Source organism: Haliea sp. E1-2-M8, assembly GCF_030649675.1.
Lineage (GTDB): Bacteria > Pseudomonadota > Gammaproteobacteria > Pseudomonadales > Halieaceae > Haliea.
Window position 1 is genome coordinate 1 of the sequence record NZ_JAUTDR010000030.1, and the last position, 53394, is coordinate 53394.

At 62.3% G+C, this 53394-nt stretch carries 44 protein-coding genes; 21 read left to right on the forward strand and 23 right to left on the reverse strand.

All coding sequences use genetic code 11. The features are described 5' to 3' along the window. Positions 1–326: 326 nt before the first annotated feature. Positions 327–1076: a triacylglycerol lipase gene (locus Q6D67_RS18705; RefSeq protein ID WP_304707192.1), complete on the reverse strand. Its 750-nt coding sequence runs from the start codon at positions 1074–1076 to the stop codon at positions 327–329. 189 nt (positions 1077–1265) lie between these two features. On the opposite strand from Q6D67_RS18705, the gene Q6D67_RS18710 reads away from it, so the two are divergent. Next, entirely contained in the window at positions 1266–1409 is a 144-nt protein-coding gene (locus tag Q6D67_RS18710; RefSeq protein ID WP_304707193.1) for a hypothetical protein, read from the forward strand. Positions 1410–1547: 138 nt separating this feature from the next. Here the strand turns inward: Q6D67_RS18710 and Q6D67_RS18715 are convergent, their stop codons facing one another. Next, complete coding sequence (locus tag Q6D67_RS18715; protein ID WP_304707194.1) at positions 1548–2633, reverse strand: diguanylate cyclase; 1086 nt, start codon at positions 2631–2633, stop codon at positions 1548–1550. Between the two features lie 79 nt (positions 2634–2712). Between Q6D67_RS18715 and Q6D67_RS18720 the strand changes: the two genes are divergently transcribed. Further along, complete coding sequence (locus Q6D67_RS18720) at positions 2713–5112, forward strand: patatin-like protein (protein ID WP_304707195.1); 2400 nt, start codon at positions 2713–2715, stop codon at positions 5110–5112. 3 nt (positions 5113–5115) lie between these two features. Here the strand turns inward: Q6D67_RS18720 and Q6D67_RS18725 are convergent, their stop codons facing one another. Further along, positions 5116–6957 carry a DUF3604 domain-containing protein gene (locus Q6D67_RS18725; RefSeq protein WP_304707196.1) on the reverse strand — a complete coding sequence of 614 codons (1842 nt, stop codon included), beginning with the start codon at positions 6955–6957 and terminating at the stop codon, positions 5116–5118. A 112-nt stretch (positions 6958–7069) separates the two neighbouring features. On the opposite strand from Q6D67_RS18725, the gene Q6D67_RS18730 reads away from it, so the two are divergent. Further along, entirely contained in the window at positions 7070–8527 is a 1458-nt protein-coding gene (locus Q6D67_RS18730; RefSeq protein WP_304707197.1) for an NAD(P)/FAD-dependent oxidoreductase, read from the forward strand. A gap of 63 nt (positions 8528–8590) precedes the next feature. Here Q6D67_RS18730 and Q6D67_RS18735 read toward each other — a convergent pair whose 3' ends face one another. Genes Q6D67_RS18735 through Q6D67_RS18745 form a run of 3 tightly spaced genes read right to left on the reverse strand, consistent with a single transcriptional unit; the run spans position 8591 to position 11354 of the window. Next, on the reverse strand, positions 8591–9784 hold the full coding sequence (locus tag Q6D67_RS18735; protein WP_304707235.1) for a cytochrome P450: 1194 nt from the start codon (positions 9782–9784) through the stop codon (positions 8591–8593). 2 nt (positions 9785–9786) lie between these two features. Continuing rightward, the gene (locus tag Q6D67_RS18740; RefSeq protein ID WP_304707198.1) at positions 9787–10239 is read right to left on the reverse strand and encodes a 2,4'-dihydroxyacetophenone dioxygenase family protein; all 453 of its coding nucleotides are present in this window, start codon (positions 10237–10239) and stop codon (positions 9787–9789) included. 20 nt (positions 10240–10259) lie between these two features. Continuing rightward, entirely contained in the window at positions 10260–11354 is a 1095-nt protein-coding gene (locus Q6D67_RS18745) for a hypothetical protein (protein ID WP_304707199.1), read from the reverse strand. A 223-nt stretch (positions 11355–11577) separates the two neighbouring features. Here Q6D67_RS18745 and Q6D67_RS18750 point away from each other — a divergent pair, with 223 nt between their 5' ends. The 5 genes from Q6D67_RS18750 to Q6D67_RS18770 all read left to right on the forward strand — a co-directional run bounded on the left by Q6D67_RS18750 (position 11578) and on the right by Q6D67_RS18770 (position 16132). Further along, positions 11578–12414, forward strand: coding sequence for an alpha/beta hydrolase (locus Q6D67_RS18750; RefSeq protein ID WP_304707200.1), 837 nt, complete (start codon positions 11578–11580; stop codon positions 12412–12414). A 77-nt stretch (positions 12415–12491) separates the two neighbouring features. Continuing rightward, entirely contained in the window at positions 12492–13355 is an 864-nt protein-coding gene (locus Q6D67_RS18755; protein ID WP_304707201.1) for a MipA/OmpV family protein, read from the forward strand. 7 nt (positions 13356–13362) lie between these two features. Then, on the forward strand, positions 13363–14148 hold the full coding sequence (locus tag Q6D67_RS18760) for a glycerophosphodiester phosphodiesterase (RefSeq protein ID WP_304707202.1): 786 nt from the start codon (positions 13363–13365) through the stop codon (positions 14146–14148). A 90-nt stretch (positions 14149–14238) separates the two neighbouring features. Continuing rightward, a complete protein-coding gene (locus Q6D67_RS18765) occupies positions 14239–14685 on the forward strand; it encodes a DUF2721 domain-containing protein (protein ID WP_304707203.1) in 447 nt (148 codons plus the stop codon). Between the two features lie 130 nt (positions 14686–14815). Further along, positions 14816–16132, forward strand: a complete 1317-nt coding sequence (locus tag Q6D67_RS18770; RefSeq protein WP_304707204.1) for a M20/M25/M40 family metallo-hydrolase — start codon at positions 14816–14818, stop codon at positions 16130–16132. Between the two features lie 94 nt (positions 16133–16226). Here Q6D67_RS18770 and Q6D67_RS18775 read toward each other — a convergent pair whose 3' ends face one another. From Q6D67_RS18775 to purT, 7 genes are all read right to left on the reverse strand, one after another. Beyond that, a complete protein-coding gene (locus Q6D67_RS18775) occupies positions 16227–17630 on the reverse strand; it encodes an aspartate kinase (RefSeq protein WP_304707205.1) in 1404 nt (467 codons plus the stop codon). Between the two features lie 111 nt (positions 17631–17741). After that, positions 17742–18428 (reverse strand): hypothetical protein, encoded by a 687-nt coding sequence (locus Q6D67_RS18780; protein ID WP_304707206.1) that lies wholly within the window; start codon positions 18426–18428, stop codon positions 17742–17744. A 249-nt stretch (positions 18429–18677) separates the two neighbouring features. Continuing rightward, positions 18678–20012, reverse strand: coding sequence for a sigma 54-interacting transcriptional regulator (locus Q6D67_RS18785; RefSeq protein WP_304707207.1), 1335 nt, complete (start codon positions 20010–20012; stop codon positions 18678–18680). A gap of 4 nt (positions 20013–20016) precedes the next feature. Further along, a complete protein-coding gene (locus Q6D67_RS18790) occupies positions 20017–20430 on the reverse strand; it encodes a hypothetical protein (protein WP_304707208.1) in 414 nt (137 codons plus the stop codon). A 98-nt stretch (positions 20431–20528) separates the two neighbouring features. Beyond that, the gene (locus Q6D67_RS18795) at positions 20529–21935 is read right to left on the reverse strand and encodes a sensor histidine kinase (RefSeq protein ID WP_304707209.1); all 1407 of its coding nucleotides are present in this window, start codon (positions 21933–21935) and stop codon (positions 20529–20531) included. Between the two features lie 140 nt (positions 21936–22075). Then, entirely contained in the window at positions 22076–23575 is a 1500-nt protein-coding gene (locus Q6D67_RS18800; protein ID WP_304707210.1) for a class I adenylate-forming enzyme family protein, read from the reverse strand. Next, entirely contained in the window at positions 23575–24756 is a 1182-nt protein-coding gene (gene purT / locus Q6D67_RS18805) for a formate-dependent phosphoribosylglycinamide formyltransferase (RefSeq protein WP_304707211.1), read from the reverse strand. Before purT ends, Q6D67_RS18800 begins: the two co-directional genes overlap by 1 nt. Positions 24757–24971: 215 nt before the next feature. Between purT and Q6D67_RS18810 the strand changes: the two genes are divergently transcribed. Beyond that, on the forward strand, positions 24972–25814 hold the full coding sequence (locus Q6D67_RS18810) for an outer membrane lipoprotein-sorting protein (RefSeq protein WP_304707212.1): 843 nt from the start codon (positions 24972–24974) through the stop codon (positions 25812–25814). A gap of 21 nt (positions 25815–25835) precedes the next feature. Beyond that, positions 25836–27227 carry a hypothetical protein gene (locus tag Q6D67_RS18815; RefSeq protein ID WP_304707213.1) on the forward strand — a complete coding sequence of 464 codons (1392 nt, stop codon included), beginning with the start codon at positions 25836–25838 and terminating at the stop codon, positions 27225–27227. A gap of 23 nt (positions 27228–27250) precedes the next feature. Here the strand turns inward: Q6D67_RS18815 and prsT are convergent, their stop codons facing one another. Continuing rightward, positions 27251–30028: an XrtA/PEP-CTERM system TPR-repeat protein PrsT gene (gene prsT / locus Q6D67_RS18820; protein WP_304707214.1), complete on the reverse strand. Its 2778-nt coding sequence runs from the start codon at positions 30026–30028 to the stop codon at positions 27251–27253. Between the two features lie 227 nt (positions 30029–30255). Between prsT and Q6D67_RS18825 the strand changes: the two genes are divergently transcribed. Further along, positions 30256–32487 (forward strand): RND family transporter, encoded by a 2232-nt coding sequence (locus tag Q6D67_RS18825; RefSeq protein ID WP_304707215.1) that lies wholly within the window; start codon positions 30256–30258, stop codon positions 32485–32487. Then, positions 32484–33359, forward strand: coding sequence for a ThiF family adenylyltransferase (locus Q6D67_RS18830; RefSeq protein WP_304707216.1), 876 nt, complete (start codon positions 32484–32486; stop codon positions 33357–33359). Before Q6D67_RS18825 ends, Q6D67_RS18830 begins: the two co-directional genes overlap by 4 nt. Here the strand turns inward: Q6D67_RS18830 and Q6D67_RS18835 are convergent. Beyond that, positions 33356–34048, reverse strand: coding sequence for a class I SAM-dependent methyltransferase (locus Q6D67_RS18835; protein ID WP_304707217.1), 693 nt, complete (start codon positions 34046–34048; stop codon positions 33356–33358). The genes Q6D67_RS18830 and Q6D67_RS18835 overlap by 4 nt on opposite strands. Positions 34049–34360: 312 nt before the next feature. Here Q6D67_RS18835 and pepA point away from each other — a divergent pair, with 312 nt between their 5' ends. Together pepA and Q6D67_RS18845 are read left to right on the forward strand one after the other, a co-directional pair. Beyond that, positions 34361–35164, forward strand: a complete 804-nt coding sequence (gene pepA, locus Q6D67_RS18840; RefSeq protein WP_304707218.1) for a flocculation-associated PEP-CTERM protein PepA — start codon at positions 34361–34363, stop codon at positions 35162–35164. A gap of 270 nt (positions 35165–35434) precedes the next feature. Next, the gene (locus tag Q6D67_RS18845; protein WP_304707219.1) at positions 35435–36619 is read left to right on the forward strand and encodes a hypothetical protein; all 1185 of its coding nucleotides are present in this window, start codon (positions 35435–35437) and stop codon (positions 36617–36619) included. 81 nt (positions 36620–36700) lie between these two features. On the opposite strand, the gene Q6D67_RS18850 is transcribed toward Q6D67_RS18845, so the two are convergent. Together Q6D67_RS18850 and Q6D67_RS18855 are read right to left on the reverse strand one after the other, a co-directional pair. Beyond that, positions 36701–37480 carry a PEP-CTERM/exosortase system-associated acyltransferase gene (locus Q6D67_RS18850; protein WP_304707220.1) on the reverse strand — a complete coding sequence of 260 codons (780 nt, stop codon included), beginning with the start codon at positions 37478–37480 and terminating at the stop codon, positions 36701–36703. A gap of 112 nt (positions 37481–37592) precedes the next feature. Continuing rightward, entirely contained in the window at positions 37593–38378 is a 786-nt protein-coding gene (locus Q6D67_RS18855; RefSeq protein WP_304707221.1) for a PEP-CTERM/exosortase system-associated acyltransferase, read from the reverse strand. Between the two features lie 65 nt (positions 38379–38443). Here Q6D67_RS18855 and Q6D67_RS18860 point away from each other — a divergent pair, with 65 nt between their 5' ends. Continuing rightward, positions 38444–40750, forward strand: a complete 2307-nt coding sequence (locus Q6D67_RS18860; RefSeq protein WP_304707222.1) for a heavy metal translocating P-type ATPase — start codon at positions 38444–38446, stop codon at positions 40748–40750. Here the strand turns inward: Q6D67_RS18860 and dinB are convergent. Continuing rightward, positions 40747–41847, reverse strand: coding sequence for a DNA polymerase IV (gene dinB / locus Q6D67_RS18865; RefSeq protein ID WP_304707223.1), 1101 nt, complete (start codon positions 41845–41847; stop codon positions 40747–40749). The genes Q6D67_RS18860 and dinB overlap by 4 nt on opposite strands. A 138-nt stretch (positions 41848–41985) precedes the next feature. Here dinB and Q6D67_RS18870 point away from each other — a divergent pair, with 138 nt between their 5' ends. From Q6D67_RS18870 to Q6D67_RS18890, 5 genes are all read left to right on the forward strand, one after another. Continuing rightward, entirely contained in the window at positions 41986–42807 is an 822-nt protein-coding gene (locus Q6D67_RS18870) for a hypothetical protein (protein WP_304707224.1), read from the forward strand. A gap of 109 nt (positions 42808–42916) precedes the next feature. Next, positions 42917–43198: a hypothetical protein gene (locus tag Q6D67_RS18875; protein ID WP_304707225.1), complete on the forward strand. Its 282-nt coding sequence runs from the start codon at positions 42917–42919 to the stop codon at positions 43196–43198. Positions 43199–43282: 84 nt separating this feature from the next. Then, the gene (locus Q6D67_RS18880; RefSeq protein WP_304707226.1) at positions 43283–44548 is read left to right on the forward strand and encodes a ferric reductase-like transmembrane domain-containing protein; all 1266 of its coding nucleotides are present in this window, start codon (positions 43283–43285) and stop codon (positions 44546–44548) included. Further along, entirely contained in the window at positions 44545–44940 is a 396-nt protein-coding gene (locus Q6D67_RS18885) for a cytochrome b5-like heme/steroid binding domain-containing protein (RefSeq protein WP_304707227.1), read from the forward strand. Before Q6D67_RS18880 ends, Q6D67_RS18885 begins: the two co-directional genes overlap by 4 nt. 138 nt (positions 44941–45078) lie before the next feature. Then, positions 45079–45828, forward strand: a complete 750-nt coding sequence (locus tag Q6D67_RS18890) for a hypothetical protein (RefSeq protein WP_304707228.1) — start codon at positions 45079–45081, stop codon at positions 45826–45828. Between the two features lie 57 nt (positions 45829–45885). Here Q6D67_RS18890 and Q6D67_RS18895 read toward each other — a convergent pair whose 3' ends face one another. The 4 genes from Q6D67_RS18895 to Q6D67_RS18910 all read right to left on the reverse strand — a co-directional run bounded on the left by Q6D67_RS18895 (position 45886) and on the right by Q6D67_RS18910 (position 51755). Further along, positions 45886–48105, reverse strand: a complete 2220-nt coding sequence (locus Q6D67_RS18895; RefSeq protein ID WP_304707229.1) for a tetratricopeptide repeat protein — start codon at positions 48103–48105, stop codon at positions 45886–45888. A 107-nt stretch (positions 48106–48212) separates the two neighbouring features. Further along, a complete protein-coding gene (gene xrt / locus Q6D67_RS18900; RefSeq protein ID WP_304707230.1) occupies positions 48213–49634 on the reverse strand; it encodes an exosortase in 1422 nt (473 codons plus the stop codon). A 98-nt stretch (positions 49635–49732) separates the two neighbouring features. Continuing rightward, positions 49733–50662, reverse strand: a complete 930-nt coding sequence (locus tag Q6D67_RS18905) for an endonuclease/exonuclease/phosphatase family protein (RefSeq protein ID WP_304707231.1) — start codon at positions 50660–50662, stop codon at positions 49733–49735. Positions 50663–50675: 13 nt separating this feature from the next. Next, positions 50676–51755, reverse strand: a complete 1080-nt coding sequence (locus tag Q6D67_RS18910) for a glycosyltransferase family 4 protein (RefSeq protein ID WP_304707232.1) — start codon at positions 51753–51755, stop codon at positions 50676–50678. Positions 51756–51852: 97 nt separating this feature from the next. Between Q6D67_RS18910 and Q6D67_RS18915 the strand changes: the two genes are divergently transcribed. Beyond that, on the forward strand, positions 51853–52914 hold the full coding sequence (locus tag Q6D67_RS18915; protein ID WP_304707233.1) for a glycosyltransferase family 2 protein: 1062 nt from the start codon (positions 51853–51855) through the stop codon (positions 52912–52914). A gap of 67 nt (positions 52915–52981) precedes the next feature. On the opposite strand, the gene Q6D67_RS18920 is transcribed toward Q6D67_RS18915, so the two are convergent. Beyond that, positions 52982–53394: hypothetical protein (locus Q6D67_RS18920; protein WP_304707234.1), on the reverse strand; the 413-nt coding region annotated here is incomplete at its 5' end.

Below are 53394 nucleotides of genomic sequence, written 5' to 3' on the forward strand. Positions count from 1 at the left end.
CTCTCGGCAAGATGCAGATCTCAAAATGTCTCGACATTATGTTTCGTAATTAATGGTTTATGATACTAGTGCCACTGACATCAATAGCAGTGCAACCTTCAGCCGCGTCGTCATGCGCTCCCCTCTTGCCTATTATTATTTGTGCTCAACTCTTCGGTGCAGGAAATGGCCCGAAAACTGCCCGGATCTGATCCAACATGCCGACACCGCGAATTCTGCCATCCTTGATCACGGTCGACAATGCTCTCGCCTGCAAGATGTCCTGCAAGGGATCCTCGTACACCCAGACAAGTTCAGCGACTGCAACGGTTGCTGCGGGCCGGGGATCATCGAGATGCTCGCACGTATCGACGCCATGGCCCGGGTTGCTGACCGAGTCGATCGGCAACCACCGCCAGCACATCCCGGTTCCAGTTCATGCCGAGATGGCTGCCGCTGACTTCGATATCATGCACGAGGCTGGACCGCTCAAGGTGGCAACAGGTCTCCCACGCAACCACACCATCCGAACGACTGTATATCGAGGTAGTACGAATCGGTGGCGGTGTGCGCAGCCGCAGACTCAGGGCCGGATCAATCGCCGTCGAACTTCCGCTCAGGTAACGGAAGAGCCAGCCCACGTTGGTGTGGTCGGCCTCTGCGTTGAAGGGTGTCCCCATGGTGATCACCTGCCGGATGCGCGGTGCCATCAGCTTACTCAGTTCCCGCGCGTAGAGCCCGCCCAGGCTCCAGCCAATAAGAGTGGCCGGCTGGGTATGACCAGACAGCAGATCGACGATCCGGGACTTCAGGGTGTGCAGCCAGGTGTCGAGATCGCCTTTTGGACCGTTATTGAACCCCTGACCCCAGTCGAACGCATCGTAACCCAGCGCCAGGCAGTAGGCGCGCAGGGTGGCGACAGATTCCCCGTCCGCGCCAAGTCCCGGGAAGATTACTACTGGGTGCCCGTCACCAGGCTCCGCGTCGTATACTTTCCCCAATCTGTGCCGGGCGAACTCTGTCGCGGCACGAAAGGGCTCGGACAGGAGCAGCGAGAGCGAGGGACGTTGAATCCCCAGTCCATTCGGATTGATCATGGTTTTTCCTGGGTATGGGCGTCGCCGTCGCTGGAGTGATTTGACGGCTTGCGCATTCAGCGAACGCTGATGCGGATGACTTGAATTGCCATATTAGAGCCGGAGCTCGACCGCGTCTGTTCGCTTGCCCACGTCTCCTGGCAGCCAGGCCGCCGCACCCATTAACCGCTGCCCTTCCCTGTTTAGCTCATGAGCCTGCATCTTTATGAAGACACCGCACTGCGGGGCCGGCTGGGCAAAAACGAGCGCGACATCGATTCTGCTTCAATGAAGCTCGACTGGGAGCGCGACTGGGCGACGTTAACCTCGATCACCGCCTGGACCGACCAGTGAGCGTTTTATGCCGCATCAGCCTATCCCTATAAAAGCCTCCCGGATTGCGTCTCGTCAATTGAGCACTCTCCCTTCAGTCAGGCATTTGCGATTAGGCCGCCGAAGCTGGCGGAGGCGAGGCCGTCCAGAACTGAACCCTCAGCAAACGACCAGATTCCGGCCGCCATCCTTGGCCCTGAAGAGCGCATCGTCGGCGCGCTTCAGCGTATCTTCTATACGCTCGCCGCTCCGATGAGCCGCGATACCCTGGGACACTGTCACCTGCGCTCCTGCGGGCAACTCCGGAAACTGCATGGCTGCAATGGTGTCACGTATGCGTGTTACCAGCGCGCGTGCGGCTTCCAGTGATGTCTCGGGCAGAATGATCACAAACTCTTCGCCACCGAACCGGCCCACAAAATCACCTTCGCGCATGATGTCCCGCATCGCGTCGCCAACCTGGCACAATATCCTGTCGCCCGCTTCGTGCCCCCAGGTATCATTGACCTGCTTGAAGTTGTCGACGTCCAGCATACTCACGCACAATGCGTCCTGCTCGGGAAAGCGCCGCTCGGAGCGCGCTGATTCCTTCACCAGTTGAGCCATCAAGGAGCGACGGTTGGGCAGGCGGGTCAGCGGATCCAGCGTGGCTAATTCGGCAAGCTCACGGTTCTGGATTTTCAGCTTGTGACGCATACTGGAAATGACACTGCCGAGGTAGGCATTTATCGCCAGTACGCAGGCATACGCAAACACGATAACAGCTTCTACGAGAAGGTTGATGCGCTCAGGCGCCCACAGGTACAGCGCCAGCAGCAATCCCAGATAGCCAGCCAGAATAACGCCGACCACCTGCAACATCCCGCGTCTACCCAGGCCAAACATGCCGAACAGCAGACTGCTGGTGCCCATCAGGAGAAGGGCCATACGGGCCTGCGGTTCCATGACAAAAAACATGATATAAATGACGGGGAACACGGACAGTGTGATCTGCAAGGCCGTCAAGCTGGGATCTTTGAAGCGGAGGTTGATGCCCGTTTTTATGGTTGTGATGAAGCCGACATCCAGGGCCACGATCATCCCCAGGTAAATCACCACCGGCAGGCCGGGTATCATGCCCATGCCGTACAATGCAACGACGATCAACATGGTGCAGGCTTGAACGCCAAAGCCCCAGGCCATGCGCTTCAGGCGCAGCGCCTGTGCCTGATCGATAGTGTATGTTGTATGGTCTGTAATCATCATTTTGATAATGGGCAGTAGAGGTACATTCTACAATACTGGACTTCTGATCGCTGCGCTATCGGCACAAGGAGAGGCTAAAATGTCTACCAAAGCAACACCCGGCGCCATTCCCGAACGGGAGCTGCGCCTAGCCCTGGTGTGCTATGGCGGCGTCTCCCTGGCAGTCTACATGCACGGCATTACCCGCGAGATCCTCAAGCTGGTGCGCGCCTCGCGCGCCTACCACGCGCTGGCCGAGGATGAGGCGGCCGGCGGGCGCTACGAGGACGAGACCAGACACCGCGGCGAGCTGGACACCGAAGCCGTGTACTTCAAACTGCTGCAGCAGATTGGCGGCACCGTGCGGCTGCGGGTGCTGGTGGATGTCATCGCCGGTGCTTCCGCAGGGGGCATCAACGGCATCATGCTGGCCCGGGCCCTGGCCTTCGACCTGTCCCTGGACGACCACCGCAAGCTGTGGCTGGAGCTGGCCGATGTCGATGAACTGCTGGACCCGGAGGCGCGTGCCAGCCGACTGTCGAAAGCTTATATGCGGCCGCTGTTCTGGCTCGCCGGCCTGCACCAGCGCCGGCGGCAACGCCGCCTCGGCACCTCCGGTGGAGACCCCGAGGTCCTGCACAACCTGTCGCTGTTCATGCGCTCGCGGTGGTTCGAACCACCCTTTTGCGGCCCGCGCATGAGCGCGATGATGCTCGATGCCCTGGAAGCCCTGGGCAAGGAAGCACCCGGCAGCCACGATTCCCTGCTGCCGCCGGGGCTGCCGCTGGAACTGTTTGTCACCACCACGGACTTCTGGGGCCAGCCGCAGACCATTCCGCTGCACGACCCACCGGAGATTCAGGAACGGGAACACCGGCATCTGTTCCAGTTCCATCACCATTTCACCCAGGACGGAAAAAGCGCCTCGACCCTGGGGCGGGATCAACTGCCGTCGCTGGCCTTCGCCGCCCGCGCCACCAGCAGCTTTCCCGGGGCCTTCCCGCCGGCGCGGTTACCGGAAATGGATGCCCTGGTGCAACAGCGCGGGCTGGACTGGGCGGGCCGGGACGCCTTCATCAGGGATCAGTTCAAGACCTCCCGCCGCGCCGGCGAGACCGCAGAGGACGCGGCATTCATCGATGGCAGCGTGTTGATGAACAAGCCGGTATCGGTGGCACTCGATGCGGTGCAGCGTCATCCCGCCCACCGCCAGACCGATCGCCGCCTGGTCTATCTGGAACCCAATCCCGAGGTTGAGCGGGAGGTTGACCACGAGATTCCCGGCTTTTTCAAGACCATCGCCGGCGCACTGTCGAATATCCCCCGGCATCAGCCCATTCGCGACGACCTGGAATGGATCGCCCACTTCAACGAGCAGGTGCACCTGCATCGCGAGGTGGCGGATGGGGTCCGCGCCCAGGTCCTCGCCAGCATGGGAGCAACCCTCGACGCCGAGCTCACCGCAGCGCCAGATGCGCGCACCATCGCCCGCTGGCGCAGCGACGCCAACTCCAACGCCGCGGTGGAAGCAGGCTACGCCTACGAGGGCTACACTCGGCTGAAGGTGCTGGGCCTGCTGGATGAGCTGGCGGTCCTGTTCCAGCACAGTACACGCGGCCTGACCCGGCCTGAAGCTGTGGCGCGTGTGCAAGCCTGGGCGCGGGAGAAACGAATCCGCCCCATGGGCGACACGGCGAGCAGCGCCGGTTACCGGGATGCTGCCCCCTGGGTGCGCTTCCTGCGCGCCTACGACATTCGCCATCGGCTGCGCCGGGTACTGCTGCTGATCCGACGCAGCAACGAGCTGTACACCGTCGAGAGTGTGGCCGGAGTAACCGGGCTGCAAGTCCAGCTGGACAGGCTCAAGCTGCGCCTGAACCGACGCACCGAGCAACTGCGCGAGCACCTGAACTGGCGCAGTCAGAAGCTGCAGCGTTCCGGCGCCACCCTCGAGGGAGACCATCTCAATGCCTTCCTGGTTCAGCTGCAGGAGAACCTGGATCTGGAAGAATTTGATACCGCGCTGGACGAGGAGTTGGCGGCCTGGTGCCGCGAAGTTGAAGACACGGTCCTGGTGCGGGAGATCCTGACCGCATATTTTGGCTTTGCCCAATACGATGTGCTGACCTTCCCCATGACCCAGAGCCACAACATGGATGCGCTCGAGGAAATCAAGGTTGATCGCATTGCCGTGGACGACGCCAATACCCTGCGCCAGGGCGGCGCGAGGGATGTGTTGAAGGGCGTACAGTTCGGTAATTTCGGCGCTTTCTTCTCCCGCCGTTCCCGCGAGAACGACTACCTCTGGGGCCGGCTCACCGCCGCCGAGCGACTGGTGGACATCGTCGGCAGCGCAGTGCCTGAGGCGGTCGCTGCGGGAGTGGACCTGGCGGCGATCAAGAAGGCGCTGTTCCTCGCCATCCTCGAGGCGGAGACACCCCATCTTGGCGAAGTCAGTGAGTTGATCGCCGCACTGGAAGCGGAAGCCAACGGTCTCTAGGGCTCAGGGCGAATACCACACCGGCGAGGTATAGGCCCGCTCCTGCAGGGTGTCGGGCTGGCCCGCAGCATCCTCCTGTGCCAGGGCAATCGCGTCCAGCAGTGAATGGCGCGGAGTCGGAATTTCCAGCACCCGCACGTAGTAGAACGCGGTCTGCGCCGGGTCGAAGTCCGGGTCCTGCCACAGCGCGGCCAGCCGGGCCTCGCCGATGCTGTTGTCCCAGTTGCCGCTGGCCACATCGACGGTGTTCCCCACCGCGGGCAGCTGGCCGCATTCGACACTGCGCCCGCCGGACCAGGCCACGTCGTAGATGCGCTCGTGGGTTGCCCCCGCAGCATCAATCCAGCCCTTGATTACCTGGATCCGGTCCAGGTTCGCGCCCCGCGGGTCGCGCGTGGCCTGCACCAGAATCTGCGGGGCGAGGCCCGGCTGCCCCGGTGCCTGCAGCACGCCACCCATCGGCACCCCGGCGGCCGCTGCGGCCCGCCAGTCGTCGGCGCCATCCACAGCTACCACTGGCAGGTTCCAGCCGGCGTAGAGCTGCACGCCAATGCGCGGGCCGGTAGTGGCATACACCTCCCGCCGTCGCAGCGCGGACAGAATATCCTCGCGAGTGTTGGATTCCGCCCACACCGCCGCCAGCCCGGACGCCGACATGGCCCAACCGGTCGGGCCCTCGCCTCCGTCCCAGCGGTTGTTCTTGTTTTCGGGAATGGAGTCGGTGGCGAGTTTGCCGTGGAAATTGCGTTCTTCCGCCGACGGTAGTGCGGTGTGAGAATCGGTGGAACCAATAAAGCCCAGGCGGAACGGATTGACCCCTGTCGCGGCTTCCAGGCCCAGGCCACGCAACAGCGCGGGGCGCAGATAGTCGCCCGGTTTGGGCAGGTACTCGCTGGTGCCCCGCTGGATGTAATAGGGGTAGGTCTCGAAATCGGCGAAGGGGTCGGCGGGAGACAGCGCCGGATGGGTCTCGGAATCGCCCTTGATCTGGGTGATCTCCGCCACCGGCTCCCAGTAGCTGCGTACCTCCGCCCATTCCGCGCCCACCGGCTCGCCGCGCAGGGTCTGGTCGTCGAACATGAAGCCCTTGGAGATATTGGAATTGTGCGGGATGGCGACAAAATCATCGCCGGTCGCGGTGGCCGTTTCTGACAGCCAGCGCCACAGATCTTCGGGATAGGGGCTGTCATCCAGTCCGTAAGGCTGGTACTGCTGTGCACTGCGGGCATCGCCGTCGGTCACCACCACCCGGTGCAGGTTGGCACCGCCGGGGATGGAACTCCACTCCCAGCCAATCATCGCGGTAAAGTTACCGGGATCGTTGTAGCGCTCAGCGGCGTCGGTAATCTGGCGCCAGGTGTCTGCCTCCACTGTGGGCAGGGGCGGAATCATACTGGAGCCCAGGGGCTCCGCGGCCGCCGCTCGCGGGTCCGCACCCGCCTCGGGTAGTACCGACACGAACAATTCGCTGCCGCGCCCTGCGTCCACCCGACGGCGCAGCAGCCAGCCGACAAAACCCGCTTTCAGCTTGTCCACCAGACCAGTCTCCACACCCTCCGCGCCTTTGAAATACAGGTGCCGGATGACGCCCAGGTATTCCGCGTGATCCGAGACCACGAGGAAATCCAGCGGCGTTTCTATCTGCACCCGGGCGCGGTGGTAGGGGTGGATGACCGGCAATCCCCGCGCATAGCGGTAGGCGGTATCGGGATCCGCGAGCAGGTTGTTGTTGGCGAAGGCATCAGAGGAAAACGTGGTGTGCAAATGCGTGTCGCCCCAGAGCAATTGCTTTTCCTCAGCGAATGCGGCGAGAGGCAGTAGCAACAACACAAACCAGAATTTCATTGAGTTCCCCAAATTTGTTATTCGATTGACGGGAGCCTACATATCCATCCCACTCAGTTTGCCCGACCCGGCGATAGATGCAAGACTCCGGCGACAACATAAGGACAAAGCCATGCCAGACCCTTCCACCCTGCGCGTCGCGGTTATCGGTGCCGGTCCAGCAGGCATCGCCAGCGGCCGTGAACTACTACGTCAGGGCTTTGACCGCATTACGATTTTTGACGCGCTCGACGCCCCCGGCGGCACCTGGCGCTTACACTCCTATCCCGGCCTGGCCTGCGATGTCTGGGCCCACTCCTACTCGTTCTCCTATGCCCCCAATCCGGACTGGAGCGCCAGCTTCGTCGACCAGCCCGAAATCCAGGCCTATCTGGCGCGTTGTGCGACAGAGTTCGGGCTGGATCCCTACCTGCGGTTGAACACCCGAATCACCAGCGCCAACTTCCAGTCAGATGGCTGCTGGCGCCTGGAAACCGCGAACGGCGAGACACTGGAGTACGACGTGGTGATCAACGCCATGGGCAACCAGCACACACCGCTGTTTCCCGAGGTGCCCGGCATGGACCTGTTCCAGGGCGACAGCTGGCACGCTACCCGCTGGAACCACGCGGTGGAACTGGCGGGCAAGCGTATCGCCATCGTTGGTTCGGCGGCGAGTGCGGTACAAATCGTGCCTGAAGTGGCCAGGCTGGCGGGGCAGCTGACCGTGTTGCAGCGCTCCGCCAACTGGATCATGCCCCGGGGCAAAAAGCCCTACCCGGCCTGGCAGCGGCGTCTTGCGCGGCGTGTTCCCGCCCTGATTACACTGCTGCGAACATGGCAAGGCGCGCTGATGGGCCAGGTCCAGTACGCGGTAACCCTGGGCCACAAGCGTATGGACCAGTTCGAGAACGTGGCGAAGAACTTCATTGCCCGCAGTATCAGCGACCCCGAGCTGCGCCGGAAGCTGACCCCCGACAGCCGCTACGGCTGCAAGCGGGGCCTGGTCTCCGACGACTTCTATCCGGCGCTGAACCGGGACAATGTGGAGCTGGTCGCCGCCGGCTTGCAGGCGGTCACCCCCACCGGGCTGGTTACCACAGACGGTCGCGAGATCGACGTCGACATTATCATTTACTGTACCGGCTACCGGATCCTGGATTTTGATCGGATTGCGGTTACCGGCAGTGAAGGCACCCGACTCGGCGATGTCATGGCCCACAACCCGCGGGCGCACAAGGGAATCTCGGTCCCGGGGTTCCCCAACTACTTCTTCGCCGTGGGACCCAACGGCCTGGTGCTGAACGTTTCCTACTTCAAAACCGCGGAAAAAAGCGTGGCCACGATCGTCAGGTTACTCAAAGATATGTGCGCTGCCGGCGCGGAGCACATGCAGCCGCGGGATGAGGCATTCGAGGTTTACAACGCCTGGATGGCACACCGGTTTGAGCGTTTTTCCTGGGGCGCCAGCGACTGCCACAGTTACTACCGCAATGCCGCCGGCCACGCGCCATTCCTGTTTCCGGGCAATTTCCGCGAGTACTGCAAACTACATGACGCCAGCGGGCTGCAGGAGTACAAGCTTGGCTGATTGGCAGGAAAGTAGGCGAAAGCGGGGACAGGTCTCGCAAAGACCTGTCCCCGTCCTACCGTCCTATCCCTGCAAGCGCACCGGCATCTGCTTGAAGCCGTGAATGCAGTTGGAGCGGATGTAAACCGGCTGCCCGGTGCGCTCAATGCCAGAGAAGGTGTCGAAGAACTCTTCGAAGAATATCCGCGCTTCCATCCGCGCCAGGTTGGCACCGAGACACAGGTGGATACCGTGGCCAAAAGCCAGGTGCGGGTTGGGAGCGCGGGTAATCTCGAAGCGCAGCGGGTCTGCAAAGACATCTTCGTCGAAGTTGCCTGAACTGTAGAGCATCACTACCCGCTCACCGGCACCGATTCGCTGCCCCCGGATTTCGGTGTCGCAGGTTGCCGTGCGGCGGAAGTAGTGTAGCGGGCAGGTCCAGCGCAACATCTCCTCCACCGCCAGGGGCAGCCCACTGCTGTCCGCGACCAGCGCCCGGTAGACGTCAGGCTGTTGCAGCAGCTGGTTCATGCCCGAGCTGATCAGGCCGCGAGTGGTTTCGTTGCCGGCCACTGCCAGTTGCACAAAAAGGGAGGCAAACTCCATTTCCGAGACCCGGTGACCGTCGATTTCCTGGTTGACCAGCAGGGACACCAGATCCTCGCCGTCACCATCGCGACGCTCGCTGGCGAGGCTGTAACCGTAGCTGCCCATCTCGATCGAGGCCTGGGTCACCGCTTCCGGGGTACCGCCGAGGTCCGGGTCGGTGCCGGAGGTCTGCAGGTCTGACCAGCGCCGGATCTGCGGCCACATCGATACCGGAATATCCAGCAACGAGCAGATAACCGCCGTCGGCAAATCGCCCGCCAGGTCGTCGACGAAGTTGATCTCCTCGCCCACCGGCACCCGGGCCATCGCCGCGCGGGCGATCTCCCGTACTTTCGGTTCCAATTCTGCCAGGCGCCTGGAGGTAAAGCGGGTGATCACCGCGCGGCGGATGGGACCGTGGTTGGGCGGGTCCATGCCCAGTAGCTGGTTCTGCGCCATTGCCAGAATATCCGGCGGCAGGTCATCTACCATGACAAAGCCCTGCTGGGCGGAGAAGGTCTTGAAATCCCGGGATACAGCGACAATGTCCGCGTGTCTGCTCAGGACCCAGTAGCCACCGCCATCGGGATGCTCATGCCAGTACACCGGTGCGTGCTCACGCAACCAGGCGAACTGCTCATGGGGAATACCACGGGTATAGCTGTCCGGGCTGTAGACATCGATCTCCATGCTCAACCCACCAGCACCTGCGGCCGCGGCAGGCCCTGCTGCTCACACATGGCCAGGTAGAACTGCAGGGTCAGGGCACCGTCAACCACGGAGGTGATGTTGCCCTGCGTATCGAGATTGATGTTGGAACCGGTCATGTGGAACCAGACCCGGGTGTTGTCCTCGATACATTGCAGCGTGTGCTCGGAGCCCGCGGGTTCGTACAGGAAGGAGCCGGCCCGGTTCACGTAGTCGTATTCCTTGTACTTCCAGGCACCGGAGGTGGTAAAGCCGTACACCGGCCCCGTGTGGCGGTGGGTTTCCACTTCATAGCCCGCCTGGAAAATGTTCTCGATGACCCAGATGCCCTCGTCGGGCTTCACCTGCAGCACCTTCAGCAGGCTGCCGTCGCCGATGTCCACGAAAGGCAGTTCCTCCTGCCCGATATGTATCGCCAATGCACTGTGCACGTTCACTTGCTCTCCTTGAGTCGACCTCAGGCCACGCCGTAACGGTCGAAGTTGCCAAAAAAACAGTACTCGAACAGGCCGTAACCCACTTCGCCGGAACTGAGTTCAAACCGGGCGGCGTTGTCCACCAGCCCGAACATGCGCTCCTTGTCCTGCTCCAGATCCAGGCTGAAGTGTTCCACCACTTCCTTGCCCTTGTACATGCCATGCTTCCAGTCCGGCTCGAGGCCGTAACCGGTGCCGACCATCACCCAGACATGGGTCAGGGGCGTCACCGCCACTTCCAGAGGGCCACCGGGTGCATCGGGGAAGCGTAGCACCGAGCGGTCAATAAAGGACTGGTAGGGTTTGGCCACCACCAGATGGTGATCGTGTTCCGGCCGCCCCAGCCATTCCGTCTCCCGGGACGGATCCTTCCACACCCGTACCGCGTCCTCCAGCACACGCTGGCCGTCGTTGTGCTCGTTGACGATATACAGAATGGAGAAATCGTCAAACTGCATCGGCGCATAGTTCCACATGCCCTCCATGATCGGGGTACCGGCATGAACCCCGGGCGGCTCGAACTCGCCCACGGGGCGGATGCCCCAGGAGCGGTCGCGGCTGCCCTTCCAGCGGTCCGGTGTCACCTCGAAGGTTTCCTCGCCGATGCGCAGACTGCCGCTCCAGCAGCCGGTCTGGGCGAAGCGCATGCTGTCGAACAGCACCCGGCCGTGCTTGCGGATATAATGCCGTGGCTCCTGGTAGGCAGGAATCGCGCCGTCCCAGGTAATGTCCATGGCCAGCGGCTGATCCGGGCGCTCTTCGACAATGAACCGCACCTTCTCCAGGCCCTTGATCACCTCGATACGGATGGGGCCGACAGACGTATCCATGCGGTCGTGGCCCAGCTCGCGGGAACCGCGCACCACGTGGTGTTTGTCGCCCCGGCGCACCACGACGAATGCGTCCTGCACGTCCAGGGTCGGGTACTGGCCCAGACCCATCACCATGAACAGATCGTCACTGGAGGCGTGCATATTGAAGTAGTAGCGGTCGTAGAAGTTGCGATCGGAGGTGCCGACAAAACGCATCAGGTCGGCGATCTGGTGTAGCGGGTAATCGTCCATTTGCGACAGCATGACGAGCTCCAGACTAATGACTGTTAGTCGAGGATACCGCACCTGACGCCAATGCGACACAATAGCTGACAAAAATGACGGTACGGACCGGTGCGGGGGCACCCCATGAGAGAAATCGAACTGATAGATGACGCCGGCACTCAGGCCTACGTGAAACTGTATGGCAGAGGCGCACAGTAATGTCCGCTGGATGGCCGCGCCGGCTGCCAACAGGCGCGCGGCCATGCGCTTGAGTAGCCTGGTCGGCACTGTAGTCCTCGGCTACATCGGGGTGACCCTGTTCTATGCTCTGCTGCAGCGTTCGTTCATTTATTACCCGCAGACACAGCGCATGGATAGCGCGTTGACCGATGTGGCCCGCCTCGGCGGCAGCGCCTGGCTGGACAAGGATGGCACCTGGTTGGGGTGGTACAAGAGTGAACCCGGCGCAACCCGGCGGGTGCTGGTCATGCACGGCAACGCTGGCCAGGCCTTGGACCGGCAGTATTGGATCAATCTGTTCTTCGGCCTGGACCAATCCGGCCCCTGGGAAGTTTACATTATGGAATACCCCGGCTACGGACCGCGGGCCGGACGCCCCACCGAACAGACCCTGCGCAACGCAGCCCTGCAGGCCATGGATCAGCTGCAGGCGCAGCGCGCCGGGGCGGTACTGCTGTTGGGAGAGTCGCTCGGCAGCGGCGTCGCCGCCCATGTGGTCGCAGCGCGGCCGGAAGCGGTCGCGGGTCTGATATTGGTAACACCGTTTTCGTCGCTGGGTGCGACAGCGCGCCATCACCTGCCTTTTTTGCCGGTATCGCTGCTGCTACGGGACCGATTCGACACCCTGGAACTGTTGACTGACTTCAAGGGCCCCATGGTCATGGTAACCGGTCGCGCGGACCGGACCGTGCCGGAACGCCTCGCCCTGCCGCTGAAGAGCGCACACCAGGGGCCCCTGCTGCACTGGAGCCAGCCGGGGGCGGAACACAACACGCTGGATCTCAACCCACGCTCCGCGGGCTGGCGGGAAATAGACGTATTCCTCGCCAGGTATCTGGAGCCAGGGCCTGCAGTGTAACAGTCGATCAATCGTTACAATGCAATCCTGCAGTCATGCCTATATCATTGGCCTTTCGCACCGACACGGGAAACCACATGCCGCTGCCCTTGCTCCTTCGACTGTTACCCGGGATCCTGCTCGCCACCAGTGTGCGGGCCGAGCCGCCCCTTGAGGAACTGCCGCTGTGGGAGCTGGGCTTCGGCGCCGGGGCCCTGCACACGCCGGACTACCCATCGTCCTCGGAGCGGCGCACCCGCGCCATCGCCCTGCCCTACGTGGTCTACCGCGGCGACGTTTTTCGTGTTGGTGACGGCCAGACGGCGCGGGCGGTAGCGGCGGAGAGCTCCCGCTTCGAACTGTCCATGTCCTTCGACGCCGCCTTTGACGCCCGCAGCGACCGCAACGAGCGCCGCGAGGGTATGCCGGACCTGGACTTTCTGTTCGAGCTGGGTCCGCAGCTGCGCCTGAAGCTCGGTCGCTACGAATTCACGGACAACGGCTATGGCGAGCTCGACCTGGCGCTGCAGGCCCGGGCTGCGTTTTCCACCGATTTCAAGGGCGTTGACCACCAGGGCTACGTCGCCGAACCTGTGCTGCGCTACCGCCACTGGGGCCTGCTCTGGCCGCAGCTGGAGACCAGCGTTTCCCTGCTCCCGATCTGGGCCGACCGCCAGCTGCATGACTTTTTCTATGGCGTGGCTCCCGAGTTCGTGACCGCCGAGCGGCCACAGTACAGAGCTGAAGAAGGATATTTCGGCACTCAGCTCAGCCTGTTCGCACGCTGGAATTTTACCGACCGCTTCCAGGTGTTCGGCGGCACCCAGATCATCAGCCACCAGGGGGCTGCCAACCGCGACAGCCCGCTGTTCGAGAGAGACTACACAGTGAACTTCGGTGGCGGCTTCATCTGGTCCGTATTCGACAGCAAGCGCACCGTGCTGCGTTCACGGGGCCATTAGGCGGGCAATGCCCAGTCTGTCGTCAGTTGCGAATCATCTTGCCAACGCAGCCTGGGCCCTGGCGCCGGGTTCCCGCAGCAGCCTGCGTGGGCGCGACGTTCGACTGGTCGCCCACCGCGGCGCCCACGGGCCCGGCGCCGCTACCGAGAACACCCTCGCCGCCTTCCAGCTCTGCGCGGATGCCGGCGCCTGGGCAGTGGAAACCGATATCCACCTGACCCGCGATGGCGAGCCGGTCATTCACCACGACCCCGGCTGTGGACGGCTGTTCAACCGTCCTGAGCTGATGATTGCCAGCACGGACTTCGCCACCCTGCGCGCCGCGATACCCGAGATCCTGCATTTGCAGGAAGTGGTCGAGCGCTTCGCCGGCAGCCTGCACCTGATGCTGGAAGTAAAGGAGTCCTGGCGCCAGCGCCCAGAATACCCGGCCCGCGTTGCTGCCGCACTCAAAGATCTTGAACCGGAGCGGGATTACCACCTGCTGTCGCTGGAACCCGACCACCTGGAAGGCTTCCGCAACATACCGAGATCGGCCTTCGTGGACGTCGCCTGGATGAATGCCGGCGCCATCATCCGCCAGAATCTGGCGCTGGGGCACGGCGGCGTCGCCGGCTCCTTCGCCCTGTTGGGTAGCCGCCGGCTGGCGCAGCTACGGGCGGCGGGCCGCAAGATCGGCACCGGCTTTGTGGAGAATGCCGGGGCTCTGCGGCGCGAAGTCCATCGTGGCGCCGACTGGATTTTTACCGACCGGATCATGGCAATGCAGGAACTGGTTAACCGCGACCGCTGAGGAGGCGCTGGCAACTATTGGCGGATGTTACTATGCGAGACTTGGATCGCAACATTGTCGACTCTCGCCCAACCAGCTGAGACATCCGCCATGGACAATTCCCTGACCGCGCTTGCGAGTATCATCCAGATCGCCGTTGCCCCGGTGTTCCTGCTGGCCGGTATTGCCGGCTTCCTCAACGTCATGTCCGGGCGCCTGGGGCGTATCGTTGATCGCGCCCGGGTTGTGGAGCGCAGGGTAACCACGCTGGCCGATACCGCAAAACTCGAGCTCGCCAGCCGCGAGCTGCGCACGCTCTGGCGTCGGGTGCGCATCATCAACTGGTCGATTGGCATGTGCACCGCCTCCGCGTTGATGGTCTGTGTTGTGGTCGTGGGGCTGTTCGTCGGCGATTTCTGGTCCATCCACATCGAAACCTTCGTGGTGGTAACGTTCGTACTGGCAATGTTGTTACTGATCGCGGCTCTGCTGCTGCTTATCAAGGAAGTGCAGCTCGCCACCCGAGTGCTGGTGGCGGGGCAGGAATACAGTGACTGAACTGGAGGCGTGCCTGCCGCCAGTTTGCCCGCACCCGGGCCCGGCAGGTGGCGCTTGCATCGACCACAGGGTTGGCAATTGAGCCGGCAGACAGGCACTATCGGGGACCCACTTTTGCGAGGACAAGAACATGAAGAAGCTGCTCTGGCACTTGACGATTGCTCTGGTCGTGCTGTCGGCACGACCCGCGCTCTCCGCTCTCTCCAACTCAGAAGAACGCATGGCGGACTTCATCGACCGGACCAACCCCGCGGCTCTGGAGTTGCTGATCGAAAGCGTCAACCTCAACAGCGGCACCATGAACCTGGCGGGGGTGCGCAAGGTAGGTGAGCTGTTCAGCGCCGAGTTTGCCGCGCTGGACTTCGACGTGGAGTGGGTGGACGGCGCCCCGTTTGAACGCGCCGGGCACCTGCTCGCCCGCTACCGTGGCAGCGACGCACAGGTCAAGGTCTTGCTGATCGGCCATCTCGATACTGTGTTCGAACCGGACAGCCCGTTCCAGACCTTTACCCGCGTGGATGGCGACAACGCCACCGGCCCCGGCATTGCCGATATGAAAGGCGGCAACGTGATCATGCTGCGCGCCCTGGCCGCCCTGCGCGACGCCGGCGCCCTGGAGCAGTTGGATGTGACCGTCGTGCTGACCGGGGACGAGGAACTGAGCGGCAGCCCGCTGGCGCTGTCCAAGCAGGCCCTGGTGGAGGCCGCCCGCTACGCTGACCTTGCCATCGGCTTTGAAAACGGCGACGGCGACTACCGCACTGCCAATGTCGCCCGGCGCGGCAGCTCGGGCTGGAGCCTGAGTGTCAGCGGCACCCCGGCCCACTCCTCCCAGGTTTTCCGCGAGGACATCGGCTCCGGCGCCATCTACGAGGCCGCCCGCATCCTCTACAGCTTCCACGAGGACGAGGCACTTCGCGGCGAGCAGTACCTGACCTTCAACCCCGGCCGCATTGCCGGTGGCACCACGTTGCGCAACAACGAAGCGGACAATACCACCAGCGCCTTCGGCAAGAGCAATGTGGTGGCCGAATCGGCCCGGGTTGAAGGGGACATCCGGGCACTGTCGGCAGAGCAGCTCGCCCGCGCCCAGGCGCGCATGGCAGAAATCGTGGCGGAGAATCTGCCCGGCACCAGCGCCAGCATCAGGTTCGACGAGGGCTATCCGCCCATGGCGCCGGCGCCGGGCAACCTGCGACTGCTGGAATTGTACTCACAGGTCAGCGAAGACCTGGGCTTCGGCGCAGTGACCGCGGTCAACCCGCTGCGGGCGGGCGCCGCCGACATCTCCTTTGCCGCGGACTACGTGGAGATGGCAATCGACGGCCTGGGCATGAGCGGCACCGAGGGGCACACCGTCCACGAAACCGGCTATCTGCCGGCGCTGCCGATGCAGGCCAAGCGAGCGGCTCTGCTGTTGCACCGCCTGGCCGGGGGCCAGCGGTAGGAGCCCGCTCTGCGGGCGTTTGTGGGAGCCCGCTCTGCGGGCGATCGCGCACAGAGTGCGCTCCCACACCCGTAGGAGCCCGCTCTGCGGGCGATCACCCAGCTAGAGGCACAAAAGCCCCGTAGATCGCCCGCAGCGCCTGGGGGTAGTCGCCCGGGGCCACGCCGACAATGATGTTGAGCTCCGACGCCCCCTGGTTGATCAGGCGCACATTGACACCCGCCGCCGCCAGCGCGGTAAAGACCTTGGCCGCGATCCCGGGGGTACGCGCCATCTCCTCGCCGACGATGGCGATCAGGGCGATGCTCGGCACATACTCGATCTCGTCCGGCTCCAGGGTACGGCGGATCTCATCCAGTACCTGCTCCACCCGGCCCTCCAGCCACTTCGACTCCAGCACCACACTGACGCTGTCGATGGCCGAGGGGCAGTGCTCAAAGGGAATATCGTTGTGCTCCAGCACCCCCAGCAGGCGGTAGACAAAGCCCACCTCGCGATTCATCAGGTGCTTGCCAATGGTAATCATGGAGAAACTGGTTTTGCCGGCGACACCGGCGATCTGGGTGCTCTGGATAATCTCTGGCGACAGCTCGGCGACGATGCGGGTGCCCGGATGGTCGGGCTCGTTGGTATTGCGGATGTTGACCGGAATGCCCACCTCCCGCACCGGCGCCATGGCCTCGTCATGCAGCACGCTGGCCCCCATATAGGCCAATTCGCGGATCTCGGCGTAGGTGACTTCTGCCATCGGCCGCGGCTGGCTGACGATGCGGGGGTCCGCCATCAATAGCCCGGAGACATCGGTCCAGTTCTCGTACAGGGCGGCGTGGGCGGCGCGGGCGGCAACCGCGCCGCTGACATCGGAGCCGCCGCGGGAGAAGGTACGCACCTGCCCATCCGGGTCGCGGCCGTAGAAACCGGGGAGCACATAGCGCTTGCCCGGGTCCGCCAGCCGCGCCCCCAGCAGGCCCCAGGTCTGCGGATCCACCAGACCGTTGGTGCCGATGACGATGCATTCTGCCGGCTCGACAAAGTCTGCCCCCAGCCAGGCGGCCAGCAGCAGGCCACAGAAGTGCTCGCCACGAGATGCCGCAAAGTCGGCAGTCACGCCGGCGCCGAGTTGCGCCCGGAACTGCTGCAGATGCTGCGCGATCATCGGCGCAATGCCGAGTTCCTGTTCGATACCCGTGAAACGCTCGACGATCTGGCCGAAGGGACCGCTGAAATCCGCGTTCATGCTGGCGGCGTGGTGGCACAGGTAGAGCAGATCGGTGATCTTGGTGTCGTTGCTGTCGCGCTTGCCCGGCGCCGAAGGTACGATAACGCTGCGGCGCGGGTCCGCGTCAATAATCGCCCGCACCTTGCGCATCTGTACCGTGCTGGCGAGGCTGGAGCCGCCGAATTTGCACACAATGCGCTCCGCCACCGCACCGTCCGCTGCTTCCACCTGTCCCGATTCCTTCACCGCTGCGCTGCCCCCTTTCGGCCCCGCCGGCATGGCGGGTCCTGCAGGGGACCAGTTTACTGTAGCGCGGGCGTGGGGTCAGCTGTATCTGGAGCTACCGGCGCGGCGCCTGTTGCCGGCGTTACTGGGTAATATCACCGTGCCTCATGTCGACAAGGTGATGCGATAGGCCGGATAGGGCGGGGGCAGGTCTCGCATTGTAGCATTCTGCGGGATGCTGCAATGCGAGACCTGAGCCCCAATGTCCCGACCCCCAATTTCTTCTGAGGACAAGCTCGCGGGAAGTACTGCAGCCGTCATTGATACCGGCGCCTTGTCCTGCAGATCCGCAACTGACAAGCAGTGCTCGATGTTGGCGAAAGGCCCGCGCGCACAGTTCGTGAGCTGGCGGTGAATCCTGAAGTCTACCCCCATTGCAGAATGGCACTGGCGGTAAAAACGTGCATTGCGCAGCGAACTCAACACCAGCGCATGCTGGTAGCCGCACCGGCGTGAGGCGCCGATCAGGCGATGGCAAAAATCACGCCGTAACTGCAGGGTCCGGTCCCTTACACTCGGATCGATAACCAGCCGCTCCCACATGCAACAGCCATCGGGGGGCAGGTCGAGCTCTCCGATATCCCCGTCCATATCCAGGCTCGTGGCGATCCGGACCCCGCCCAGGCAGCGATCGCCCTGAAGGGCGAGGAGAATAAAGCCCTGCCGGTCCCGATCGTCCTCGGAACCGTCAAAGTGTGGTATGCCCAGTTCCTTTCTGAAGCACCGTTCGCGCATCTCATAGTATTGCGCTAAAAAATGGGGATCACGAGACAATTCGAACGCAACTGACAAGGTAGCTCCTCCTGGTATGTGATGATTGATGCCCACCAGTGGACAGTCGCTTTATTCATTCAAGAAACGTGCCACATCACCTGATCTGTTCGGAAACAAACACTTGGCCAGGATATATGGAAATTTTCCGGTAATTTATCACAACTTTTGTGTGCGATTACCGACAGCAAACACACAAATGATGGTTAAGGTGTTTAGAATCAATAACATAAGTTGTCGCAAATTTGCGACAACCGGAGACGGCTTACACTACGCCTTGAACCGGTCCGGATTGATCTTGTGGCGCTTGAGGAGCTTGTAAAAATCAGTGCGATTGCGTTGGGCCAACACGGCCGCATCCGCCACCGAACCGCTGGTCAGGCGCAACACCTTGACCAGATAATCGTGCTCGAATTGCTGCCTGGCCTGGCTCAGGGACGGCAAATAATGGTCTGCCACCGTCAGTGCCTCACGCACCAGCGCCTCGGTAATGACCGGGGAGGTGGACAGCGCGGCGGTTCGCTGTACCACGTTCTGCAATTGCCGCACATTGCCCGGCCAGGGTGCGTGAATCATCACCTCCATCGCCGAGGGCGCAAAACTGGTGACATTGCCCATCTGGTAGGCACCGGTATCGCGCAGAAACCGGTGCGCCAACAACGGGATATCCTCGGCCCGCTCGGCCAGTGAGGGCAGGTGGAAATTAACCACATTGAGACGATAGAACAGATCCTCCCGGAACAGGCCCTCGCGCATGTCCTTTTCGAGGTCCCGATTGGTGGCGGCGATGATCCGCACGTCGACCGGCTCACTGACGGTACTGCCCACCGGGCGGATGCGGCGCTCCTGCAGCGCCCGCAGCAATTTGACCTGCAGCGCCAGCGGGATATCGCCAATTTCGTCGAGCAGCAGCGTCCCGCCGTTAGCCGCGCGAAACAGGCCGGGGTGTTCACTGACCGCGCCGGTGAAAGCACCTTTAACATGTCCAAATAGTTCGGATTCCAGCAATTGTTCCGGCAGGGCACCGCAGTTCACCGCCACCATCGGACCCTGGCGCTGCTCATCGGCTTCGTGGATCGCCCTCGCCAGCAGCTCCTTGCCACTGCCGCTGGCGCCGGTCACCAGAATATTGACATCGGATCCCGCGACCTGCTTGACCTGATTGAGTATGCGCTCCATCACCGGACTGCGGGTGACTATGTGCTCCCGCCAACCATCAACGACCTCCGCCTTGGCACCGCCGGATTGGTGCAGGGCCGCACGGATACTCACCAACAACTGACCTTTGTCCACCGGCTTGGTAAGGAACTCGAATACGCCCCGTTGGGTAGCCGTCACCGCTTCGGGAATGGTGCCCTGGGCGGACATGATGATCACCGGCAACCCAGGGTAGTAGTGACGGGTCTGTTCGAACAGATCCAGGCCGCTGGCACCCTCCATCCGCAGATCGGTGACCACTACCCCAATCGGGCTGTTGCGCAGCTCCTGCATCGCCCGATCCGCAGACTCCGCTGTGAACACTTCGTAACCCTCGGCCTCCAGCCGGATACTCAGCAATTTCAAAAAGCTGGCGTCGTCGTCCACGAGTAACACCCGATCGCGCATCGAGTTATTGCTCCTTGCGGGTACTTATAGCCGCCTCCAGGTCGGTAATAGCCTGGATCTTCTCATCCAGCAATTGTTTTTGCTGTTCGAGCTCATCAATCTGCTGTTGCAGCTGGGCGTAGCGCTGGTGCGCATTGATTCTGCTCTGATTGAAGGCCTCCAGAATACCCGCTACCTGCCTCAACTCGTCCGGCAGCGCTTCGTCCTGGCTCAACAGTCTGAACACGTCCCGCGCCTGCATCCAGCCATTATAGGTCTGGGATTGATGGTGCAGCAGGCCGAAACAGAACAACTGGTCCGCGCCCTCAGGCCGCGGCATGGACTCCAGCACGGCTTCGACCTGCCCGACAGACATCGTCACCACAGCGGCTTGCAGGCCGAGCCAGTGCGCCAGCGGGGAGTCAGATGCTTCCGGCACTTCGGCCGGTGCCGGCGGGGGCGGGGGGGGCGGCTCTATCGGAGCGGGTGTCGGACTGGCACAGGCCGTAACCATAAGGGAAAGCACCAGCGAACTGATCAGTGCGCGGGACATAGCAACCGGAAACAGACGGGGAAACGCAAGTGAGAAACCAGAGTCAGGCTGCCACCCTGCGCCTCGATAGACTCCCGGGCGACACTGAGACCAATCCCAGAACCCTTGATCGGACCACTGCGTGTGGCAATACTTTGAAAAAATGGTTCAAACACGCGCTCGCTGTCCCCCGCGGGAATAGGGCTGCCGGAATTGGACACCTCGATCACGAGACTGTCACCGTCCCCATGCCAGGCAATATCAATGCTGCCACCCTCCGGAGTATAATTGACGGCGTTGGACAGTAGATTGTCCAGCGCGGTTTTCAGCTTGCCCCGATCAGCCACCCAGCTGTCCACTGTGACGTGGGACTCAAGCCGCAGAGATTTTTGCTCAATGCTGATCCTGTAGTTATCCAGCAATTCCCACCAGAGCTCGGACAAGTCGAATTCCTCGATGTTCAATTGCTGACCCGGCAACTGATTGTAGTCCAACAGGCTTTCGATCAGGCACTGCAGCTCAATCGCATTTCGGCGAACGATATCGACCACCGACTGCTGTTGCTGAGACAGCCTGCCGGTCACCTGTTCCGCCAGCAGGTCCGTTCCCTCGCGCAGGCTGGACAACGGCGTTTTCAGTTCGTGGGAGATATGACGCAAAAACTGTGCCTTCTGCTGATCGGCGTCGTGTAGTCGCTGCCGCAGCCACTCCAGCTTTTCGCCCAGGGCCGCCATTTCCTTCGGGCCGGCAATTTCGATGGTGTGAGTCAAACCGGCCGTGCCCAGGCGGTGGATTTCCTCGGTCAGATCCCGTACCGGCCTGTTGATCCAGTAGCTGAAGGAGATCAGCAGCGCGAGGGTCGTGACGACCAGGAACGACAGCTGAAGCATCAGCCGATCGACGATTGAACCCGCCTCGGCGGCATTTTCCGCCAGCAGCTGGTCCACCGAGGAGGTCAGCCACTGCTGCACCCCACGCCGGTGTTCAGTGACGGCGGCGAAGGACTGATCCAACTGTGCCACCGCGCGGCCCAGGTCACCATCCTCCGTGGCTAGCGCACGAGCACCCGCCAGATCCACCATTCTCAATGCCTGCAGCAGCGCGACAAGATCCTTGCTGGGCTGGGCCACCCGCGCCTGCAACCCGAACAGTTTTTCGCCCAGCGCCTCCCGTTCACGCTCGAATAGTGTGGCCAGCTCAGGATCGGACAAGGCGAGATACTGACGGGCATGGCGCTCCATCTCCAGCGCTTCGCCCTGGATCTCCTGGCCCATCCGGGTGGCCTCCATCACTCGCCGGGTTACCTCGCGGTCACTTGCCGCCAGTTCTTCCAACGCCTGCACCGAGAACACTATCGCCACACACAGCGGCGCCAGCGCGGCGAAGAAGCCGACCAGGACGAGCTGTAACACGGATCTGGGTTGCCAGAACACCATTGATCACGGACTGCGGGATATCGAAAAGAGGCGAGATTATATCCCGGTAGCTGGATGCCGACCAGCAGGCCAACATGGGGGGCTCCACAGTGGCAACAGGTCTCTCGCCAGCGGAATCACCGCCGCTGTCGCAGGGCGGGCTTGTCCACCTTGCCCGCCGCATTCAGCGGTAACGCCGCCACCCGGCGCCAGGTTTTCGGGGTTTTATACCCCGCCAGCAGGCTTCTGCAGTGGGCCGCCAGGTCAGCGTCACTAACCTCCGCTGCCAGCACCAGCATGGCACAAATCTGCTCCCCCCAGCGCGGGTCCGGCAGGCCAACAACGGCGCAATCCCTGACCGCCGGGTGGCGGCGAAGAGCCTCCTCCACTTCCCGCGAGGCCACGTTTTCGCCGCCACTGATGATCATGTCCTTCTTGCGATCAACGATATAAAGGTAGCCCTCCGCGTCGAAACAGCCGATATCCCCGGTGTGCAGCCAGCCATCGACCAGCGCCGCCGCGGTTGCTTCCGGCTGCCGCCAGTAGCCCAGCATACATTGCGGCGCCCGCACCAGGATCTCCCCGGCCTCACCGGTCCCGCACACCCGGCCGCTCTCGTGGGCGACCTTCAGCTCCACCGTCGCCAGTGGCTTGCCCACCGAATGCAGCAACTCGGGCCGCCCCGCCGCTGCCAACCGGTGATCCTCCACGGTGAGGAACGCCGCGCTGCCAGACAACTCGGTCATACCATAGCTCTGGCAGAGCCCGACGCCAGTCTCGTCCAGCAGGCGCCGCAGCAGGGTCTCGGGCATGGCGGAAGCGCCGTAGCCAATGGTGCGCACACTCGCCAGGTCCGCGGGACTGAAGGACGGGTGCTCCAGCAGCGTGGCAATCATGGTCGGCGCCAGGGACATGCCGGTCACCCGCAGTTCGCGGCAGGCGCGCAGGGTCTCCTCGGCGGCAAATGAGCGCAGCAATACCACCGCGGCCCCATGCTGGTGCTGCAGCAGCACGTTGTGGGCCGCAACATGGAACAAGGGGAAGGGATACAGGTACCTGTCGTCCGCCGCTACCGGCCGCGCCAGGGCGGCGGATTCCAGGCCGGCGAGGAAGGAGCGGTGGCTGAGCACCGCGCCCTTGGGCCGGCCGGTGGAGCCGGAAGTAAAGAGAATCCAGGCCGGGTCTTCCGTGCGCAATGTCGGCAGGGGCGCCATCGGGCCAGCTTGCAGCCAGTTGTCATAGTCTGCCTGCAGGTCGATGACCGTCAGCTTGGGCGGAGACTCTGGATGCGCGCGCAGGGCCCGCAGCAATTCCCCGTCCGCGAAGAGCGGGTCCACGCCCGCCGCCTTTAGCTGGTACAGCCACTCAGCCGGCGCCAGCCGCGCATTGAGTGGCACCAGGATTCGGCCGCTGGCGGCGCAGGCGTAAATCAGCTCGACGAACTGCGGGCCATTCCAGGCCAGGACGCCAACGCGGTCACCCACCCCGCCCAGCGCGGCAAGGCGCGCCGCCAGTCGCTCGACCCGCTGATTGAGCTGGCTGTAGGTAGTCGGCTCACCCCGCCACCAAATAGCTACCGCATCCGGCTGCCGCAGTGCCTGAAAGGCGGGCAAGTCGTGCAGGAACTGCGCACGCATCACAGGGTCACTGCAATCGCACCGACCACCCGCAGCGCCTTCTGCACCGCTTGTTCGACAGTGGCGGCCCGGGCCAGGCCGACGCCGAGGCGACGCTCGCCGCGGACCTCCGGCTTGCCGAACAGGCGCAGGTCGGTATCCGGCTCCGCCAGTGCCGCCGCAAGGTTGCCGTAGCGCATGTCCGCGGAATCCCCCGCCACCAGCAGCACCGCCGAGGCCGAGGGGCCGAGCTGGCGGATGACCGGCACTGGCAGGCCGAGGATTGCCCTCACGTGCAGGGCGAACTCCGACAAATTCTGGGAAATCAGGGTAACCAGGCCGGTATCATGGGGCCGCGGGGACACTTCGCTGAAATACACCGCGTCCCCCTTGATGAACAGCTCCACCCCAAAAATGCCGTATCCACCCAGCGCTTCGGTGACCTTTGCTGCGATGCGCCGGGACTCCTCCAGGGCGACCGGGCTCATGGCCTGGGGCTGCCAGGACTCACGGTAATCACCCTTTTCCTGCCGGTGCCCAATGGGCTCGCAAAAGCTGGTGCCGTCACGGTGGCGGATGGTCAGCAGAGTGATCTCGTAGTCGAAGTCGACAAAGCCCTCCACGATCAGCTTCCCGGCACCGCTGCGGCCACCGGCCTGGCCGTAGTCCCAGGCGCGGTCGATATCGTCGCTGCTGCGCACGGTACTCTGGCCCTTGCCGGAAGAGGACATGATCGGCTTGACCACGCAGGGCAAGCCCACCGCCGCCACCGCCGCGAGGTATTCCTCGCGGGTCTCCGCGAACCGGTAGGGTGAGGTGGCGAGCCCCAGTTCCTCTGCCACCAGCCGCCGGATCCCCTCGCGATTCATGGTGAGCTGGGCGGCGCGGGCGGAAGGCACCACCTGCCAGCCCTCGGTTTCCAGCTGGACCAATTCATCGGTGGCGATGGCCTCGATTTCCGGGACGATGATCTGTGGCCGCTCCCGCTCCACCAGTGCCCGCAGCGCGGCGCCATCAAGCATGTTGAGCACGTGGCTGCGGTGGGCCACCTGCATCGCCGGGGCATTGGCGTAGCGATCCACCGCAATTACTTCGCAGCCCAGACGCACCAATTCGATGGTGACTTCCCTGCCCAGTTCGCCGCTGCCCAGCAGCATGACGCGGGTGGCGTGGGGGGTCAGTGGCGTGCCGATAGTGGTCATGGGGGTCCTTGAGGGCTTGGGATCAGGTCTCGCATTGTAGCAAAGCATGTTTGCTACAATGCGAGACCTGATCCCAACCAATTAGGTAGAATAGGGCATGAAAATCTTGCCTCTGTACCGTTCCCGCGCTGTTACCGCCCGCGCCCTGCTATCGCTCTTGCTGGTGCTGCCGGTTCCCGGCTGGACATCCGATCCGCCGGGGGCCAACNAAAATCTTGCCTCTGTACCGTTCCCGCGCTGTTACCGCCCGCGCCCTGCTATCGCTCTTGCTGGTGCTGCCGGTTCCCGGCTGGACATCCGATCCGCCGGGGGCCAACGCCGAGCAGCAGCGCGCCGATGCTCTGGCCAGGCGCGTGTATGATCGTCCCAATGGGGAGGACGTCAGTGCGCGCATCATGATGCAGCTGCACGACGGCCGGGGAGAACCCCGGCAACGCATCCTCTATAGTTACGCCAAGGACAAGGGCGATGCAGAGCGCTGGACCATGATCCGCTTTGTGGAGCCTGCCGACGTTGCCGGCACCGGCCTCCTGACCCTGAACTACCCGGGTGAAGCGAGCGACCAGTGGCTGTACCTGCCCGCGCTCGACCGCGTGCGGCGGATTGCCTCCTCCCGCAAGGGTGGACGGTTCGTAGGCTCGGATTTTTACTACGAGGACCTTATGGATCGAGAAGTGGCGATGGATTCCCATCGGCTACTGGGCCGGGAACAACTTGGCGGCGCCGAATGCTACCTGCTGGAAAGCACCCCGCTGGACCCCGACAACTCGGTGTATAGTCGGCGCATCGCCTGGATCCACCCGGATCTGGACCTGCCCTTGCGCGTAGACTTTTTCGAGGACCGGAGCGAGGAACCCGTCAAGCGCCTGCAGGCCAGCGAAATCAGGCGGGTACAGGGCTTCTGGACGGTATTTGACAGCACCATGCACGACCTGGTCAGCGGCCACAAAACCCAGATGCTGACGCTGGACATCAAGTACAATCAGGACCTGCCCGACAGCCTGTTCCAGCAACGCAGCCTGGCTGATGAAACTTTGGAAATCCCGTTCCGCCCCTGATAACCCACGCTGGTTGCCGCCATGGAACACTGCAAACTCCCGATGAACCGGCGACGCAACCCCATTGCGAAAGGGCTGTTGCTGGCCACTGCGTTCACAGCCTCGCTGGCTGCTGCAGCTGACCAGACTGTGAGAATTATCGATGACAGTGAGCCGGATACCCGGGGCCCCACGCCCGGAGCCGGGAATGACGACAGGGGCGTCACCGACGCCACGGGACTTTCTGTCAGCCTGGGCGAGCTGTGGCTGGAATATGGCGAGTTTGTCCGGGATGCCTCCGGCACCGATCACCTGGGTCACGTGCGCGGGGAACTGGCTGCCAGCTGGGTTGCCAGGCCACACTGGGAAGTCCGGGTAGCAACGCGTGCCTATGGTTATCTGGAAAGTGGCGGCAGTGATGTTCATGACCTGGCGTTCGACTACGGGGAATCCTATGTCCGCTATCTGGGCGAGAACTACCGTGTAACCGCAGGCGCGCAGCAGGTCACCTGGGGACGCATTGACGAATTCCCCCCCACTGACCGCCTGAGCACCCAGGACATCAGTCGCTATGTCATTGACGACCTGGAGTACCGCCGCCGGCCCTCGGTCGCCATCCGCTACGAATATTTCTGGGCAGACAGCAAGCTGGATCTGCTGGCAGTCCCACGTTTCCGCGCTGCCGAACTGCCGGACCGCGACAGTGTCTGGTTCCCGGTGAACCAAAGCACCGGCGAGGTATTCGGGCTTCGATCCACGCCGCTCAGCCGTGATCTGGTGCGGAATGCCCGGCTGGACCTGGACGAACCCGACTCGGAGGGCGGTTTCGGTGCACGTTACAAAACCACAGGCGCCGGCCTGGACTACGCGATAACCGTGCAGAAGGGCCGCAATTCACTTCCCTACTTTGCCTACGACCCTGCCTCTGCCACGATCAGTACGCGTTACCCCACAAGCTGGTCTGCCGGTGGTGACCTCGCGTTCGAGGCGTTGGGCGGTGTGGTGCGCCTGGAGGCACTGTGGTCCGCCGATACTCCGGTCACGGGTATAGACGGCCGCTACGCTACGGTGGACAGCCTGAGCTGGGGTGTGGCACTGGAACTATTTCCCGGTGACGGCGACGGCAGGCTCAACCTGCAGCTCATGGGCAGCCGGCTGGATACCGACTTTCCGGTACTGGACCGCGACGAAACCTACGCCCTTGGCGGCTCCTGGGAGTTACCGCTGGCGCGTGGGCGCTGGCGCCTGAACACACGCTTCCATACAGGCCTGTACGCCAGCGACTGGTATCTGAATCCAGAACTGGCCTATACCGCCATCCCGGCGACTGAGTTGTACCTGACCCTGCACCACTTTGACGGCAGCGACGGCACCCCTGGTGGCTTCCATCAGGATAACAGCTTCATCGCCGTAGGCCTCCGCCTTACGCTCTGAAACTGCCTGCCCGATGGGGCCGGCTAGCCTCCCTGCTGCAACTCAGCCAGCAACTGCTGCGCCGCTGCCTTCTCCGGAAACTCCTTGTCGCCCTCCAGCAGCGACGTCAGCTCGCGCACGGCGGTGCGCCTGTCGCCCTCAGCCACGCTGATCTGGGCGCTGCTGAAACGAATGGCAGGATGTCCGGGCGCAGCGCTGAGCGCGTCGTCAATGCTGCGCCGCGCCCGACGCAGATCGCCAATCTTCAGGTAAATAATGGCCTGGGTGTCAAGTACATTGGGGGACGGTGCCTCCGGTGAGGCCGCGACCGCGCGCTGGATGTACTCCAGCGCCTTCTTCGGCTCGCTATCCCTGAACTGCCAGGCCAGGTTGTTCAGCGCCACCACGTTGTCGGCATCCACTTCCAGAACCTCGCCATAGGCCTCGATGGACTCTTCCCCCTGACCGGCAGCGGAGAGGAATTCGGCAAGGGCTATGCGTGCCGGTACATCGGCTGGGTGCTCCGCAACCCAGTCACGCAGCAGGGTAATGGCGCCTGTCTCGTCGTCGGTGGCACGCCGTTGCATCGCCAGCTCAAGCATCGACCCCCTGCTGGGCGACTTGGCAAATACGCGCTCAATTTTGGACAGCGCCTGTTGCCGGTCGCCGCGCAGGTTGGCGACGCTAGCCTGCAGTTTCAGCACATCGGTATTGTCCGGGGCCAGCTCTGTCAGCTTTGCCACCTGCTCTTGCAGCTGCTCGTGGCGCCCGGTGAGCAGGTACAACCGCGCCAGCCCCAGGCGTGCGAGAATAAAATCCGGGCTCAGGGCCACTGCGCGCTCCAGCGACTCTATACCACTGGACACATCTTTGAGTCCCGACTGGGCGCGGGCGAGCAGCAAATGGACCCGTGCATCGCCCGGCTGCTGGCGTACCAGCCGCTCCAGGATGGGCAGCGCCGCGGCATAGTGCTGCTGATTGAGCTCGGCCTCCGCAAGGACGGCCATTACCGGCGGCCGGTTCCGCTGCAGCTGCGGCAGCTCCCCGAGCACTGTCACCACCTTATCGCTCTGCCGCTTCAGCAGGTAATAGCGCGCCAGTATCAGCCGGGGCTGCAGCGCCGCCGGGTGGGCCGCCATGGCGCGCTGCAGGATCTCGACCATCGCCGGCTCCCGGTTCTCCAGCGCCTCCAGTGCTGCGAGGCTGACCAATGCCTCCAGGTGCTGCGGATCCAGCTCCAATACTCCGTCGTAATAGGTTCTTGCGGCAACGAGATCCCCAGCCTGCAACGCCAGATTGGCCAGGGCCAGGCTGGCCTCCGGGTCACCTGGCTCGATCTGCAGGGCAGCGAGGAACTGGGTGCGCGCCTGTTCGATATCACCCGCGGCCAGGTGTACCCGGCCCTTCAGCTTCAGGGCCTCCGCATCATTGGGGCGACTGGCGACATAGTTTTCGGCCTGGGCCAGCGCAGCGTCGACATTGCCCTGCTGCAGGTGCCCGGTGACCAGAGCCTGCTCGGCCCGCTCATACCGGGGCTCCAGGCGCAGAGCGGCCTGGAGATTTTCCATACCCAGCTCCTGTTGCCCGGTGGCCAGCAGACCTGCCCCAAGGCGGGTCAGTGCCTCGGCCGACTCCGGCTCTTGCTCCGCCACCCGTTGCAGCAGTGCCGTGCCGCGCTCAGTTTCACCGCTCGCAATCAGGCTGTTGGCCAGCAGGTTGAGCGCATACACATCCGCAGGGTCAGTGGCGATCACTGGCTGCAGCAAGGCGGGAATCCGGGCATGATTCCCCAGCTGGTACTCGATGGTGGCAGCCAGTTTGCGCGCCGGTGAATTGTCAGGGAGAATGGTGAGAAAACGGTCGACGTTACTCAGTGCCATCACTAGATTGCCGTCCGCACGGTGTATGGCCGCCAGGTAATAGAGGGCCAGCGGGTACTGCTCGGGGGCGACGGCAGCCTTGTCAAAAAACTGCTTGGCACTACCCAGCTCATTCCGGCCCAGCAACACCATTCCTTCCAGGAAATCCATGCCGGGATGGGAGGACACCAGCTTCTTTATCGCCTTGAGATCTTCCTCGGCGGCGTCGAACCGCTGCGCACTCACCCGCACCAGGCCGCGCTTGTAGTGCAGGTTAAAGAGGTTGTGGCTGCCGGCGATGGCCTTGCTGTAGTCCTCTTCCGCCTCCGCCAAATCACCGAGTTGAATTGCGACATCCCCGCGCAGGCTCCACGCCGGCGCGTAATCCGCGTCCTTGTCCAAAGCCTGGTCCAGCAGGTAGCGGGCTTCCTCGCCGGTGTTGTCCCGGGTCAGGGAGATCTGGGCGCCAGCCACCAGGGCATAGGGCGACACCGGGGGCGAATCCAGCACTTGGTCGATAGCGGTAATTACCGCATCGGTCTCGCCCTGCCGGAGCAGGGACAGGGCCTGCGCGGCACGCACGGTCGAGCGCGCCTCCGCGTCCAGGCCTTCGACCTGCAACTGGCCCAGTGGCGCATGCCGTTCCAGCGCCAGCAATACCTGGGCGTAGGTCGGATACACCTCCGCCGCAGGGCTACCCAACTCCAGCGCGTGCCTGAGTTCCTTCTCGGCACTGGCGAGCTCACCGGTGGCGAAACTGGCCTTGCCCAGCAGCAGACGCGCCTGGCGGTTGCCCGGGTCCTTCTGCAGGGCATTCTTCAACTCGATAACTGCGGGGCGGAAGTCTTCACGGGCCAGCAAGGCTTCCGCTTCGACCACGTGCTCCGCGCTGGTACGGGTCTCACCACAGCCACCGACAAGCAGCCCGAGGCACGCAACCAGAATCAAACTAACGCGGTTCATAACAGCTTCCTTATCATATGCCTGTGAATACGATAGCATAAAGGCCGTACGTCACCACTGGCAAAACAGGAAACGCTGGACAAGCCGCCGGATTGCCGGAAGAATTGTGCGCCAGTTCCCATTCCGGTGATATTGCGCAACCCACAGCGGAGCTTCCGGCGACGATGGTTACAGACTCACGACCACGCAGAGCCACTCCCCGTCCCCCGGGGAGCGAACGCAGGGGGATGTACCTCGCCATTGCCTGCCTCCTGGTGCTGATCCTGGCGCCCATCGCCCCCCTCCTCCAGCTCACCATCAACAATGTCCCCAAGGTGTATCTCCCCGAGGATGCGCGGGCGGTGATCATCGACGAACAGGTCCGGGAGTTTTTCCCCAATGACCAGGGCATGGCGTTTCTCTTCGAAGGCCCCGACCTGTACGCGGACCAGTTTCTGCTGGCTCTGGACGCCCTCACCCGCGCACTGCAATCCCACCCGCAGATCGAAAAGGTGTTCAGCGTCACCAGCCAGGATCACATCGTCGGCACCGAGGACGGCTTTCTGGTCGAGCCCTTGCTGGACGTGGACGAGCTGGACCACTGGTCCGAGGACTATCGCCGGCAGAGAATACTCTCCGACCGCTTCGCCCGCCGCGCTCTGGTGGCGCCGGACGGCAGTGCCCTGGCCGTTGTGGTCATTCCGGATACCCTGGATGACAGCTTTGCCCGCATGGACCTGCACCAGGATATCCTGGGACTGCTGCACCGGCACCAGCTGGAGGGGCACCTGGTCGCCGAAGCCGGTCTGATTTCCACGGATGTTGAGCAGACCCGGGAGTTCCTGCGGCAGATGATGCTGTTTATCCCCCTGATAGTGGCAATCGGCCTGCTGCTGGTCTGGCTGCTGTTTCACCGGCTGCTGGCCTTGCTGCTGAGCCTGGCGGCCATCTTCGCCACCGTCGGTTCCACCGTGGCCCTGTTCACCCTGTTCAGCCTGCCCTTCAACCTGATTTCCAGTATCCTGCCGCCATTGCTCTGCGCCCTGACTATTGCGGCCCTGGTCCACCTGTTCAACGCGCTCAAACTGGCGGCCCGGCGCGGCGCCAGCGGCCCCAACCGGGTCGCAACCGCGCTGCACCATGTCCGCCGCCCGGGGCTCTACAATGCCCTCACCACCATGGCTGGTTTTGCCGCCCTCGGCCTCAGTGAAATACCCCCCATTCGCAACCTGGGGCTGGTCACCGCAGCCGGTGTGGGCCTGGTGTATGTGGTGGTGTATCACCTGCTGCCACCCATCATCGCCAGTACGGATCGGGGGGACTGGGGCAGCCGTCGCGCTGGCCGCAGCCTGTCGGATACCGCGGTCAGGGTTCTGTTCCACACCGGCACCCGTCATCCGGTGGCAACCCTGCTGACCACGCTGCTGCTGCTCGGGGCGGGGGCGCCCTTCCTGGGCAGGATTGTCGTCGAGACCAATCTGCTGGAGTTCTTTTCCCCCGAACATGAAATCCGGGTCGCTACCGAGCATCTGGAACAAAAGCTGGCCGGCACCGGCTCGATGGATGTGCTGCTTACCGCATCCGAGCCGCAGGGTCTGATCAGCCCGCAGAACCTGCGCGCCATCCGCCAGTTCCAGACCTGGGCCGAGTCCCAGGACGAGGTCGACAAGACCACATCCCTGGCGGACTTCGTCGAGGAGATGCACTGGGGCTTCAACGGCGGCGAAGACCGCTTCCGCACCATCCCGGACAGGGCCGACCTCATCAGCCAGTATCTGTTCGTCTACGACGGCACTGATCTCTATGACTTTGTGGATCGGCGACTTGCCGTCAGCCGCGTGCACCTGAACCTGAACATCCACGGCGCCAGGGATATCCAGCAGTTCATGCAGCGGGTGCGCACCTACCTGGAGGCACAGCCGATGGATGCGGTGAGCTGGGAGATTGCCGGTATGAGCCGCCTGTTTTCCGACCAGGTGAACCTGCTGATCAGCGGCCAGCTGAGCAGTATACTCGGGGCCCTGGTGATCATCTTCCTGTTGATGCTGCTGCAGTGGCGGTCCCTGCGCGACGCCCTGGTCTGCATGCTGCCGAACCTGGCGCCGGTCCTGCTCATCTTTATAGTGATGGGCGCCTTCAACATCTGGCTGGACGTGGCTACGGCCATGATCGCCAGCGTCGCGGTGGGTATCGCAATTGACGACACCATCCACATTTTCCACGGTTTCATCTACCGCCTGCGCCGGGGCATCAGCCCGGTCATCGCCATTGCCCGAACCTGCCAGCATGCGGGGCGGGCGGTCATGACCACGACCACCATTCTCTGCGCCCAGTTCCTGGTCCTGCTGGCCTCTGATTTCGTGCCCATCATGCATTTTGGCCTGCTCGCGAGCATCGGCCTGCTGGCAGCCCTGGTCTTTGACCTGCTGTTGCTGCCCGCCATCCTGATCCTGAGCTACCGGCGCCGGGAGGCCCCATGACCACAGACAGACAGTTTGACTACGCGGAAGCGTTCAGTCGCAACTCCGGCTGGGTAACCGCGGCGGAGCAGGCGAGCCTGCGCGGCAAGCGTATTGCCATTGCCGGCATGGGCGGCGTGGGCGGCATCCATCTGCTGACCCTGGCGCGGCTGGGGGTAGGCGCCTTCAGCATTGCGGACTTCGACACCTTCGATATTGCCAACTTCAATCGCCAGGCCGGGGCTACGATGAGCACCTTGGGCAGGCCCAAGACCACCGTCATGACGGAAATGGCGCGGGACATCAACCCCGAGCTGGATATCCGCGCGTTCGCGGACGGGGTTACCGCGGCCAATGTGGATACATTCCTGGAGGGGGCTGACCTGTATGTTGACGGGCTGGATTTTTTTGCCTTTGATGCCCGCGACATCGTGTTTTCGGCCCTGGTCAAGCAGGGCATTCCTGCGGTCATTGTCGCCCCGCTCGGCATGGGCGCCTCCCTGCTCAACTTCATGCCGGGAGGGATGACTTTTGCCGACTACTTTGACTGGGAGGGCTGCACGCCCGAGGACAAGGCCCTGCGCTTCCTGATCGGCCTGTCGCCCGCGCTGCTGCAGCGCACCTACCTGATGGACGCCAGCGCCACCGACATGCAGGCGGAGCGGGTGCCCTCGACCCCGGTCGGCTCCGAGCTGGCTGCCGGGGTGGCCACTACCGAAGCCCTGAAGATCCTGCTGGGGCGAGGCAAGGTGATCGCCGCCCCCCGGGGAGTGCATTACGATGCCTACCGTAACAAGCTGGTGCGCACCTGGCGCCCGGGGGGCAACCGCAACCCGATCCAGCGCCTGGCCCTGGCCTTCGCCCGTCGCACCCTGGACAAGGGCCGAGGCTAGGCTGACTGGCCCTCCAGCACGACCGGTTTGGTGGCGGCGACGTTGTAGGTGTTGCCCGAGATCTGCTCGAACTCGACCAGGAAACCCGCCGCCTGCAGGCGCTGGCGGATGTCCTCTTCCTGATAGGGTGTGTAGAGAATGCCCTTGCGGATGCCCCAATCGTCAATCTTCTGTGCCAGCCAGCGCAGCGGGCGCGGGCCGCGGGGGTACAGCAGCACATTGGCGGCCAACCGACCGCCGGGTTTCAGCACCCGGAACACATCCCGTAGCCCGGCGTCCACATCGGGAAAGCAGTGCACTGCATTGGCGATATTGGCACTGTCGAAGCTGTTGTCGTCGTAGGGCAGCGCGGCCACATCCGCATGTTGCAGTTCAATGCCCGGCGTCTTGGCGAACCGGCGCTGGGCACCCGCCAGCATCGGCAGGGCATAGTCGATACCCGCCACGCTCGCTTCCGGCAGCTTCTTCCAGCGTCGCCAGCGGTGGATGAACTCGTAGAGCGTGCCGGTCCCAATGGCCACCTCCAGGTGCCGGCCGCGGATATTGCCGCCAAAGAAGCGGACCTGCGCCCACAGGGTGCTGCGGTAGGCAAAGGTGAGAATAAGGAAACCGCGGACGTCGTACCACCAGGGGGAGGAGGAATAAGCGGCGGCGATTTCTTCTTTGGTTTTTGTGGAAATACCATGCATTGCAACACCTGCCCCGGTAGCGAATGGCTGTGATGATACGACAAAGGAACGATATTTTCAGTTACGAACTCATCCACCCCTGATCTCAGGGCCAGACTGCCCGGCGAAGTACCTTGGTGAGAGCTGTCAGCTTTTTTTACATCAGCATCGACTGCCGTCCTCGACCAATCACCTAACCCATTGTCCTATATGCTTATTTTTATAATGGCACAATGATTGCTCTTTAACCTGTGAGACGAGAGGCTAATCAGCTTCGTCGAGCAGCCCTAAACGGTTTGTTCTTTTAGATGCAACAAGCAGGGAGTAAGAGCGATGAAAGCAAAAACTTTACTGGCCGCAGTGGCCTTATCGACTATCAGTACCGGAGCATTAGCGTACCCGAAATTCACCATTGAGGAGTGCACGTTAGCCTGTGGTGGCGGCATGACCTACCAGCTCACCGCTGATCAAATCAATGGGAGTTACGCAGAGACGATAACCGCGACGATAAGCGGCGACCCCTTGGTTGACGGTACGTTCGTTACCTCCGGCGTCTTCCAATTGTCCGGGTATACGCTGGATGGCACCGGCCTGACGAGCTATTTGCAAAGTCCTGGCGGATACGATCTGTACGCACTGTTCTACTTTGACGGCACCAATAACCTCAATGCGGCAGGCGATCTGACGTTCACAGCAAACAACGCTACCGTCGAGCTCTGGGGAGACCCCGGGCAGGATAGCGGTTTTACACAGGATGCCACAGGCGTTAATCTGCCAACTGTCACTCCTGGCACCGCAGACGTGCAGCTTGGTACTGCCAGCACCTTGGTGGCCGGGTCCGGCAATGGCAGGTTAGGCCTCAATAACGGTGATTTTGAGATTGTCTTGGGAGATTTCGCCCTCACCCCGGCTGGAGAGAATTTCTTCATCGAGCCTACTGACTTCTACGTCGTACTGGACGTCAACGGCAACTTCCAGGACGTAAATCCGGACTTTGCGGTGGGGACAGGTACCTACTTGGTAACGGGTGCTGGCCAGGTATTCTTCGCAGCCGTGCCAGAGCCTAGCGTAATGGCACTTTTCGCGACTGGCCTGCTGGGCCTGGGCTTCGCAGCGCGCCGCAGACGTCAGGTCTAAGCGGGTACGAAGCACCAAAGCAAGACAGGAACGGCGACCTTCGGGTCGCCGTTTTTTTGGACCAGCGCCCGGGCCCCGCATCCTTCCCCCGGCAGGCCGCGCCCCCAAACCACCTGCCCACTGTCACTTTTTTTTACACAGGCCGTCCCCAGCAATCTGATACCTCATCCAGACAGTTCATAACCGATTGAATAGATTAATCAAATTAATCTTGGCACGACGTATGCACTTGCCCGTGTAGACGAATCATGATCTCCGGAGGATCGAGCAATGAGAACCAATAAGGCATTGATAGCCGCAGTGGCAGTGGCCAGTTGCACCTGGGCCGGCACCGCCAGCGCCGACGAACTGGCACTGTACGGACAATCCATCGATTTTGAAAATTCCTCGGGCTGCCTGACCATCGGCGACGCCATCAGCTGTTCGGCGCCGCTGCTGAACGTGCTGGCAGGGCTTAGCCCCACCACCCTGACTGACGACGGCGGCTACGTTTTCCAGACCAATCAGGGAACCCTGCGGAACAACTACATCGTCCTCAGCGGCGGCGGCGGCGCGGCCGACAATTCCGATATCGACCCCGTAGGCGGTAGTGGCCCGGCAGTAGAGGATGGGTTCAAAAGTAACGACGTCGCCAATGATCAATATTTTGCCACGGGCCAGACCGGAACCACGGCAGGGAATCTGAGCGACCCGGACAATAACAACTTGACCGCAGCACAGGACAGCCTCGGAACGTGGGACGTGGATATCGGCTGGCTCATCGAAGCGCTGACGTTCGATGAAGGTCGCCACCAGTTGCTGATTGGCTTTGACTACAACGAGCCGCAAAGCGGGTCGCCGACGACTCTGGATTACTGGTCTCTGGTGACGCTTGTTGACTCTTCGGGTCTCCTCCCGCCCATCAATTACGAAATCCGTTCACCGACCGGTCAAACCTACGACCAGTTCGTCAGCAACAAGACCTTTGACGGCGAGACCAGCAAGCCGTCCGCCACCGACTTCTCCACGGTACTGGGCACCAGCTGTGTAGATACTGACGGCAGTGAATCTCCACCTATCCTGAATATTGAGGGCGGCGGTTGCCCCGCAGGCTATGAAACCACCATCAATAATACCCTGGCGACCAACCTGACAGAAATCATTGCCTGGCTGCCAGAGCTGGATATGGGTCTGGAGTCGTTCCAGGCCAGCGGCTACGACACAGTTTCCGCCAGAGTGCTGTTGGGCTGCTTTGACAACAATTCAACTGCAGGGACCATCGGAACCGGCTATCTGAGCGGCGATGGCAGCACCACCAACTGCGGAGAAGGCGGTTTCCCGGACATCTTCCTGATGGCGGGTGATGTCATACCCACCGAGAATGTCCCGGTCCCAGCCCCCGCGCCGCTGCTGTTGTTGGGCGCCGGCCTGCTCGGCCTGACTACTCTGCGCTGGAGGGCACGCCGCCGCAACTGAGCCTGCACGGCTTGCAACAACGTAACAGGGAAGGGGCCACGCGGGTGGCCCCTTTTTTTATTTGCAATGGAACCTTTAGGGTTATCCGACTCTGACTTCGGGCATGGCTGCCAGTTCACAGCCAACATCACTGCCCAAGCGGATGCGCAACTCTTCATAAAAGTTGCCCAGTTGCGCCGGCATCGTGCGGCGGTAGGTTTCGGCACTCATATGGTAGGGCGCCCTTCTGCCATGGTAGTCGGTGATCTGCCCCGCCCGCGCCAACGTCAATCCGGAGCGCCGCATCAACCTGGGCAATGCCGGTTTCATCATCGCGAAAACATCGGTCAGCCCCAACATTTCCGAGCTGGCGGCAGCCCCCAACAGCGCGGCCACGGCAATCATGGAAAAGCTCCTGACCTCCTGATGATTTATATCCACGGCCCTGGTGCGGCCAGGCTGCCCGGCGTGGTCGCCACTGCGGCGGCGAAAGACAGGGTCAACAGCCAGCCGGGAAATTTCGCCCACCCGGCTGCGGTCCGCTGCCAGCACGTCAAGGGCACTCAGGGACAGCGCGGGCAGGCAGAATTTTCCCAGCGGCAGAGGGTCTTCGTACAGGTTGTCGCGGGTGGTAACCACCCTCACGCAGCCCGCCGCCCGACCTGTGCGCCGGTGTGTTACCAGGCAGTGTATCGAGCGGTCGTCAAATTCGTCGACCTCAATGCCGGCTACCTGCTCCTCATCAGGGCGGTCGCGAGGGTCCAGGTAACGGAACTCCTCACAATAGACGCGAAAACGTAGCCGATGGGCGCTCAGTCTCTGCTCTGGCGTAGTTGCGAGGCTCACGGAGAAATACTTGTGAAAATGCTCGCAATGGGTCATTGGGCTTATTGTGCTTGGGGCGAAAAAGAAACAGCGAAAATCACTCTGTCACAAACGCCACAGCGTGTCACTAGCAATTTTGTATCTGGCATGCCGATTCCACTGCCGTCACTCATGTGCCGGCGCGCAGCGACGCCGTGGGAGTCGACTGGGCGCCGAAATCCACACTGATCGCCTGGTACACCGATTTATAGAACAGCCTGAGGTCCGGGCGCATGGACTCAAGGACGGAGCCCAGCTCCACGTAGTACGGCGCCCGCAGGCCATGATAGTCGATGTCGGTCCCCACCTTGGTGAAATGGATACCTGAGCGCTGCATCAACCGGGGCAGAAACGGCTCCATCATCGCAAACCCGGCAGAGAACTTGTGCAGCTCCCCCATGGCACAGGAGGCAAGAAATGCCGCCACGGAAATCAGGCCAAAAGTGCGCTTTTCCATACTGTCGATATCCAGCGCATCAATCTCACCGAAGCGAGTTTCCGCCTCCCCGGTACGGCGGCGGAAAGCCCCGTCTACCGCCAGCCGCGATATCTCGGCGATTTTATCCCGGGGAACATCCAGCTGCCGATGAAAATCCTCGTCCAGCACATTAGGCCGCAACAGCTCATAGGGCAGCGGGTACTCTGAACCGGAACCATTGATTGCCGGCACCAGCCGTACACAAGCTGCGGGCATATTGGTGAGCCGGTGGGTAATCAGGCAGGTAGAGGAAAAGCTGTCGTACTCATCAGACTCCAACCCGTCCGGATAATCTTCCGCAGGCAGATAGCTGAATTCGTCGCAATACACCCGGTACCGAATGCGGTAGGTCTTCTCCAAATCCGCCTGCGTTTGCGCCAGGCCGATCTTGAAGTACTCGTGAAATCTGGAGGCCAGTACAGTGTTTTCGTTCTGCATATCAGAACCTCCCCGGGCATGATAGCCTGCTGCTGTAATAGTCCCACACATTGGGGGTTTTTGCCATGACACAGGACACAACCCGGGATCCCGTCTGCGGCATGACCGTGGACCCGGCCACCGCCAAGCACCGCAGCGAGCACGGGGGCCAGACCTGGTATTTCTGTGGCGCCCGTTGCCGGGAAAAGTTCGAAACCGACCCGGAGCAGTACCTGGGCGAGCGGCAAGAACCCGCAGCGGCTATCCCCGGCGCCACCTACACCTGCCCCATGCATCCGGAGGTGCGCCAACAGGGCCCCGGCGACTGCCCGATCTGCGGCATGGCGCTGGAGCCCGAAGAGGTCACCGCGGATACCGGCCCCTCCGCAGAGCTGCTCGACATGAGCCGCCGCTTCTGGATCGGCCTGGCGCTCACCCTGCCGGTGTTCCTGCTGGAGATGGGTAGCCACCTGTTTGCCACTGACCACCTGCTGTCTTCGCAGTGGTCCAACTGGATCCAGCTGGCGCTGGCCACGCCGGTAGTACTGTGGGCGGGCTGGCCCTTCTTCCTGCGCGGCTGGCGCTCGGTGCAGCGCCGCAGCCTGAACATGTTCACCCTGATCGCCATCGGCACCGGCGCCGCCTGGAGCTACAGCGTGGTCGCCACCCTGGCGCCAGGCATCTTCCCACCCGCCTTCCACCAGCCCGATGGCTCGGTGGCAGTGTACTTCGAAGCGGCGGCGGTCATCGTCGTGCTGGTGTTGCTGGGCCAGGTGCTGGAACTGCGGGCGCGGGAGAAGACCTCAGGCGCCATCCGCGCCCTGCTGGACCTGGCTCCGGCCAGCGCCCGGCGCCTCGATGAACAGAGCGGGGAGCAGGATGTGCCGCTGGATCAGGTCCAGGTGGGCGACCGGCTGCGCGTGCGCCCGGGAGACAAGATCCCCCTCGACGGCGAGATACTGGAGGGCCGCTCCACCGTAGATGAATCCATGGTTACCGGCGAACCCCTGGCGGTTACCCGCCAGGCCGGCGACAGTGTCATCGGCGGCAGCATCAACGGCCAGGGCAGCTTCATCATGCGTGCCGACAAGGTTGGCCGCGACACGCTGCTCGCCCGCATTGTGCAGATGGTGGCCAGCGCCCAGCGCAGCCGCGCTCCGATTCAGGGCCTGGCGGACCGCGTTGCGGGCTACTTCGTACCGGCGGTGATCGCCGCGGCCGTGGTCGCCTTCATTGCCTGGTCCCTGTTGGGACCACAGCCGCCGATGGCCTTCGCCCTGATCGCGGCGGTCAGCGTGCTGATCATCGCCTGCCCCTGCGCCCTGGGTTTGGCCACCCCGATGTCGATCATGGTCGGCATCGGGCGCGGCGCCGGCCTGGGCGTGCTGATCCGGGACGCCGAGGCGCTGGAACGGATGGAAAAGGTGGATACCGTGGTGATCGACAAGACCGGCACCCTTACCGAGGGTAAACCGGCAGTGACGGATCTGCGGCCCGCCGACGGGTTTGACGAAGCCTCCCTGCTGACGCTGGTCGCGGCACTGGAACAGGGCAGCGAGCACCCACTGGCACAGGCCATCGTCGCCCGTGCCCTGGAACTGGATCTCACCCTGCCGGACGCGGTGGATTTCGATGCCGAAAACGGCAAGGGCGTCACCGGGCGAGTGGACGGCCAGCGGGTGGCTGTTGGCAACCGCCTGCTGATGGCGGCAGAGGGCGCGGAATCCGGGTCGCAGGATGCCGCCGCCGAGGAGCTGCGTGGCACAGGCGCCACGGTGATCTTCGCAGCAGTGGATGGACGCCTCGCGGGACTAGTGGCGATTGCCGACCCGGTCAAGGAAAGCAGCGGCGCCGCTATCAAGGCCCTGCAGGACGCAGGCATGCGCGTGGTCATGCTCACCGGGGATAACCGCACTACCGCCGAAGCGGTAGCGCGCACTCTGGGTATTGACGAGGTGGAGGCAGAAGTCCTGCCGGAGGACAAGGGCCATGTGGTTCAGCGCCTGCGAGACGAGGGCAGGATTATTGCCATGGTGGGGGACGGGATCAATGATGCGCCGGCGCTTGCCACCGCAGATGTCGGCATCGCCATGGGTACCGGCACCGACGTCGCTATCGAAAGTGCCGGCATCACCCTGCTGCGCGGTGACCTGGGCGGGATCGTCCAGGCGCTGCACCTGTCCCGGGCGACCATGCGCAATATCCGCCAGAACCTGTTCTTTGCGTTCGCCTACAACGCCCTCGGGGTGCCCATTGCCGCCGGGGTCCTCTACCCCCTGATCGGCATGCTGCTGTCACCCATGATTGCCGCGGCCGCCATGTCCCTGTCCTCGGTCAGCGTCATCAGCAACGCGCTGCGGCTGCGCAGGGTGAGATTGGGCGCGGCTGCCTAGAAACGCAGGGAGTACTGCGCCGGCGCCGGCTCGGCCACCGCGGACGCCGCCGCCCCCGCGTCGGCCAGCGGCGCTTCCAGGCCCGACAGGGACAGCCCCAGCAGACGCACCCCGCGCGGCACCGGCAACAGTCCAGCGAGGATGGCGTGGGCGAGGGTCGCGAGACCGGCGCGGTCTGGAATGGGCGCATCCACAGAGCGGGCCCGGGTAATCTGCTGGAAATCCGCAAACTTCATTTTCAGGGTCAGGGTGCGACCTCTCGCTGGCTGTCGGGCGATGCGCTCCCAGACGATATCGATGATCTGTTCCAAAGCGGCCACCAGTTCCGCATCCTGCTGCAGGTCCTGCGCCCAGGTGCGCTCGCCACCAATGGACTTGCGCTGCCGGTCAGGGCGCACCGGACGGTCGTCCTCGCCGCGACTGGCGCGATACAGATACTCCGCGGATTTGCCGAAATGCTGCTGCAGGAAGCCCAGGCTCTGGGCCCGCAGGTCAGCTCCGCTGTGGATACCCATTCCGGCCATACGCTCGGCCGTCCGCGGGCCGATGCCATAGAATCGCCGCGCGGGCAGGCTGGCGACAAAGGCGGCACCCTCCTGCGGCAATACTACGAACTGGCCGTTGGGCTTGTTCTGGTCCGAAGCGACCTTGGCAAGAAATTTGTTGTAGCTGATCCCGGCGCTGGCCGTGAGCCCGGTCTCCTCGAGGATGTCGCGCCGAATCAGCTCGGCTGCCCGGATCGCGCTGCCCACGCCGCGTCGATCGGCGGTGACATCCAGATAGGCCTCGTCCAGGGACAGCGGTTCAATGAAGTCGCTGTAGCGGGCGAAGATTTCGCGGATCTGCCGGGATACGGCGCTGTACACCTCGAATCGCGGCTTCACGAAAAGAAGCTGCGGGCAGCGCCGCTTCGCCGTGACCGAGGGCATGGCCGAACGCACCCCGAACACCCGCGCTTCATAGCTTGCCGCCGCCACCACCCCGCGCAGGGCGGAGCCGCCCACAGCAACCGGCTTGCCCCGCAGCTCAGGATTGTCGCGCTGTTCGACGCTGGCAAAGAAAGCGTCCATGTCGATGTGTATGATCTTGCGCTGCACTGGCGGTATCCCGAGAGACGTGACCCGAATGGTAGGTGCGGTGCCGACAGACGACAAGTGTGGCAACAGCGTTGAGCGTGGACTGGAGAGGCCACAGAATGTGTCGATATTTGGGAGGCAGGGTACTAGGATTGGCAGATGAACCCGCTGGTGCTGACAGTCTTGGGCCTGTTGCTGACCGCGAGCCCCCTCGCGGTTGCCAGGGACTGGTCCGTTGACGCTATCGCATGGGAAGACGGCGGTATTGCCGGCACCTCCACCCTGGAGCACGAGAACGTTTCTCGCCAGGCACTGCAGCTCGGGTATCGCTGGGACCGCGCTGACCCCTCGGCCTATGCCCTGCGCTACAAGCACCAAACGCTGCGAATACGGCAGGGGAACCCGGCCGGCAACGGTTATCTGCACCAGCTCGACTGGCGCCAACAGACAGAGTGGCAACAGTTCCAGGTGGAGCTGACCCTGGGCGTACACGGCACCTCCAACATGTTCAAATACACCGATTTTCACCGCGATGCATTAGTTGCGACCGGAGCAATCGGGTACCGGTTCGGGAGTGAAGGCACCAGTATCGGCTTTGCCGGCGACTACCGCTTCGGCTCCTTCATGCTGTACCCACAGTGGCGAACAGCGATTGCCCTGGGACAATCCTCCCTCCAGCTGAACCTGCCGGTAGCAATCGCACTACAGGCGGCAGACGGCGACTGGCAGCTGGGCTTCGAACGCTACGGAGAGAAATGGGGCACCCTGAACAGCGACCGGCAGATCGCTGACAAACTCTACCTGCATGAATGGCGCCTGAGCGGCCTCTACCGGCTCTCGCTCAGGCAGGGCGACCTGGCCCTTGTAGTCGGTGCCGGCATGAGCCTGCACACACGGGTTCATTATCTGGACCTGGACGCCGGGACGCGTCGTGAACGCCTGGAGGACCGCCTGTATGTCTCTTTGGGCCTACGCTGGTAGCCAGCTCGGGGGCTTTTGGCTACGCGCGGCAGTTACTTCGCGAAGTAGAGCAAGCAGGGTTTGCTACACTAGGAGAATCCGGCCCCGGCCCAAGCGATGCGGATATTCAATGGAAACACCTCAACAACGCAAGGTTCGCGAAGCCCTCAACCGACCGTCCCCCACTGACGACGGCGTCACTGCAGGCGACAAACCGGAGGGTGATACTTCGCTCCGGGAGCAAGCCTTCGAGCACACGGACCCCGATTACATTCCGAAAACCCTGACACCCCACGAGTGGGAACAGTGGTACGCCGAACATGGCGTACCTGAATCCCACAGGCAGCCGGCGAAACAGGAGCCGGAGACTCCTTCACTCTGGCTGCGGATGCTGCAATTTTTTCGCCGCTGACTGCACTTCTCTTGCCCCGGCAAGGAGCCCAACATCGCCATCAAGCCGCGCACAGCACACGCCCTTATCTGGTCCCTGGCCCTGGTGCCCATCGGTTTCTTTGCCGTTGGCCTGGGCGCGTCGGACTTCAGTTCGGCGAGCGCCATCCTCAGCATGCTGGGCCGGCTGGCCGGGGTTGCCGGCCTCGCCCTGCTGCTGTTGGCAGCGGCACTGAGCGCCCGGGTACCGGGGGTCGACCTCCCCTTTGGTGGCCTCACCAAGCTCTGGCGCACCCACCACCTGCTGGGCGCCGGCTCGCTGCTCCTGCTGCTGGTGCACCCACTGCTGCTGGCCTTCGCCGCCTCGGCCTGGGGGCAGGGACTGGCTTTTGAAACTCTGTTCCCCCCGCTGTCAGACCGGGCGACCTGGGCCGGCTGGCTGGCGCTGCTGTTGATGATGACGTTTCTGGCACCCAGTTTCGCGTTCTTCGGCGCTCCCAACTATGAGCGCTGGAAACGGGTGCACGCGCTGGCCGGGCCCGCCGTCATTTTCGCGCTGCTCCATACCTTCCTGTTTAGCCGCACCATGTTGGGGCCCACAGATACCATCATCTGGTCCCTGTTTGCCCTGCTCGGCGTCGGAGCCGTGGGCTGGCGCCTGGTATTCTCGCGCCGTATCGGCCGCCTGCCCTACACCGTTACCCGGGTGGACCTGGTGGCAGACGGGGTCGCCGAACTGAGCCTGCGAGCTGACGAGACCCCGTTGACCTATTCCGCCGGCAATTTTGTCTATCTGACGCCTTTCGATCCCGGCCTGGCGGCGGGTCACCGGGAGGAGCACCCATATACTCTTTCTTCCTCGCCGCTGGAGCCGGAGTTGCGCATCGCGATCAAGGCCCTGGGCGATGCCAGCCGCGCGATCCAGACCATCCCTGTAGGCACATCGGTCACTGTGGAGGGGCCCTACGGTTGTTTCTTCCCGCCTGATTCAAAAGCGAAAACACCGGAGCTTTGGGTGGCCGGCGGCGTCGGTATCACCCCTTTCCTGGCCCGCATGCGCCATTTGCAGGCGCTGGGCGAGCGCGGCGATATCCACCTGATCTATGCAGTGCAGGATGAAGGCCGCGCGGTCTATGCCGAGGAACTGCGGCAGCTGGCGGCGGAGATCCCGGGCTTTGCCCTGACCTTTCACTACTTTTTCCAGGAGGGCCCGATGACCGCGACCTTCCTGGGGACGGCCTGTCTCGATATCGCCCGCCGCGAGGTTTACATTTGCGGGCCTCTGGCGCTGAACCAACTGATCAGGGATCATGTCTACAGGGCTGGCGTCAGCGCCGAGCGCATTCATTCCGAGGAGTTTGAGCTGTTATGAAAAAAGTCGTGTTTGCCGCCTTCGTGGGCTTCTGGTCGAGCATCGCCACAATTGCCACCCTGCACGCCATGGGACCGGCCGAGGCACCCCCCGCAACTGCCCGGGACGGCGTTTCGAATGCAACTGAGACTACTGGCTACACTCTGGAGCAGGTCGCGGAACACGGGACGCTGGACGATTGCTGGATGGCCATCGATGGCGTGGTCTACGATTTCACAACCTACGTGCCCAACCACCCCACCCCCGCTTTCGTCCTGGAACAGTGGTGTGGCAAGGAGGCGACCGAAGGTATGCGCACAAAAGGCTATGGCCGCGACCATTCCCCGACTGCCTGGGGGATGCTGGAGGGGTACGGGGTGGGGCCGGTGCGGGATCAGAACGAAGGGGACTGACCCTGTCCACATTTTTTACAACTACCCCAACTTCACCGCTGGCATGGCGTACGGATCAGTTATAACGTATTGTATTTTTTACATTTATTAGTTTTGGGCTCAGGTTTTGCTTATAGTTAATTAGAGACTGGATGTCTCTTGGAGACTGAAATTATGAGACCGACTAAAGACTACCTGCGAAAATCAGCGTTTGCCGCGGCGTTTGCCTTGGCTATACCTTTGCACGCCAATGCCGATTTGCTACCACCCCCCAGCGACCTGGAAAAGAGCCTGGGTGGATTCCGCGGTATCGGCGAGTACTCTATGGTGCTGCCAGCGTCTGGCAATCTGAACAAGACTGAAGGCGGCCCAGGCTCGAAACAGAGCTTCGCGGCGAGCCGGTCGGCACGAAACGGCTTCCCGGTTAACAGCAACACGCCACGCTTTGGAAGGCCGGTGAGTAAGCCGTTTCTATCTGCCAAAGGCGCCGGTAAGCCTTTTGTCAGGGGCAGTGACAATGCGCACAGCCCCTCATTTGGGCAGGACAAGGTTGGCACTCTGACGGATTCGCTGTTCGGCAATGAACGGGGCTCCGTGCGCAACAACAATCAGCGAAGCGACAAGGTCAACCAGCGGCTGCAGGCTTGGGCCCGAGCCAAGATCTCCGACCAGCCAGGTGACGCGCGTGGAGGTGGCTACTTTGACGGCGGCAGCCTCGATAATATCGACAACACGCAACCCGACTGGACGCAGCCGCTTGCCGTGGGCCCGACCAACGGTGGAAATGTCGGCTTCTCCAACCAGGTCGGGCAGAACGTTCAACTCGTTGCCGTTCCCGCACCAGGCACCCTAATGTTACTTGGTGCTGGTCTCCTTCTCCTTGGGACCATGCGGCGGCCCACAGCGTAATCCGGGTGACCGCGTACGGCTACCGGGCAACCACGAGGACATGAGGGACTTGGTTGGTTACTGTCCTGGCGTGTCCTCCCCAATCTCCCGCAACAGCACTTCCGCATCTGCCCGCTCTTCAAAATAACTATGCTCCGACAACAGCTGCCCAAGAATATCCCTGGCGGTATTCCGGTCTCCAGTTGCCACCAGAATCCGTGCCCGATGCAGCCGATAGACTGGCTTGGCGGGAGTGGCATCCAGGCTCTGCTGGTTCACTTCCAGTGCCCTGTCAAGCCGCCCTTGATAAAACAGGACCATCGCCTTGGTGTCGAGAACGCCTGCATGCCCCGGCGCTGCCTGCAGGGCCCGCTCGACCAGTTCCAGGGCCCGCCCCGGATTGTCGTCGCGTTGAATCCAGGCCAGGTTATTGAGTGCTACCACATCATCCGGAGCAAGTGTGTAAAGGCGTTCATACACTATACGTGCGCTCTCGATCCAGCCGCGGGCGAGATAAAGGGCCGCCATCTGGTGCAGCGTCGCGATATTGTCCGGGAGTTCCGCCAGCCAGAACGCTTGCAACTCCTCAGCCAGCTGTACTTTTCCCTGTAGTAACAGCGACGCCACCAGCAACTTGCGGGCCTCATCGTTTTCCGGGTCCAACTCCAGCGCCCTGCGCAGGAATCCCTCAGCTGCCAGGGGATCATTCCGGGATTGCTCAATCTGGGCGAGCAGTACCAATACCCGAGGATGGTCGGGCAGCGTTCTCAATAGCGACACCGCCGCCTCTGGCTCGCCCTGTTGCACATGATAGCGAGCCAGCACCAGACGCGGCTCGGCGGCCTCAGGATGAGTATTGACGGCATTTCGCAGCGTTTCGGCCATCTCCTCGAGATCGCCCGCATTGGCATGCACCGCGGCAAGATCAAGAAGTCCCTGCAGATTGTCTGGCTGCAGGTGCAAACCCTCCTTGACGCTGGCGAGCGCCGCCCCGAAATCGCCGTCCCCTATCGCAAGCGCCGTGAGCCCTTGGCGCGCAGGCGCCAGCAATGGGTCAAGTTCGAGTGCATGGGAAAAATGCTCGCGCGCCGCCACCCGCTCATCACGCTGCAGCGCCCCACGAGCTTCCTGCAGCGGCCCGGCCCCCGGCGACTCCTCACGCTCACTGGCTGCAAGAATCTGTCGTGCCGGCATGTTCTCGGCGTGCTCTTTCAGGATGCTCCGCGCCATCTCCCTGGCGAGGCTCGTCTCACCCAGTTGCAAATTCACGTTCGCCTGTAGCAAGCGGGCATTCACATGGTGAGGCCGGCCACTGAGAAACTTCGACAGGTGCAGCTGCGCGGTGGCAAAATTGCCCTCCCGAACATTGGCCACTCCCGCCAGGTACAAGCTGGGATAATGACTCGGGTCTACCGCCAACACCTGCTGTAACGCTTCGAGTGCGGCTCTCGGCTGATTCTGAGTCAGCAGCAACCGAGCCTGGGCGTAAAGCACACCCGGGTGCCTGGGTGCCGCGGTGGCGGCGGGTCGAAGCATCTCTGCAGCGAGTTCTGTGGCCCCGCGGTCCAGCAACAGTTTGATCAGCGACAACCTGTCGCTGGTCCGGCTCTGATTCAGCTCCACCGCTCTGCCAAACGCAGTTTCAGCCAGCTCCAATTCACCGCGTGTGAGCGCCACGGCACCGAGGAAGCTCCAGCCCTCTTCATAGTCCGGGTAGCGCCCGGTCAGCTCATCCAGCGCGGCAGTAGTCTGCGCCAGGTCACCGGTGTGATGCATCGTGAATACTGCTTCAGCCAGCAACAATGCCGGGCTGGAATTGGTTAGCTTGCGGGCTACCGCAAGCGAATGCTCTGCCGTAAACGTGTCGCCACTGAGGGCCTGGGCTCTCGCCAGGGTCGCCATGAAATCCCCATTGGCCAGCGCAAACTCAAAGTCACCTCCCTGACGCATTTCGATCAGGCGCTGCCACTCACCTGAAGCAATCAACGCCTCGGCGTAGCGCGCTGCCACCGCGGGGTCAGGCCTGGCTGCCAGAGAGTGTTTGAATTCCACTAGCGCCGCTTGCAGCTGGCGCTGACGATAATAGGCCTCTGCCAGCAGGTATCGCCCCTCAGCGTTTTCCGGGTCCTGCTGCAGCGCGGCCTTGGCATCAATGACAACAGCAGTGAGATTGCCCGCTTCCAGCGACTGGCTGGCGCGAGCCAACAGCTCATCGGGCGCCGGTGTTGGTGAACAGGCAACCGTGAAAACAGCCAACAGGGCAATGAATCCAACAAGGGCGCGGGAAAATGACGGCATAGGCTTGGGAGCTCGCTCTGGACCATGGAGACATAGACTCACTCGCTCACATATTACGCGGGAGAGTATATCGGCGTATAGCTGTACCGCCATGGAGAACGTGCCCCTCACCGGGCGCCGGAGGACCTGTCAACCCAGCGCTGCAGCTGCTCTGTCTCCACCCGGCAACTGCTGTCACCGCAACCGGCGAAAATCCAGTGCAGCGCGGTGCGGTTGTTCAGAGACACGGCTTCGATGAGTCTGTAGATACGGAAAGCTTGCCTGCTACCGGTCTTGCGCTGGCCTATTTCATACCAATAGACCAGCACGGCCTTCTGCCCGCCAGCATGTTCGATTAATAACCGCGTGTAGTGATCAGACTGGAGGGAATCTGTGACTCGCCAACCCCTGGGTACGGGATTGTTCAAATAATAATCAGCCCTGTGGCCCTCAGTTTCGCCCTCGAAGAAATACCGTTGCACACTGACTTGCGTACCCTCCAGCGCAACATTTTCCTCCTCCCGGCTCGACCAGACGTAGACCACGGGACTGGGTTCACTGAATATGCTGGTGCCGACGCCGCGATCCACATCAAATGTGGGCACCAGCCAGCGGAGTGTGCCGTACTGGTACAGGTGAATGGTAACGCCGGAGATGAGAACCAGTGGCAACATTACCATGAGAATAGCTTTTACAGGGGAGCCGGTAAAAGCGCTGGCATCCAGGGGCGGCTTTGGCGCCGGGAGCCGCGGCTCAAGTTTGCTGCCCACATAGAAAAGCACGATGAGGAAGGGCACGAACAGATACCAGCCGAAGACGTTGTGATCGCGCACCATATCGCTTTGCATATCGGAGTAGTCGCCGATATAAATGAGCGCCGCAATGCGCAGCCAATTGGTCAGCAATGAGCCGAGAATGGCAGTAATAAAGAAAATCGCCACAGATCGCGCACGACTCAAATTCAGAAATGCGTAGATGACTGCCAGCGCCAGGGCCGAAATCAGGTACCTGAGGCCGCTGCAGCCATCGGCAATCTCGAAAGTCCCCGCGGGAATGTGGACATAGTTGCCTTCGACGAACGTGGGAATATGACTGAAGCTCATAATCCAGTTCACCGCCGAGACCGAAATCGCCTGCAGAATCCCGTTGAGCCCGCCCCATATCGGTACAATGAACCAGACCAGGCTCACCGGGACCCACAGGCTGGCGTTGACCCGAAAAACCGACGCCAGCGCGAACGCCAGCACCAGTGGTATGGCAAAACGACTTAACAAACTTTGCTGCGCCACTATCAGCCAGAGCAGACCCAGCAGGGAGGCGAGAAACAGCAGGTAAAACAGGCCGTTCCAGCGCAGCTGCAACTGGCATTGCCGCCACGCCCGCCAATACAAAAATCCGATTACGAAAGGCATGAGATAGGCATGGGAATAGGTGCCATCATCAAAACCATAAATCCGCCAATCGGCGATAATTTCAGGATTGAACAGAAGAAAGAGCGAGAAAATTCCGGCAATGACAAGCAAGGGAAGCATCGACTGTCTTTCTTGCATCACGAGATCCTTGTTGCGGGAGAAAGCGGGTGCCTATCAAACTAGCATGTTGAATCCAGCCCCAACCAAGGTCAATAAAGAAAATGTGACCCGGTTGGCTAGCGCAGGAAAAAAGTGCTGACTATCGGGCGGTGATCCCCGCCCATGGGCGGAAACACCTCACTGCTGAGCGCCTCAAGCCCCTCCCCCGCAAGGATATGGTCGATTCTCACCCCCAGCAGACGGGTATGTTTGGTGCGTCCCAGACCATTACCCGCCTGACTGAAACTGTTCTGCCATTCGCTCCAGTATTGGCGATAAATACTGCTCTGCTGCGTCAAGTTGAAGTCGCCAGCAACAATGGCTCTGACCCGATCAGCCGCGGGCACCAGGGCACTGGCCAGCATACTCTCTATCGCTTGCCTCTCATGCAAGCGCAGAAACCAGCGGTAATTGGTTATCGGCGCTCGCTGGGTTTCCAGCGCGTGCCGGGGCGTGTTCAGGTGCAAATTGACCAGCGGCAGCGTCTGCCCTTGAAACGACAGGACATAACTGGCGGCGTAGGTGCCATAGCCGCCCAGTGGCGTGCGGTTCAGGTGCGCGACGGGGGTAACAGGATGCCTGGCGAGAACACAGAGTTGCGCATGGCAGTGCGGGTTCAAGTGCTCTGGCAGCGCCTGATCCGCAAGCCGCAATCCGCCCGACTCCTGTAACAACAGCACATCCAGTTGGTGACTTTCGAACCAGTCCAGTAGCCTGGACACGTCCACTCTGCCACCGCCGGTGTTATAGCTGCCCACCCTTAATACTGAATTGGCACCATTTGTGCCAACCATGTGTAGCTTCAGATCCAGAACAAGAAACACGTTGAGTAGCGTCAGGGCCGCGTAAACGGCCAGCCTGGCCGGGCCGCGCCTGCCCAGGAGCAGCAGGCAAGTCGGCAGAAACACCAGCCAGCGCGGCAACAGGTCCGCCAGCGTGACCAGCGGCTGCAAAGCCTGCGGCAGAGGAACATGTAGCGCCAGCCAATACCCTGCGCTAGCCAGCACATACAGCACTCGTCTAAACCCCGCTGTTCACCGGCAATCCATAGACCTGACTATAGAACCGGGATGTGCGCTCGATCGAGAAGTGCTCGGCAATGCGCTCGCGGCCACGCTTACCCATGACGGTGGCGAGTTCCAGGTCGCCAACAAGGCGGCTAATTGCGCCTGCCAATGCTTTGAGATCCCCGTAGGGCACCAGCAGGCCGGTGACGCCGTCCACTACCAGTTGGGGATTGCCGCCGACGTCCGTGGCAATGACCGGCATTCCATGTGCCATTGCTTCCATGATGGCCAGAGACAGCCCCTCACTCTGCGAGCAGACAACCAGGATGTCAAAAGCGGCGTACACGGCCTCCCGGTCCATCACATTACCGTGAAACCTGACCCTGTCCGCAACGCCCTGACTGGCGGCGAGGGCTTCGTATTCCCCGCACTGGGGGCCGTCGCCAAACACGTGCAGCCTTGTCGACGCGGGCACAGACAGCTCAGGATTACCCAGTACCTGGATCAGGTGCCGCTGCCCCTTGAGCTCGACCAGCCGGCCGACACAGCCCAATTGCAGCGGCGTATCCTGCCGCAGCTGCTTTAGCTTGGGTGGCAGCAAGACCCCATTGTCGATAACCTGCTGGATATCAGCGGGCCACTTTTGCACCTCGTGAAACACGCTCTGTGAGGTGTTGGACACAAAGGTTACCGCCGACACGAACCTGCCGGCCCACTGGTGCAGGCGCAACCAGTGCTTTGCCGCCAGCGGTGCAGCGCCATGCCGTGTATAAATGATTCGACAGTGCAATGCCAGGATGGGCAGGATTGGAGCCAGGCCTTTCAGCACCATGGGGCTGTGAATATGGAGAATGCGAACTTTCCGTTGCCTGATCCACCGCAACACAGCCACTGAGCGGCGAACAAGGCCTTGCGGCGCCAGTAGCACCCCGAACCCGAGCGACCGCGCCTCCGTGACCAAGGCGTCGCTCTCTTGCCCCAAACTGAGAATAAGCGGGGCCAGCCCCTGCTCACGCTGGACGGTGGAGAGGTCGAGCACAAACCTTTCAGCCCCGCCCATATTCAAGCTGGATACCGCGTGAATCACTACCATAGAACAGTCCGAAACCGCTGGATACTGGAAACCCAAATGGATTATTGTAACCAAAGCGCCACCATGGCGGGACAACCTGACCAGGAGCGAGAGCACCATGACTGAACCACGCTCAGTGCAGCAACAGCACGCTGCAGACAAACCAGTAACAATCGTGATAACCCCACGCGATCGCTACACCGGCATTATTGAATGCATCAACACCGTATACAAGTGTACGTCAGTGGAATTGTTTGACCTGGTGGTACTGGACCTGGGGTACCCGGCGGCCCTGGCCCGCGACATACAGGCAGCCTGCACAGAAAAGCCGAATATGACGGTCATTACCGATGGGCGGATAATCCCCATGGAAGCTTTGCGCCGGTATCGGGAGCGCATTGCCACCCGCTATACAGTGCTACTGGACAATGACTCGCGGGTAACGCCTGGCTGGCTGGAGCCCCTGATTGAAACCGCGGAATCACAGGGCGCCGCCGTGGTATCGCCATTGACACTGGAAAAGGCGGGGGTCGACGAGGGCGCGGAGCTGCGCAATCATCTGTATACCAACGAAATCCGGGTTGTCGCGGCCGAGGGCGAATCACGCCTGATAGAACACAAGAGCTATCGGCGCTCACTTCCAGAGGAAGTGCCTGCCGAGATACGACCAACGCAGGCCTTTGAGCTGCACTGCGTTTTCTTCCGAACCGCCACCTTACAGGCGATAGAAATTCCCCAGATGACGATCCGCGAACACCTGGACATAGGGATGCAGTTAAAGGCAAGGGGGGAACAGCTGGTCGCGGACCCAAGATCCGTGATCCACTTTGACAACCTTGGCACCCGCGCGGCCCTGTCGGATTTGCTCTACTTCAACCTGCGCTGGAACGGCAGGGTGACCTACGACTCCAGCCGCCTGTTTGAAAAACGCTGGGGCTACAAATTCTATTCGGAAGAATCCATCTACAATTGGGCCATCCGCAGGCGACTCTTTCTGTTGCTGCGCTGGCTGCACCTGCCCATCGGGTTGGCCAACAAGGTCGACAAGGTATTCTCCGCCATCCGCAGGCGCCTGTTCCCGATCTGGGATCCACTGCCCGATCCTATCGGCAACTCGACGCTGCTTTACGAGACAGTGGAAGGGGGAGCACCGAAGCAACTCAGTCATGCCGTAGCGTAAATGCCGCCCGATCGTCCTCGAAATCCACCATTCCCATGGCTGGGTAAGTTGACATGTCAGCATCGCCTCACCAGCTAATCACGCTGCGGAACCCGTCAGATACACGCTGCACTTTAGCCTCTGCGTCACTCACATACGGGGCTCGGTCGTCATCCGCACTGGGCTTCTCAAAGCCGAACTCAGCAGCACGGGAGTCGAAGACGTCTCTGATACGCAGCTCTTCCCAACTGGGCTTCCACTCTACGGTGCGTTTCCACAATTGACCTACGGCGGACGTCAGGTCCATCTCAACACGCAGCAGCTCCCCCTCTTTTGTCCAGGTAAGCGTACTAACGCTATAACGAATGTTCTCTGCGGAAGGAAACCTGATCACGTTCTGGGCTGACACGTCCTGCGCAATCCCACCGCTGGTCCAGGGTGAATCACTGGTCGTCTGCCACCGCCCACGAGCCCACACCGCGTAGGCGCCCTGGTCCTCTT

What these genes read in the sequence shown, in the direction of transcription:
- Q6D67_RS18870 (WP_304707224.1), top strand. Translation starts at nt 41,986, where the DNA reads ATGAACCCGCTGGTGCTGACAGTCTTGGGCCTGTTGCTGACCGCGAGC.
- Q6D67_RS18715 (WP_304707194.1), bottom strand. Translation starts at nt 2,633, where the DNA reads ATGATGATTACAGACCATACAACATACACTATCGATCAGGCACAGGCG.
- prsT (WP_304707214.1), bottom strand. Translation starts at nt 30,028, where the DNA reads ATGAACCGCGTTAGTTTGATTCTGGTTGCGTGCCTCGGGCTGCTTGTC.
- Q6D67_RS18885 (WP_304707227.1), top strand. Translation starts at nt 44,545, where the DNA reads ATGAAAAAAGTCGTGTTTGCCGCCTTCGTGGGCTTCTGGTCGAGCATC.
- Q6D67_RS18775 (WP_304707205.1), bottom strand. Translation starts at nt 17,630, where the DNA reads ATGCCGGCGGGGCCGAAAGGGGGCAGCGCAGCGGTGAAGGAATCGGGA.
- Q6D67_RS18735 (WP_304707235.1), bottom strand. Translation starts at nt 9,784, where the DNA reads ATGGAGATCGATGTCTACAGCCCGGACAGCTATACCCGTGGTATTCCC.
- Q6D67_RS18855 (WP_304707221.1), bottom strand. Translation starts at nt 38,378, where the DNA reads ATGCAGAACGAAAACACTGTACTGGCCTCCAGATTTCACGAGTACTTC.
- Q6D67_RS18745 (WP_304707199.1), bottom strand. Translation starts at nt 11,354, where the DNA reads ATGCTGTCGCAAATGGACGATTACCCGCTACACCAGATCGCCGACCTG.
- Q6D67_RS18705 (WP_304707192.1), bottom strand. Translation starts at nt 1,076, where the DNA reads ATGATCAATCCGAATGGACTGGGGATTCAACGTCCCTCGCTCTCGCTG.
- Q6D67_RS18765 (WP_304707203.1), top strand. Translation starts at nt 14,239, where the DNA reads ATGGACAATTCCCTGACCGCGCTTGCGAGTATCATCCAGATCGCCGTT.
- Q6D67_RS18835 (WP_304707217.1), bottom strand. Translation starts at nt 34,048, where the DNA reads ATGCATGGTATTTCCACAAAAACCAAAGAAGAAATCGCCGCCGCTTAT.
- Q6D67_RS18895 (WP_304707229.1), bottom strand. Translation starts at nt 48,105, where the DNA reads ATGCCGTCATTTTCCCGCGCCCTTGTTGGATTCATTGCCCTGTTGGCT.
- Q6D67_RS18720 (WP_304707195.1), top strand. Translation starts at nt 2,713, where the DNA reads ATGTCTACCAAAGCAACACCCGGCGCCATTCCCGAACGGGAGCTGCGC.
- Q6D67_RS18850 (WP_304707220.1), bottom strand. Translation starts at nt 37,480, where the DNA reads ATGACCCATTGCGAGCATTTTCACAAGTATTTCTCCGTGAGCCTCGCA.
- Q6D67_RS18800 (WP_304707210.1), bottom strand. Translation starts at nt 23,575, where the DNA reads ATGCGTGCGCAGTTCCTGCACGACTTGCCCGCCTTTCAGGCACTGCGG.
- Q6D67_RS18750 (WP_304707200.1), top strand. Translation starts at nt 11,578, where the DNA reads ATGCGCTTGAGTAGCCTGGTCGGCACTGTAGTCCTCGGCTACATCGGG.
- Q6D67_RS18725 (WP_304707196.1), bottom strand. Translation starts at nt 6,957, where the DNA reads ATGAAATTCTGGTTTGTGTTGTTGCTACTGCCTCTCGCCGCATTCGCT.
- Q6D67_RS18860 (WP_304707222.1), top strand. Translation starts at nt 38,444, where the DNA reads ATGACACAGGACACAACCCGGGATCCCGTCTGCGGCATGACCGTGGAC.
- Q6D67_RS18785 (WP_304707207.1), bottom strand. Translation starts at nt 20,012, where the DNA reads ATGCGCGATCGGGTGTTACTCGTGGACGACGACGCCAGCTTTTTGAAA.
- Q6D67_RS18910 (WP_304707232.1), bottom strand. Translation starts at nt 51,755, where the DNA reads ATGGTAGTGATTCACGCGGTATCCAGCTTGAATATGGGCGGGGCTGAA.
- Q6D67_RS18730 (WP_304707197.1), top strand. Translation starts at nt 7,070, where the DNA reads ATGCCAGACCCTTCCACCCTGCGCGTCGCGGTTATCGGTGCCGGTCCA.
- Q6D67_RS18770 (WP_304707204.1), top strand. Translation starts at nt 14,816, where the DNA reads ATGAAGAAGCTGCTCTGGCACTTGACGATTGCTCTGGTCGTGCTGTCG.
- Q6D67_RS18815 (WP_304707213.1), top strand. Translation starts at nt 25,836, where the DNA reads ATGGAACACTGCAAACTCCCGATGAACCGGCGACGCAACCCCATTGCG.
- Q6D67_RS18755 (WP_304707201.1), top strand. Translation starts at nt 12,492, where the DNA reads ATGCCGCTGCCCTTGCTCCTTCGACTGTTACCCGGGATCCTGCTCGCC.
- xrt (WP_304707230.1), bottom strand. Translation starts at nt 49,634, where the DNA reads ATGCAAGAAAGACAGTCGATGCTTCCCTTGCTTGTCATTGCCGGAATT.
- pepA (WP_304707218.1), top strand. Translation starts at nt 34,361, where the DNA reads ATGAAAGCAAAAACTTTACTGGCCGCAGTGGCCTTATCGACTATCAGT.
- Q6D67_RS18845 (WP_304707219.1), top strand. Translation starts at nt 35,435, where the DNA reads ATGAGAACCAATAAGGCATTGATAGCCGCAGTGGCAGTGGCCAGTTGC.
- Q6D67_RS18760 (WP_304707202.1), top strand. Translation starts at nt 13,363, where the DNA reads ATGCCCAGTCTGTCGTCAGTTGCGAATCATCTTGCCAACGCAGCCTGG.
- Q6D67_RS18830 (WP_304707216.1), top strand. Translation starts at nt 32,484, where the DNA reads ATGACCACAGACAGACAGTTTGACTACGCGGAAGCGTTCAGTCGCAAC.
- purT (WP_304707211.1), bottom strand. Translation starts at nt 24,756, where the DNA reads ATGACCACTATCGGCACGCCACTGACCCCCCACGCCACCCGCGTCATG.
- Q6D67_RS18875 (WP_304707225.1), top strand. Translation starts at nt 42,917, where the DNA reads ATGGAAACACCTCAACAACGCAAGGTTCGCGAAGCCCTCAACCGACCG.
- Q6D67_RS18710 (WP_304707193.1), top strand. Translation starts at nt 1,266, where the DNA reads ATGAGCCTGCATCTTTATGAAGACACCGCACTGCGGGGCCGGCTGGGC.
- Q6D67_RS18825 (WP_304707215.1), top strand. Translation starts at nt 30,256, where the DNA reads ATGTACCTCGCCATTGCCTGCCTCCTGGTGCTGATCCTGGCGCCCATC.
- Q6D67_RS18915 (WP_304707233.1), top strand. Translation starts at nt 51,853, where the DNA reads ATGACTGAACCACGCTCAGTGCAGCAACAGCACGCTGCAGACAAACCA.